This window comes from Microbispora sp. H10836 (assembly GCF_012999525.1).
Taxonomy (GTDB): Bacteria; Actinomycetota; Actinomycetes; order Streptosporangiales; family Streptosporangiaceae; genus Microbispora.
The window spans coordinates 1-54,617 of record NZ_JABBWU010000027.1 but is presented as its reverse complement, the minus strand read 5'-3'; the positions used below and the strand labels follow the sequence as shown (position 1 = coordinate 54,617).

General features: G+C 72.0%; 57 protein-coding genes, 2 tRNA genes and 1 pseudogene (1 of these 60 running past the window's edge). 23 read left to right on the top strand and 37 right to left on the bottom strand.

Going from position 1 to position 54,617, the window contains the following annotated elements; genetic code table 11:
* A protein-coding gene (locus tag HHX30_RS35225; RefSeq protein ID WP_169987811.1) for an oxidoreductase crosses the window boundary here: on the bottom strand, positions 1–90 show its 5' portion. Its footprint begins 831 nt before the window's first position; the window shows 90 of its 921 coding nt (coding positions 1–90); its start codon is at positions 88–90; the stop codon falls past the left edge of the window.
* Positions 91–191: 101 nt separating this feature from the next.
* On the opposite strand from HHX30_RS35225, the gene HHX30_RS35220 reads away from it, so the two are divergent.
* Positions 192–1,121: a helix-turn-helix transcriptional regulator gene (locus HHX30_RS35220; protein WP_169987809.1), complete on the top strand. Its 930-nt coding sequence runs from the start codon at positions 192–194 to the stop codon at positions 1,119–1,121.
* Here HHX30_RS35220 and HHX30_RS35215 read toward each other — a convergent pair.
* A tRNA-Lys gene (locus tag HHX30_RS35215) sits at positions 1,084–1,160 on the bottom strand. The genes HHX30_RS35220 and HHX30_RS35215 overlap by 38 nt on opposite strands.
* Positions 1,161–1,249: 89 nt before the next feature.
* On the opposite strand from HHX30_RS35215, the gene HHX30_RS35210 reads away from it, so the two are divergent.
* Both HHX30_RS35210 and HHX30_RS35205 read left to right on the top strand, forming a co-directional pair.
* Positions 1,250–2,095 carry a MoxR family ATPase gene (locus HHX30_RS35210; protein WP_169987807.1) on the top strand — a complete coding sequence of 282 codons (846 nt, stop codon included), beginning with the start codon at positions 1,250–1,252 and terminating at the stop codon, positions 2,093–2,095.
* A gap of 32 nt (positions 2,096–2,127) precedes the next feature.
* Positions 2,128–3,480, top strand: coding sequence for a VWA domain-containing protein (locus HHX30_RS35205; protein ID WP_169987805.1), 1,353 nt, complete (start codon positions 2,128–2,130; stop codon positions 3,478–3,480).
* 45 nt (positions 3,481–3,525) lie between these two features.
* Here the strand turns inward: HHX30_RS35205 and HHX30_RS35200 are convergent, their stop codons facing one another.
* On the bottom strand, positions 3,526–4,293 hold the full coding sequence (locus HHX30_RS35200; protein ID WP_169987803.1) for a nuclease-related domain-containing protein: 768 nt from the start codon (positions 4,291–4,293) through the stop codon (positions 3,526–3,528).
* A 152-nt stretch (positions 4,294–4,445) separates the two neighbouring features.
* Between HHX30_RS35200 and HHX30_RS35195 the strand changes: the two genes are divergently transcribed.
* Positions 4,446–5,075 (top strand): TetR/AcrR family transcriptional regulator, encoded by a 630-nt coding sequence (locus HHX30_RS35195; protein WP_169987802.1) that lies wholly within the window; start codon positions 4,446–4,448, stop codon positions 5,073–5,075.
* A 19-nt stretch (positions 5,076–5,094) separates the two neighbouring features.
* Here the strand turns inward: HHX30_RS35195 and HHX30_RS35190 are convergent, their stop codons facing one another.
* Genes HHX30_RS35190 through HHX30_RS35175 form a run of 4 tightly spaced genes read right to left on the bottom strand, consistent with a single transcriptional unit; the run spans position 5,095 to position 9,653 of the window.
* Positions 5,095–6,306 carry an acyl-CoA dehydrogenase family protein gene (locus HHX30_RS35190; RefSeq protein WP_169987800.1) on the bottom strand — a complete coding sequence of 404 codons (1,212 nt, stop codon included), beginning with the start codon at positions 6,304–6,306 and terminating at the stop codon, positions 5,095–5,097.
* Positions 6,303–7,475 (bottom strand): acyl-CoA dehydrogenase family protein, encoded by a 1,173-nt coding sequence (locus HHX30_RS35185; RefSeq protein WP_169987798.1) that lies wholly within the window; start codon positions 7,473–7,475, stop codon positions 6,303–6,305. Before HHX30_RS35185 ends, HHX30_RS35190 begins: the two co-directional genes overlap by 4 nt.
* A gap of 7 nt (positions 7,476–7,482) precedes the next feature.
* Entirely contained in the window at positions 7,483–8,703 is a 1,221-nt protein-coding gene (locus HHX30_RS35180; protein WP_169987796.1) for an acyl-CoA dehydrogenase family protein, read from the bottom strand.
* Positions 8,703–9,653: a phosphotransferase family protein gene (locus HHX30_RS35175; RefSeq protein WP_311922996.1), complete on the bottom strand. Its 951-nt coding sequence runs from the start codon at positions 9,651–9,653 to the stop codon at positions 8,703–8,705. The genes HHX30_RS35180 and HHX30_RS35175 overlap by 1 nt, the downstream gene beginning before the upstream one ends.
* A 115-nt stretch (positions 9,654–9,768) precedes the next feature.
* Between HHX30_RS35175 and HHX30_RS35170 the strand changes: the two genes are divergently transcribed.
* Positions 9,769–10,347: a GNAT family N-acetyltransferase gene (locus HHX30_RS35170; RefSeq protein WP_169987793.1), complete on the top strand. Its 579-nt coding sequence runs from the start codon at positions 9,769–9,771 to the stop codon at positions 10,345–10,347.
* A 1-nt stretch (position 10,348) separates the two neighbouring features.
* Here HHX30_RS35170 and HHX30_RS35165 read toward each other — a convergent pair whose 3' ends face one another.
* Complete coding sequence (locus HHX30_RS35165) at positions 10,349–10,918, bottom strand: TetR/AcrR family transcriptional regulator (protein ID WP_169987791.1); 570 nt, start codon at positions 10,916–10,918, stop codon at positions 10,349–10,351.
* 68 nt (positions 10,919–10,986) lie between these two features.
* Here HHX30_RS35165 and HHX30_RS35160 point away from each other — a divergent pair, with 68 nt between their 5' ends.
* Positions 10,987–12,174, top strand: coding sequence for an FAD-dependent monooxygenase (locus HHX30_RS35160; protein ID WP_169987790.1), 1,188 nt, complete (start codon positions 10,987–10,989; stop codon positions 12,172–12,174).
* A gap of 12 nt (positions 12,175–12,186) precedes the next feature.
* On the opposite strand, the gene HHX30_RS35155 is transcribed toward HHX30_RS35160, so the two are convergent.
* Positions 12,187–13,074 carry a DMT family transporter gene (locus tag HHX30_RS35155; RefSeq protein ID WP_169987788.1) on the bottom strand — a complete coding sequence of 296 codons (888 nt, stop codon included), beginning with the start codon at positions 13,072–13,074 and terminating at the stop codon, positions 12,187–12,189.
* Positions 13,075–13,324: 250 nt separating this feature from the next.
* Positions 13,325–13,681 (bottom strand): VOC family protein, encoded by a 357-nt coding sequence (locus tag HHX30_RS35150; protein WP_169987786.1) that lies wholly within the window; start codon positions 13,679–13,681, stop codon positions 13,325–13,327.
* An 89-nt stretch (positions 13,682–13,770) separates the two neighbouring features.
* On the opposite strand from HHX30_RS35150, the gene secA2 reads away from it, so the two are divergent.
* Positions 13,771–16,074, top strand: coding sequence for an accessory Sec system translocase SecA2 (gene secA2, locus HHX30_RS35145; protein ID WP_169987785.1), 2,304 nt, complete (start codon positions 13,771–13,773; stop codon positions 16,072–16,074).
* A gap of 17 nt (positions 16,075–16,091) precedes the next feature.
* Here the strand turns inward: secA2 and HHX30_RS42200 are convergent, their stop codons facing one another.
* From HHX30_RS42200 to HHX30_RS35115, 6 genes are all read right to left on the bottom strand, one after another.
* A complete protein-coding gene (locus tag HHX30_RS42200) occupies positions 16,092–17,294 on the bottom strand; it encodes a hypothetical protein (protein ID WP_396706401.1) in 1,203 nt (400 codons plus the stop codon).
* A 516-nt stretch (positions 17,295–17,810) separates the two neighbouring features.
* Positions 17,811–19,133: a lanthionine synthetase LanC family protein gene (locus tag HHX30_RS35135; protein WP_169987783.1), complete on the bottom strand. Its 1,323-nt coding sequence runs from the start codon at positions 19,131–19,133 to the stop codon at positions 17,811–17,813.
* Between the two features lie 81 nt (positions 19,134–19,214).
* Positions 19,215–20,936, bottom strand: a complete 1,722-nt coding sequence (locus tag HHX30_RS35130) for a SulP family inorganic anion transporter (RefSeq protein WP_169987782.1) — start codon at positions 20,934–20,936, stop codon at positions 19,215–19,217.
* Positions 20,933–21,268 carry a helix-turn-helix transcriptional regulator gene (locus HHX30_RS35125; protein ID WP_169987780.1) on the bottom strand — a complete coding sequence of 112 codons (336 nt, stop codon included), beginning with the start codon at positions 21,266–21,268 and terminating at the stop codon, positions 20,933–20,935. Before HHX30_RS35125 ends, HHX30_RS35130 begins: the two co-directional genes overlap by 4 nt.
* A 5-nt stretch (positions 21,269–21,273) precedes the next feature.
* Complete coding sequence (locus HHX30_RS35120) at positions 21,274–21,453, bottom strand: hypothetical protein (RefSeq protein WP_169987778.1); 180 nt, start codon at positions 21,451–21,453, stop codon at positions 21,274–21,276.
* Positions 21,454–21,537: 84 nt separating this feature from the next.
* Entirely contained in the window at positions 21,538–21,945 is a 408-nt protein-coding gene (locus HHX30_RS35115; RefSeq protein WP_169987777.1) for a VOC family protein, read from the bottom strand.
* A gap of 175 nt (positions 21,946–22,120) precedes the next feature.
* Between HHX30_RS35115 and HHX30_RS35110 the strand changes: the two genes are divergently transcribed.
* A complete protein-coding gene (locus HHX30_RS35110) occupies positions 22,121–22,546 on the top strand; it encodes a pyridoxamine 5'-phosphate oxidase family protein (protein WP_169987775.1) in 426 nt (141 codons plus the stop codon).
* 7 nt (positions 22,547–22,553) lie between these two features.
* A complete protein-coding gene (locus tag HHX30_RS35105) occupies positions 22,554–23,558 on the top strand; it encodes a zinc-binding alcohol dehydrogenase family protein (RefSeq protein WP_169987774.1) in 1,005 nt (334 codons plus the stop codon).
* Here HHX30_RS35105 and HHX30_RS35100 read toward each other — a convergent pair.
* Positions 23,545–24,024: an HPP family protein gene (locus HHX30_RS35100; protein WP_169987772.1), complete on the bottom strand. Its 480-nt coding sequence runs from the start codon at positions 24,022–24,024 to the stop codon at positions 23,545–23,547. The genes HHX30_RS35105 and HHX30_RS35100 overlap by 14 nt on opposite strands.
* Positions 24,024–24,719, bottom strand: coding sequence for a CBS domain-containing protein (locus HHX30_RS35095; RefSeq protein ID WP_169987770.1), 696 nt, complete (start codon positions 24,717–24,719; stop codon positions 24,024–24,026). Before HHX30_RS35095 ends, HHX30_RS35100 begins: the two co-directional genes overlap by 1 nt.
* Positions 24,720–24,848: 129 nt before the next feature.
* Between HHX30_RS35095 and HHX30_RS43550 the strand changes: the two genes are divergently transcribed.
* The 3 genes from HHX30_RS43550 to HHX30_RS35080 are packed head-to-tail and all read left to right on the top strand — an operon-like array spanning position 24,849 to position 28,831.
* Positions 24,849–26,507, top strand: a complete 1,659-nt coding sequence (locus tag HHX30_RS43550; RefSeq protein ID WP_169987767.1) for an FAD-dependent oxidoreductase — start codon at positions 24,849–24,851, stop codon at positions 26,505–26,507.
* Positions 26,504–27,931 (top strand): ATP-binding protein, encoded by a 1,428-nt coding sequence (locus HHX30_RS35085; RefSeq protein WP_169987766.1) that lies wholly within the window; start codon positions 26,504–26,506, stop codon positions 27,929–27,931. Before HHX30_RS43550 ends, HHX30_RS35085 begins: the two co-directional genes overlap by 4 nt.
* A 36-nt stretch (positions 27,932–27,967) precedes the next feature.
* A complete protein-coding gene (locus HHX30_RS35080) occupies positions 27,968–28,831 on the top strand; it encodes an NAD(+)/NADH kinase (protein ID WP_249350770.1) in 864 nt (287 codons plus the stop codon).
* An 18-nt stretch (positions 28,832–28,849) separates the two neighbouring features.
* Here HHX30_RS35080 and HHX30_RS35075 read toward each other — a convergent pair whose 3' ends face one another.
* Positions 28,850–29,269: a MerR family transcriptional regulator gene (locus HHX30_RS35075; protein WP_169987764.1), complete on the bottom strand. Its 420-nt coding sequence runs from the start codon at positions 29,267–29,269 to the stop codon at positions 28,850–28,852.
* A 54-nt stretch (positions 29,270–29,323) separates the two neighbouring features.
* Here HHX30_RS35075 and HHX30_RS35070 point away from each other — a divergent pair, with 54 nt between their 5' ends.
* The gene (locus tag HHX30_RS35070; RefSeq protein ID WP_169987762.1) at positions 29,324–30,271 is read left to right on the top strand and encodes an SDR family NAD(P)-dependent oxidoreductase; all 948 of its coding nucleotides are present in this window, start codon (positions 29,324–29,326) and stop codon (positions 30,269–30,271) included.
* A 72-nt stretch (positions 30,272–30,343) separates the two neighbouring features.
* On the opposite strand, the gene mgrA is transcribed toward HHX30_RS35070, so the two are convergent.
* The 5 genes from mgrA to HHX30_RS35045 all read right to left on the bottom strand — a co-directional run bounded on the left by mgrA (position 30,344) and on the right by HHX30_RS35045 (position 33,817).
* Positions 30,344–31,339 (bottom strand): L-glyceraldehyde 3-phosphate reductase, encoded by a 996-nt coding sequence (mgrA, locus tag HHX30_RS35065; protein WP_169987760.1) that lies wholly within the window; start codon positions 31,337–31,339, stop codon positions 30,344–30,346.
* Between the two features lie 169 nt (positions 31,340–31,508).
* Positions 31,509–32,171, bottom strand: coding sequence for an alpha-ketoglutarate-dependent dioxygenase AlkB (locus tag HHX30_RS35060; RefSeq protein ID WP_169987759.1), 663 nt, complete (start codon positions 32,169–32,171; stop codon positions 31,509–31,511).
* 62 nt (positions 32,172–32,233) lie between these two features.
* The gene (locus HHX30_RS35055; protein ID WP_169987758.1) at positions 32,234–32,683 is read right to left on the bottom strand and encodes a hypothetical protein; all 450 of its coding nucleotides are present in this window, start codon (positions 32,681–32,683) and stop codon (positions 32,234–32,236) included.
* On the bottom strand, positions 32,680–33,102 hold the full coding sequence (locus HHX30_RS35050) for an SgcJ/EcaC family oxidoreductase (RefSeq protein WP_169987757.1): 423 nt from the start codon (positions 33,100–33,102) through the stop codon (positions 32,680–32,682). Before HHX30_RS35050 ends, HHX30_RS35055 begins: the two co-directional genes overlap by 4 nt.
* 121 nt (positions 33,103–33,223) lie before the next feature.
* Positions 33,224–33,817, bottom strand: coding sequence for a PadR family transcriptional regulator (locus HHX30_RS35045; RefSeq protein ID WP_169987756.1), 594 nt, complete (start codon positions 33,815–33,817; stop codon positions 33,224–33,226).
* Between the two features lie 420 nt (positions 33,818–34,237).
* Between HHX30_RS35045 and HHX30_RS35040 the strand changes: the two genes are divergently transcribed.
* Both HHX30_RS35040 and HHX30_RS35035 read left to right on the top strand, forming a co-directional pair.
* Complete coding sequence (locus HHX30_RS35040) at positions 34,238–34,915, top strand: type I restriction enzyme HsdR N-terminal domain-containing protein (RefSeq protein WP_169987755.1); 678 nt, start codon at positions 34,238–34,240, stop codon at positions 34,913–34,915.
* Between the two features lie 20 nt (positions 34,916–34,935).
* On the top strand, positions 34,936–35,139 hold the full coding sequence (locus HHX30_RS35035; RefSeq protein ID WP_169987754.1) for a hypothetical protein: 204 nt from the start codon (positions 34,936–34,938) through the stop codon (positions 35,137–35,139).
* Positions 35,140–35,157: 18 nt separating this feature from the next.
* Here HHX30_RS35035 and HHX30_RS35030 read toward each other — a convergent pair whose 3' ends face one another.
* Positions 35,158–35,385, bottom strand: coding sequence for a hypothetical protein (locus tag HHX30_RS35030; protein WP_169987752.1), 228 nt, complete (start codon positions 35,383–35,385; stop codon positions 35,158–35,160).
* Between the two features lie 166 nt (positions 35,386–35,551).
* Between HHX30_RS35030 and HHX30_RS35025 the strand changes: the two genes are divergently transcribed.
* Positions 35,552–36,892 carry a helix-turn-helix transcriptional regulator gene (locus HHX30_RS35025; protein ID WP_169987750.1) on the top strand — a complete coding sequence of 447 codons (1,341 nt, stop codon included), beginning with the start codon at positions 35,552–35,554 and terminating at the stop codon, positions 36,890–36,892.
* Here the strand turns inward: HHX30_RS35025 and HHX30_RS35020 are convergent.
* Positions 36,882–37,574, bottom strand: a complete 693-nt coding sequence (locus HHX30_RS35020; protein ID WP_169987748.1) for a hypothetical protein — start codon at positions 37,572–37,574, stop codon at positions 36,882–36,884. The genes HHX30_RS35025 and HHX30_RS35020 overlap by 11 nt on opposite strands.
* 10 nt (positions 37,575–37,584) lie before the next feature.
* Positions 37,585–38,412: an oxidoreductase gene (locus HHX30_RS35015; RefSeq protein ID WP_169987746.1), complete on the bottom strand. Its 828-nt coding sequence runs from the start codon at positions 38,410–38,412 to the stop codon at positions 37,585–37,587.
* Between the two features lie 100 nt (positions 38,413–38,512).
* Here HHX30_RS35015 and HHX30_RS35010 point away from each other — a divergent pair, with 100 nt between their 5' ends.
* Positions 38,513–39,415 (top strand): LysR family transcriptional regulator, encoded by a 903-nt coding sequence (locus tag HHX30_RS35010; protein WP_169987744.1) that lies wholly within the window; start codon positions 38,513–38,515, stop codon positions 39,413–39,415.
* Between the two features lie 4 nt (positions 39,416–39,419).
* Here HHX30_RS35010 and HHX30_RS35005 read toward each other — a convergent pair whose 3' ends face one another.
* Positions 39,420–40,073, bottom strand: coding sequence for an HAD family hydrolase (locus HHX30_RS35005; protein WP_169987742.1), 654 nt, complete (start codon positions 40,071–40,073; stop codon positions 39,420–39,422).
* 179 nt (positions 40,074–40,252) lie between these two features.
* Between HHX30_RS35005 and HHX30_RS35000 the strand changes: the two genes are divergently transcribed.
* Entirely contained in the window at positions 40,253–41,044 is a 792-nt protein-coding gene (locus HHX30_RS35000) for a class II aldolase/adducin family protein (RefSeq protein ID WP_169987740.1), read from the top strand.
* 61 nt (positions 41,045–41,105) lie between these two features.
* Here the strand turns inward: HHX30_RS35000 and HHX30_RS34995 are convergent, their stop codons facing one another.
* From HHX30_RS34995 to HHX30_RS34975, 5 genes and pseudogenes are all read right to left on the bottom strand, one after another.
* Positions 41,106–42,515: a cellulose binding domain-containing protein gene (locus tag HHX30_RS34995; protein ID WP_169987738.1), complete on the bottom strand. Its 1,410-nt coding sequence runs from the start codon at positions 42,513–42,515 to the stop codon at positions 41,106–41,108.
* A 36-nt stretch (positions 42,516–42,551) separates the two neighbouring features.
* Positions 42,552–43,823, bottom strand: coding sequence for a beta-N-acetylhexosaminidase (locus HHX30_RS34990; RefSeq protein WP_169987736.1), 1,272 nt, complete (start codon positions 43,821–43,823; stop codon positions 42,552–42,554).
* A gap of 5 nt (positions 43,824–43,828) precedes the next feature.
* Positions 43,829–44,647, bottom strand: coding sequence for a carbohydrate ABC transporter permease (locus tag HHX30_RS34985; RefSeq protein ID WP_169987734.1), 819 nt, complete (start codon positions 44,645–44,647; stop codon positions 43,829–43,831).
* Positions 44,644–45,588, bottom strand: coding sequence for a carbohydrate ABC transporter permease (locus HHX30_RS34980; RefSeq protein WP_169987732.1), 945 nt, complete (start codon positions 45,586–45,588; stop codon positions 44,644–44,646). Before HHX30_RS34980 ends, HHX30_RS34985 begins: the two co-directional genes overlap by 4 nt.
* Before the next feature lies 1 nt (position 45,589).
* Positions 45,590–46,729 (bottom strand): annotated as a pseudogene (locus HHX30_RS34975) (extracellular solute-binding protein).
* Between the two features lie 260 nt (positions 46,730–46,989).
* Between HHX30_RS34975 and HHX30_RS34970 the strand changes: the two are divergent.
* Positions 46,990–47,718 (top strand): GntR family transcriptional regulator, encoded by a 729-nt coding sequence (locus HHX30_RS34970; RefSeq protein WP_169987730.1) that lies wholly within the window; start codon positions 46,990–46,992, stop codon positions 47,716–47,718.
* Positions 47,719–47,956: 238 nt separating this feature from the next.
* The gene (locus tag HHX30_RS34965) at positions 47,957–49,555 is read left to right on the top strand and encodes a hypothetical protein (RefSeq protein ID WP_169987728.1); all 1,599 of its coding nucleotides are present in this window, start codon (positions 47,957–47,959) and stop codon (positions 49,553–49,555) included.
* Positions 49,556–49,641: 86 nt separating this feature from the next.
* On the opposite strand, the gene HHX30_RS34960 is transcribed toward HHX30_RS34965, so the two are convergent.
* Together HHX30_RS34960 and HHX30_RS40960 are read right to left on the bottom strand one after the other, a co-directional pair.
* On the bottom strand, positions 49,642–50,982 hold the full coding sequence (locus tag HHX30_RS34960) for a DUF2786 domain-containing protein (RefSeq protein WP_169987726.1): 1,341 nt from the start codon (positions 50,980–50,982) through the stop codon (positions 49,642–49,644).
* A 118-nt stretch (positions 50,983–51,100) separates the two neighbouring features.
* On the bottom strand, positions 51,101–52,024 hold the full coding sequence (locus HHX30_RS40960) for a 2'-5' RNA ligase family protein (RefSeq protein ID WP_211593124.1): 924 nt from the start codon (positions 52,022–52,024) through the stop codon (positions 51,101–51,103).
* A gap of 175 nt (positions 52,025–52,199) precedes the next feature.
* Here HHX30_RS40960 and HHX30_RS34945 point away from each other — a divergent pair, with 175 nt between their 5' ends.
* The gene (locus tag HHX30_RS34945; RefSeq protein WP_169987724.1) at positions 52,200–52,400 is read left to right on the top strand and encodes a hypothetical protein; all 201 of its coding nucleotides are present in this window, start codon (positions 52,200–52,202) and stop codon (positions 52,398–52,400) included.
* 174 nt (positions 52,401–52,574) lie between these two features.
* On the opposite strand, the gene HHX30_RS34940 is transcribed toward HHX30_RS34945, so the two are convergent.
* A tRNA-Lys gene (locus HHX30_RS34940) sits at positions 52,575–52,651 on the bottom strand.
* 160 nt (positions 52,652–52,811) lie between these two features.
* Here HHX30_RS34940 and HHX30_RS34935 point away from each other — a divergent pair.
* The gene (locus tag HHX30_RS34935; RefSeq protein ID WP_169987722.1) at positions 52,812–53,174 is read left to right on the top strand and encodes a PRC-barrel domain containing protein; all 363 of its coding nucleotides are present in this window, start codon (positions 52,812–52,814) and stop codon (positions 53,172–53,174) included.
* A 111-nt stretch (positions 53,175–53,285) separates the two neighbouring features.
* Here the strand turns inward: HHX30_RS34935 and HHX30_RS34930 are convergent, their stop codons facing one another.
* A complete protein-coding gene (locus tag HHX30_RS34930) occupies positions 53,286–53,882 on the bottom strand; it encodes a nucleotidyltransferase family protein (RefSeq protein WP_169987720.1) in 597 nt (198 codons plus the stop codon).
* 55 nt (positions 53,883–53,937) lie between these two features.
* Between HHX30_RS34930 and HHX30_RS34925 the strand changes: the two genes are divergently transcribed.
* A complete protein-coding gene (locus tag HHX30_RS34925) occupies positions 53,938–54,438 on the top strand; it encodes a DUF1360 domain-containing protein (protein WP_169987718.1) in 501 nt (166 codons plus the stop codon).
* Positions 54,439–54,617: the final 179 nt, after the last annotated feature.

Below are 54,617 nucleotides of genomic sequence, written 5' to 3'. Positions count from 1 at the left end.
GGTGACCAGGCCGAGTCCCGAGTTCGCGCCGGTGACGACGGCGACCCGGCCGTGCTGATCGGGGATGTGACTGGCGTTCCATTCGGTCATGGCGACGACGCTAGGACGGGGTCGCCGGGATTCGGTCGTACGCGTTTGCCTGGGAACGCCAGACCTACCTTCGGCGCGGACCGCACCGGCAGACTGCCGTCATGGCTGTCGACCACCCGTACGCCCGTGAGCTCGGCGATTTCCTGCGTGCCCGGCGCGGCCGGCTGCGCCCGCAGGACGTCGGCCTGGAGCCGGGGCCCCGGCGCAAGGTGGCCGGCCTGCGGCGCGAGGAGGTCGCGCTGCTGGCCGGGCTGAGCACCGATTACTACCAGCGCATGGAGCAGGGCCGTGAGGTGCGGCCCTCCGACCAGGTGCTCGACGCCCTCGCCTCCGCGCTCGATCTGGACGACGAGGAACGGCGGCACCTGTTCACCCTCGCCCGGGCGGCGCGGCGGCCGGCGGCCGTCCGTACGCGCCGCGCCCCGGAGCGCGTGCCGGACAGCACAAGGCGCCTGCTGCACGTCATGGGCACTCCCGCGGTCGTGCTCGGCCGGCACCTCGACGTGCTCGCGTGGAACGCCCTCGCCGAGGCGCTGCTCGGCGATCCGGCCACCCTGCCGCCGGGGCGGCGGAACATGCTCATGGCGCTGTTCGAGGATCCCGGGACCCGTGCGCGCTGCCCCGACTGGGAGACCACCGCTCTGCAGTACATCGGCATGTTGCGGGCCGCCGTCGCGACCGATCCGACCCACCCGCGCGCCACGACGATCATCGGCGAGCTGAGCATCCGCAGCGCGGACTTCCGCCGGCTCTGGGCCCGGCACGAGGTGCGTGAGACGGTCCACGGGACGAAGCTGTTCCGGCATCCCCAGGTCGGCGGGATCACCCTCGCCTGGGACGTCTATCCCCTGCCCGGCAACCCCGGGCCGGTCCTGCTCGTCTACACGGCCGAGCCCGGCACCGCGGACGACGAACGCATCCGGCTGCTCGCGTCCCTGCACGCCACCCGGGAGACGCGGAAAGCCCAGACCGAACGGCCTGGGCTTTCCGATGTGGTGCGCCGCCAGGGACTCGAACCCCGGACCCGCTGATTAAGAGTCAGCTGCTCTAACCAACTGAGCTAGCGGCGCAGAGCTCTTAGAGGTTATCGCACACCTCAGAGCGGTCAAAATCGGGCTAGAGTAGAACAACATTCGGTTATCAGCGGTTGGGAGCGCACATGTGGTTCGCCTCGCCTGACGAGGTCCGCGGGCGGCTGGCGGCCGTCGACTACCTTGCCGACGACGGCATCGCGACATCGGTGTTCCTGGCCGGGGCGCTGGGCAAGCCGCTGCTGGCCGAGGGACCCGCGGGGGTGGGCAAGACCCAGCTCGCCAAGGCCGTCGCCCAGGCCACCGGCGCCCGGCTCATCCGCCTGCAGTGCTACGAGGGCCTGGACGAGGCGCGGGCGCTGTACGAGTGGAACTACAAGAAGCAGCTGCTGCGCATCCAGGCCGACGACGGCGCCTGGGACGACATCTTCTCCGAGGAGTTCCTGCTGGAGCGCCCTCTCCTGAAGGCGATCAGGAGCGAGGAGCCCACCGTGCTGCTCATCGACGAGACCGACAAGGCCGACGTCGAGGTCGAAGGGCTGCTGCTGGAGATCCTGTCCGACTACCAGGTCACGATTCCCGAGCTGGGCACGATCACCGCCGCACGCCGGCCGTACGTCGTGCTGACCTCGAACGCGACCCGCGAGCTGTCGGAGGCGCTCAAACGGCGCTGCCTGTACCTCCACCTCGACTACCCCACCCCGGAGCGGGAGCGCGACATCCTGCTCGCCCAGGTGCCCGGGCTGCCCGCGGGCATCGCCGACCAGCTCGCCCGTACGGTGGCCACGCTGCGCGCGCTGGAGCTGAAGAAGTCGCCCTCGATCGCCGAGACCGTCGACTGGGCGCACACCCTGCTCGCGCTGGGCCGTACGGAGCTGGACGAGGCCCTCATCGGCGAGACGCTGGGCGTGGTGCTCAAGCACAACTCCGACCAGGTGCGGGCCGCCAAGGAGCTCGGCCTGCCCGCCCGGTGATGACCACGCCTCCCCCGCCTCCCCCGTCTCCCATGCCTCCCGCGTCCCTCGTGGACCGGCACGTCGGGTTCGTCCACGCCCTGCGGGCGGCCGGGCTGCCGGTCTCCCCGGCCGAGGGACTGGACGCGGCCCACGCGCTCATGGTCGTCGACCTGTCCGATCGGCAGACGCTGCGCGAGGCGTACGCCGCGACGCTGGTGAAGCGGCCCGCCCACCGGCCGGGCTTCGACACGCTCTTCGACCTGTGGTTCCCGCCGGTGATCAGCGGCGCCGAAGGCACCGCCGTCGCCGAGGACGCCGAGCTGCCCGAGCTGCGGGAGCGGCTGGCGGAGCTGCTGATGGGCGATCCGGCCGATCCCGCGTTCCGCGAGTTCGCCCGGGCCATGGTCGGGCGGTTCGGGCAGGTCCAGGCGGCCCCCGGCAGGCAGTCGTGGTTCTCCTTCCCCGTGCTGCGCGCGCTGTCGCCGGAGACGCTGGTGGCCCGGATGCTCGCCGCCATGCTCGACGAGCGCGGCGGCCTGCCGGAGAAGGTCGCCAGGCGGCACATCTCGCGGACCATCGAGGCCTTCACCGAGGCCGTCGCCGCCGACGTACGCCGCAGGATCGCCGAGGAGGCGGGCGTCGAGAAGGTCGCCAGGTCCGCGGTCCGGCCGCCGATCGACCAGGTCGACTTCCTACGCGCCACCAAGGACGAGCTGGCCCGGCTCCGCCGGGAGGTCTATCCCCTGGCCCGCCGCCTGGCCACCCGGCTGTCGATCCGGCACAGGCGCGGACGGCGCGGGCGGCTCGACTTCCGGCGTACGGTCCGGGCGTCGCTGTCCACGGGCGGGGTGCCGCTCACCACCTGTCTGCGCCCGCCGCGCCCGCACCGGCCCGAGCTGGTGGTGCTGTGCGACGCCAGCGACTCGGTCTCCACGTTCTCGCACTTCACGCTGTTGCTGACGTTCGCGCTGCGGGAGCAGTTCACCAAGGTGCGGGCGTTCGCGTTCGTGGACACCGTGGACGAGATCACCCGCCTGTTCGCCCCGGGCGCGGACGTGCTGGACGCCATCGGCCGCCTGACGAAGGAGGCCGACATCGTCAGGTTCGGCCGCACGGACTACGGCCACGTCTTCGAGCGCTTCGCCGAACGGTTTCCGGACGCGGTGGGCCCCCGGACGTCGCTGCTGATCCTGGGCGACGCCCGGTCCAACTACCAGGCCCCGGCGCTGGGCACGCTGAAACGGCTGGCCGGGCAGGCCAGGCACGCCTACTGGCTCAACCCCGAGCCCCGGGCCCAGTGGGACACCGGGGACTCGCTCGCCACGTCGTACGGCTCGGTCGTTCCCATGCACGAGTGCCGCAACGTCGCCCAGCTCGCCGCGTTCGTCGAGACGCTGGCCTGAGTCGATTCCCTTCGCCCGAATCGATTCCGGCCCGCGTCGGCGTGCTCAGCTCATGCGGCGCAGGATGCGGGCCGCCGTGCGGGCCAGCAGCTCGATCTGCTCCTCGTCGAACCCCGCGGACCCCTGGGAGCGGATCCAGCGGGCCACCCTGCGCGGGTAGGCGACGGTCAGCCCCTCGCCGTGCAGCACGCCGCCCCTGGCCTTGATCTTCCCGCCGTGCACGGCGAGCACCGGGGCGATCGAGACCTCGATGCCGGTCTCCTTGGTCAGCAGGGCGGCCATCGACCCAGCGGCCGAGATGAGGCCCTTGGCGACCGAGGTGCCGAACTTCTCGTCGAAGAACAACCGCTCGCCGTACCGCGCGATCAGGGTGTCGGGCGACCACGCCTCGTTGTCCACGATCCACACGCCGCCCGGCCCGATGACGAGGTGGTCGATCGACGCCTCGCCGGGCACGGCCCGGCCGTCCATCACCCGGTAGCCGTGCCGGCGCAGCCCGAGACGCAGCAGCCGTCCGGTGCGCACCTCGCCGCGGCGCTTGCCCCGCCACACGGCCGTGCGCTCGTGCAGGCGCCAGGCGACGAACAGGTCGGTGCCGCCCGCGAGGAGGGCCAGCCCGAGGCCGGCGCCGATCATGTTCAGCCCGAGCCGCGGGCCCACCAGGGTGCCGACCACGAACCCCGCGAAGGTGATGGCGGCCCGTATCCGGATGCGGTTCTTGCGTCCGGCGAACCAGAACGTCTCGTACAGGTTCTGCGGCGAGGCGCCGGTGAACTTCTCGTCCCTCGGGACGTAAATGGACCCACTGGGCACGCGAACCCCCCACACTAGGCATGCGGCTTTCTCCGGGATACCCGACCGGGAATCCCAACCCTCCTAAGGTGAGGGAAGTAGCGCAGTTACGCCAGTGCCGACACTTGACCGACCAGTCGGTATGCTTGATTCGAGAGACGAAGGAGGTCGGCATGGCCCGCCGCGTAACGGGGGATCGCGCGAACGGGGAGCACCCCGCGAACGGGTCCCTTGAGGAGCCGGTACGGCAGCGCCTGCTCGCCGAGGCCACCCGCCTGTTCGCCGAGCGGGGTTTCGAGAGCACGTCGGTGCAGGAGATCGTCGCGGGGGCGGGCGTCACCAAGGGCGCCATGTACCACTACTTCGACTCCAAGGACGACCTGCTCCACGAGATCTACGCCCGGGTGCTGCGCCTGCAGATGGAGCGCCTCAACCGGTTCGCCGACGCGGAGGGCCCGGTGGCCGAGCGGCTGCACGCGGCGGCGACGGACGTGGTGGTGACGACCGTCGACAACCTCGACGACTCCAAGATCTTTTTCAGGTCGATGCACCAGCTCGCGCCGGAGACGTACAAGAGCGTGCGGGCCGAGCGGCGCCGCTACCACGAGCGGTTCCGCGACCTCGTCGTCGAGGGACAGCGCGACGGCGTCTTCCGCGACGACATCCCCGCCGAGATGGTGGTCGACTTCTTCTTCGGCTCGGTCCACCACCTCGGCACCTGGTATCACCCGGAGGGCCCGCTGACCGGACAGGAGGTCGGCCGCCATTTCGCCGACCTCCTGCTCAACGCGCTGCGACCCTGAGCAGGCCCGGAAACACAGCTCACGCGGGTGCCGGGAGGTCGGCCGGGCCCGCCAGTGCCTCGCGGTGGTCGCCCGGCGTGCCCAGCGCGATCTGGTCGGCCTTGGCCCGCTTGAGATACAGGTGGGCGGGGTGCTCCCAGGTCATCCCGATGCCGCCGTGGAGCTGCACGCACTCCTCGGCCGCGTGCACCGCCACCGCTCCGCAGTGGGCCTGCGCCACCGCGACCGCCACCGCCGCGTCGTCGCCGAGCGGCCCCGCGGCGGGCGCCTCCGCCAGCCGGGCGGCCGCGTTGCGGGCCGCGGCCCTGGCCCCCACGACCTCCAGCCACAGGTCGGCCAGCCGGTGCTTGACCGCCTGGAACGACCCCACCGGCCGGGCGAACTGCCTGCGCTCCTTCACGTACGCGACCGTCGTGGTGAGGCACCACTCGGCCACGCCGAGCTGTTCGGAGGCGAGCAGCCCGGCGCTGCGCGCCAGCGCCTCCCCCACCCAGGGCGCCTCCATGCCGTCCCTCGTGGCGACGACGCGAGCGGCCGCCGAGTCGAACGACACGGTCGCGACGGGCCGGGTCAGGTCGAGTGAGGTGGCCGGCGTCACCCGCACCGCCTCTCCGGCGGCCGGAGACGCCTCCACCGCGCACAGGCCGGTGCCCTGCTTCTCGGACTGCGCGAGCCGTACCGGAACGAGCAGGACGTCGGCGGCCTCCGCGCCGATCACCCCGGTGACCGTGCCGGTCACCGTGCCGTCCTCGCCGAGGACGGCCCCGTCTCGATGCCACGGGGCCGGCGGCGCGTACGGCGAGGCGGCGAACGACACCGCGAGCGCGGCCGTCGCCTCGCCGGCGGCCAGCCGCCCCAGCAGCTCCACCGCGACGTCTCCCCGCGCGTTTTGCCCGGCGGCCGTCAGCAGGGCCTGGGTGGCCAGGACGGCGCTGCTCAGGTACGGCACGGGAGCTACGGCCCGGCCCAGCTCCTCCAGCACGACGGCGGCCTCGCGGGCCGACGCGCCGCCTTCACGGGAAGCGGTGCCGCCGAGCTCCTCCGGGATCAGCAGCCCGGCCACGCCGATGTCGCGGGCCAGCGCCTTCCACAGCTCCGCGTCGTACGGCGTGCCCGACTCCGTCGTCCGGGAGGCACGGTCGAGCAGGGCGGACGGGGAGCACTTGTCGGCGAGCAGGGCGCGCACGGCGGCCCGCAGCTCCTCCTCCACCTCCGTGTACAGCAGCGTCATCGGGGGAGGTCCTTCCAGGCGACGTCCTTGTCGGCGCGCGGCTCGGCGGGCAGGCCGAGGACGCGTTCGGCGATGATGTTGCGCAGGATCTCGGAGGTGCCGCCCTCGATCGAGTTGCCCTTGGCGCGCAGGTAGCGGTAGCCCGCCTCGCGGCCGATGAAGTCGACCGTGTCGGGCCGGCGGAACGTCCAGTCGTCGTAGGCCAGGCCGTCCTCGCGGAGCAGTTCCACCTCCAGGCCCGACAGCTCCTGGTGCAGCCGGGCGAAGGCCAGCTTCATGCCCGACCCCTCCGGCCCGGGATGCCCGGCGGCGAGCTGCTCGCGCAGCCGTACGGCGGTCAGCCGCATGACCTCCGAGTCCACCCACAGCTTGAGCAGCCGCTGGTGCAGGTCGTGGGTGCGCAGCTCGGGCCGGGAACGCCAGGTCTCGGCGACGACGCCCATCATCGTGCGACGGCTCGGCGTGCCGCCGATGGCGACCCGCTCGTTCATGAGCGTGGTCTGCGCGACCCGCCAGCCGTCGCCCACCTCGCCCAGCCGCAGCGAGTCGGGCAGCCGCACCCCGGTGAGGAAGACCTCGTTGAACTCGGCCTCTCCGGTGATCTGGCGCAGCGGGCGCACCTCGACGCCGGGCGCGTGCATGTCGCACACGAAGTAGGTCAGCCCGCGGTGCTTGGGCACGTCCGGGTCGGTGCGGGCCACGAGGATGGCCCAGCGCGCGGTGTGCGCGCTGGACGTCCACACCTTCTGCCCGTCCACCACCCACTCGTCGCCCTCGCGTACGGCGCGGGTGGCCAGCGTGGCGAGGTCGGAACCGGCGCCGGGCTCGCTGAACAGCTGGCACCACACCTCCTCGCCCGTCCACAGCGGCCGCAGGAAGCGCTTCTTCTGCTCCTCGGTGCCGAAGGCGAGGATCGTGGGGGCGGCCATGCCGAGGCCGATGCCGATCCGGCCCGGCTGGTTGTCGGGCGTGCCCTTCAGCTCGCGGTCGGCCACGGCCTGCAGCCCGCGGGGCGCGCCGAGCCCGCCGAGGCCCTCGGGGAAGTGCACCCACGCCAGCCCGGCGTCGAACCGGGCGCGCAGGAACTCCAGGCGGTCCATGGCCGCCGGGTCGTGCTCCGCGAGGAAGGCTCTGGCCCGCTCGGCGACCGATGCCTCATCCCATGTCACCAGCACATCACCCCATGTGTTTCTTGAGTTCGCGGTAGGCGAGCGACCGCTTGTGGACCTCGTCGGGGCCGTCGGCGAACCGCAGCGACCGCGCCCCCGCCCACAGCGCCGCCAGCGGGAAGTCCTGGCTCAGGCCGCCGGCGCCGTGCGCCTGGATGGCCTTGTCCAGGATCCACTCCACGGTCGCCGGACCGGCGATCTTGATGGCCTGGATCTCGGTGTGCGCGCCCTTGTTGCCGACCGTGTCCATCAGCCACGCCGTCTTCAGCACGAGCAGGCGCAACTGCTCGATGCGCACCCGGGACTCGGCGATCCAGTCCTGGATCACCCCCTGCCGGGCCAGCGGCTTGCCGAACGCCTCGCGCGACAGCGCCCGCCGGCACATCAGCTCCACGGCCCGCTCGGCCATGCCGATGAGCCGCATGCAGTGGTGGATGCGGCCCGGCCCGAGCCGCGCCTGGGCGATGGCGAAGCCGCCGCCCTCCTCGCCGATGAGGTTGTCCACCGGCACCCGTACGTCCTCGAACACCACCTCGGCGTGGCCGCCGTGGTCGGCGTCGTCGTAGCCGAAGACCGTCATGCCGCGCCGTACGGTCAGGCCGGGGGTGTCGCGCGGGACCAGCACCATGCTCTGCTGCCGGTGTTTGGGCGCCTCCGGGTCGGTCTTGCCCATCACGATGAAGATCTTGCAGTTCGGGTTCATCGCGCCGGTGATGTACCACTTGCGGCCGTTGATGACGTACTCCCCGCCGTCCCTCCTGATGGAGGTCGCGATGTTCGTCGCGTCGGAGGAGGCCACCTCGGGCTCGGTCATCGCGAAGGCCGACCTGATCTCTCCGGCCAGCAGAGGCTCCAGGTACTCCTTGCGCTGCCACTCGCTGCCGAACGCCGCGAGCACCTCCATGTTGCCGGTGTCCGGGGCGGCGCAGTTGGTGGCGGGCGGCGCGATGGCGGGCGACCTGCCCATGATCTCGGCGAGCGGCGCGTACTGCAGGTTGGTCAGCCCCGCGCCGCGTTCACCTGCTTTTTCGGAAGAGGGAAGGAAGAGGTTCCACAGGCCGCGCGAGCGGGCCTCGGCCTTGAGGTCCTCCAGCAGGGGCGGCGGACTCCACCCGCTGGCGGCCGCCTGTTCGTGAAAGGCGTGCTCGGCGGGGTAGACGCACTCGTCCATGAAGGCGAGCAGTCTCTCCCGATAGCGCTCCGTGGTCGCGTCGAACCCGAACTCCACTAGACCTCCATCAGCCCGCGGGCGACGATCGGGGCGACCTGGTCGCCGACCTCGGCGAAGCCCTCCCCCACCGTGAGCCCCTTCGTGTATCGGAAATGGATGCCCTCGGCGATCACCGCGAGCTTGAAGCAGGCGAGGCCGACGTACCAGCCGAGCCGGGACAGGTCACGGCCGGACGCCTCCCCGTAGTGGGCGGCCAGCTCGGAGCTGGGCGGCACCTCCCCGGCCGCTCCCCGGTCGAGCGAGGCGAACTCGCCGTACAGGAGGAACAACGCCAGGTCGGTGAGCGGGTCGCCGAGCGTGGACATCTCCCAGTCGAGCACGGCGCGCACCTCGCCGTCGGCGATCAGCGTGTTGCCGAGCTTGAAGTCGCCGTGGACGATCGCCGGCGCGCCGGAGACGGGCACGTCCCGGGCGAGCCGCTCGTAAAGGTCATCGATGCCGGGCACCTCGCGGCTGCGCGAGGCGTCGAGCTGCCGCTTCCACCGGGCGACCTGCCGCTCCAGGAAGCCCTCGGGCCTGCCGAAGTCGCCGAGGCCCACGCTCTCGGGGGTGATCGAGTGGAGGGCGGCCAGCACGTCCACCAGCCCGTGGGCGAGGGCGGGGGTGAGCGGCGGCTGCCCGCCCTGGACGTGTTCCATGACGTAGAAGGGCGCGCCGACGACCTCGGCGTCCCGGCACAGGTGGTAGGTGCGCGGGACCGGTACGCCGGTGTCCTGGAGCGCGCTCATGACCCGGTATTCGCGGCCCATGTCGTGCGCCGTCGCCAGGACGTGCCCGAGGGGCGGCCGCCGCACGACGTACGCGCTCTCGCCGTCTCCGACGACGTACGTCAGGTTGGACTTGCCCCCAACGATCAGCTCGGCGGTGAGAGGCCCTCGGGTCAGGCCCTCACGCTGGAGGTGTTCGGCAAGACGGGCGAGGTCGAGGCCGGGCGGGTCAGGGTTCACAGGGAAAGCATACCGACCAGCCGGTATGTGTGTCGACAGAGCCGGAAGTGGTCGTCCCCTATCGGGTCCGAGTGGCCCTCCGCTCGCACGATACGTCGCCGATAACGTCGTGAACATGACCGCGAAGATGCCCGCGCCGGCCGTGCTCGACGGCCGCGTCGTACGCCTGGAGCCGCTCTCCCCCGGCCACGTTCCCGACCTGTTCCTCGCGGCGCGGGACGAGGAGGTCTGGCGGTTCCGGCCGGAGCCCGTGCCGGAGACCGAGGACGACACGCGCCGGATGGTGGACAGACTGCTCGCCGATCCCCGCACCACACAGTTCGCGGTGGTCCTCAAGGAGACGGGCCGGGCGATCGGCTCGACCGGTTACTGGGACGTCGGCGGCTTCGACGAGAGCGTCGAGATCGGCTCCACCTGGTACGGCAGGGCCTACTGGCGCACCGCCGTCAACACCGAGTGCAAGATCCTGCTGCTCGACCACGCCTTCGCCCTCGGGTTCGCCCGCGTGGTGCTCAAGACGGACATCCGCAACCTGCGGTCGCAGGCCGCCATCGAGCGCATCGGCGGCGTGCGCGAGGGCGTGCTCCGGCGGCAGTACCGCCGCGCGGACGGCACCTGGCGCGACAGCCCCCTGTACTCGATCCTCGACGACGAGTGGCCCGCCCACCGCGCCCGCCTGCTGACCCCCCGGTAGATCACATGCTCGTGGCGACGCGAAGCAGGTCCCGGAAGGCGGCGTCCAGGTCATCGAGGGGCGGCACGCCTCCCGCGCCGACGACCGCGTCGAACAGCAGCCCCTCGACGTAGGCGACCATCTGGCGGCCGTGCCGTGCCGGGTCGGGCGAGCCGGCGGCGGCCAGCACCGCGGTGGCGAGTTCGCGGAAGCGGCGTCCTATCTCGTCGTAGGTCTTGCGCAGTTCCGGACGCCGGGTCGCCTCCAGGGCCAGCTCGTACCGCGCGATCGTGGTCTCCCGGTGCACGGTGACCGCGGCGTGCGTCATCCTCGCCAGGAGATCGGCCACCTCGTCCCGGGACACCTTGGCCTCGGGTGCGGTCGCGGCGGCGAAGACGGCCTCCTCGCGCTCCGCGAGCCGGGCCAGCGTCAGCTCGAGCAGCGCCGCGCGCGTACGCGCGTGGTTCGAGGTGGATCCCGGCGGCAGCCCGGCGGCCTCGTCGACCGCCCGGTGGGTGAGGCCGCGCATCCCCCGCTCGGCCAGGATCGCGATGGCCGCGTCGGCGACGAGGACCGCCCGCTGACTGCTCACCCTCACATCGTAGGGCTGGACTACGCCTGTAGTAAGCTTACTACAACTGTAGTAACAAGGAGGCGGGCATGGCGCACGCGGTGGTGATCGGGGCGGGCATCGGCGGGCTGACGGCGGCCCTCGCCCTGGCAGGCAAGGGGTGGTCGGTGACCGTCCTGGAACAGGCGGCCTCGATCGAGCCGGTGGGCGCCGGCCTGGCGGTCGCACCCAACGCGCTCAGGGCGCTCGACGTGATCGGCGTCGGCGACGAGGTAAGGAAGCTCTCCGCGATCCAGGGCCGCAGCGGCATCCGGGTGCCGGACGGCCGGTGGCTGTCGCGTACCACCGCGGAGGACGCCACCGCCCGGTACGGCGACCCGATCGTGCTGCTCGCGCGGTCGTCGCTGGTCGGCATCCTCGCCGAACGCCTCCCGCCGGGAGCCCTGCGGGTGAACACCCGCGTCGAGTCGGCCGACCCCGCGACCGGGCGCGTCACCCTGGCGGCGAGCGGCGCGGCGGCGGCGGAGACGATCGAGGCCGACCTCGTCGTGGCGGCGGACGGGATCAGGTCCCGGACCCGCGCCGCCCTGTTCCCCGGGCATCCCGCACCGGTCTACGCGGGCGTGACGAGCTGGCGGGCGATCGTGCCGCTGCGCAGTGTGACCGCGCCGCCGGCCGCCGTGACCGGCGCGTCGGAGACCTGGGGGGCGGGGCCGCTCTTCGGGGTCATGCCGCTCGCGGGCGATCAGGTGTACTGCTACGCCACCGCGCCGGTCCCCGCGGGGCTGCGCGCGGCGGACGAGAGGGACGAACTGCTCCGGCTGTTCGGCCGCTGGCACGACCCGATCCCCGCCCTGCTGGCCGCCGCGGACCCGCAGGCCGTGCTCCGCCACGACGTCCACTGCCTCGACACCCCGCTGCCCGCCTTCCACGCGGGGCGGGTCGCGCTGCTGGGCGACGCGGCGCACCCCATGACGCCCAACCTCGGGCAGGGGGCCTGCCAGGCCATGGAGGACGCCGTCGTGCTCGCCGAGCGCGTCTCGTCACACGAGTCGCCACACGCCGTGGACCCGGCCGCCGGGCTGGCCGCCTACAGCCGGGAACGGCTGGCGCGGACGACACCGATCGTCCGGCGGTCGCGGGCGATCGGCCGGCTCACCCGGTGGCGCAATCCCCTGGCCGTCACGCTGCGCGACGCCGCCATGCGCGCGGCGGGCCGGCTCGGGCCGAATGTCGCGATGCGGCAGTTCGACCCGGTCTTCGACTGGCGGCCCTGAGCGGCGTGGAGCTCAGGCCGCCTCGGACGCGACCACCGGTTCGCCGATCCTGTCCGGCTCGGCCGGTGCGGCGGCGGGCTTGGAATGGTCGGGGGCGAGACGTCCGAGCGTGATCGTCCCGGCGATCAGCAAAGCGGCCGCGAGCAGCGCGGGGATCACCTTGCCCGTTTCTGTGGGCAGCGACTCGCCCAGCAGCAGCGCCCCGGCGGTGACGGAGGTGATGGGGTCGACGACCTGGACCCCGGCGTAGGCGATGCCGAAGTAGCCCACGGCGTACGACTTCTGCAGCAGCACCACGGCGCAGACCAGCAGCACCGGGATGGCCAAGGTAAACCAGTGCAGCAGGTGGCTGAGGTCGCCTTCGAGCCCGCCACCGACGACCCGGACGAACGTGGACACGGTCGCGGTGACCGCACCGGCGCCGACCGCCATCAGCAGCGCCTTCGACGGGCCCTTGAGCCAGCGCGCCGCGGTGAACGTGACGGCGACCACCAGGCCGATGCACGCGATCAGCCCGAGGGCGTCCGCGTCCGACAGGACCGGGGTCACGTTGTGCGCCGGGACCAGCAGCATCAGGCCGAGCAGGCCCGCCGCCACCGCGATCGACCCGGCGATCTCGGCCCGGCGAGGGCGCCTTCCGTGCAGTGTGGCGGCGAGCGGCACCGCGAAGACGAGCGTCGCCACACTCACGGGCTGGACGACGACGAGCGGCGCCAGGCTGAGCGCCACCGCGTGCAGCGACGCCCCGGTGAAACCGATGATGCCGCCGATCCACCAGCGGGGCCTTCTGACGAGCGCGAGGGTCGCCCCCTCGCTCACCGCCTCGAACTGCTGCAGCGCCGCGCCCAGGGCGTACCCCAGCGCGCCGACGAGAGCGATCGCCACTCCCACCCAGGTCATGCGCGCCCGCCGGTGTGTCGAGAAATCACCACGCAAGCTTAGTGGGGCCCGGCGGGCGGCAAAGGAGCCCGCGACACAAGTGGGGCTTTCCGGGCAGATCCCGGGATCCGCGGCGGCGCGGATCCCGGGACCGGAGGACGTGCGGCTCAGCCGGCCGTCAGCACCCCGATCCGGTCCCCGGACAGCGCGAGCTGCTTGACGCCCCCGTCGTGCTCAAGCACCCACCGTCGCCGTCAGGCCAGGGACCAGATCAGGACCTCTCCGGGCACACGCAGAAAAGGTGACCCTCCGGGTCGGCGAGCACCACCCAGTCGCCCGGCTGGAACTCCGGCTTGGTCGCCCCGAGCGCGACGTACTCCTCCACCGCCTTGGCCACGTCGGGCACCCGGAAGTCGAGGTGGAACTGCTTGTCCCCACCGGGCCAGGAGGGGGCCTTCCGCTCGGGCACGCGCTGGAAGTAGATGCTCGTCGTGCCGTCGCCGATCCCGGCGTACTCCTCCTCGGCGTACTGCACGGGGAACCCGGTGATCTGTGAGTAGAACTCGGCGAGCCTCTTCGGCTCGGCGCAGTCGATGGTCACGGCGATGAGCTTCGCGATCGTTGTCATGGCCGCCATCCTGCCGTCTATTCCTGTCAGGGAGTGTCAGGTACCCGCACCACCGGAATCTTCGCCGATAGTGGGACCATGAACCGGGCATGTGGAACCAGTCCGGCAGGCGAGTCGTTGGAGCGGGTGTGGCGCGGGTAGGTGCATGGATCAGGCGGTTCCTGGACAAGCCGGGAAGTGTCGACCTGGCCCCTTTCCAGCGGATCGTCGCCGAGGCGGGCGAACTCGAGAGCGAGGTGGCCCGGCGGGCCGATCTCCGTCCCGCGGAGCCGGATCCCGCCTGGGTCGGCAGCGCCGACTTCTGCGCGGTGATGCGGGAGGCGGCCCGCCGGGCGCTCGGCCAGCGGCCGTACGACGTGCAGCTCGTGGGCGTGCTCGCCATGCTGGAGGGCAACGTCGTGCAGATGGCCACCGGCGAGGGCAAGACTCTCGTCGGCGCCCTGGCCGCGGCCGGGTACGCGCTGCGCGGCGCGCGGGTCCACGCGGTCTCGGTGAACGACTACCTGGCCCGCCGCGACGCCGAGTGGATGGGACCGTTGTACGAGACGCTCGGCCTCACGGCCGGGTGGATCGCCGAGACCTCGGCCCCCGAGGAGCGCCGGGCGGCGTACGCGTGCGACGTCACGTACGGGGCCGTCAGCGAGCTGGGGTTCGACGTGCTGCGCGACCGCCTGCGCACGGACCCGGCCGAGCTGGTCGTGCCCGCTCCGGAGATCGCGCTCGTGGACGAGGCCGACTCGGTGCTCGTGGACGAGGCCCGCGTGCCGCTGGTGCTGGCCGGCACGGCCGACCCGGGCACGGCGCTGCCCGAGATGGCGGCCCTCGTGCGACGGCTGTCGCGCGGCTACCACTACACGATCGACGAGGAGGGGCGCAGCGTCTTCCTCACCCCCAAGGGCACCGACACGGTCGAGAAGGCCCTCGGGATCGACCTCTACGAGCACCCCGGCGTGGTGACCCAGGTCAACCTCGCCCTGCACGCCCACGCGCTGCTGACCAGGGACGTCGACTACATCGTCAGAGACGGCCGGGTCCACCTGATCAACACCTCGCGCGGCCGGGTCGCGGTGCTGCAGCGCTGGCCGGACGGGCTCCAGGCGGCCGTGGAGGCCAAGGAGCACCTGCCGGCGTCGGAGACGGGCGAGATCCTCGACTCGATGACTGTGCAGAGCCTCATCCGCCGCTACCCGCGCGTGTGCGGCATGACGGGCACCGCGATCGCCGTGGCCGAGCAGCTACGGGAGTTCTACGACCTCAGGGTCGCGGTCATCCCGCCCAACAAGCCGTGCGTACGGGTGGACGAGCCCGACCGGATCTTCGCCACGCTGGAGGACAAGGACCGGGCGCTGCTTGAGGAGATCGAGACCCGGCACGCCACCGGGCAGCCGATCCTCGTCGGCACGCTCGACGTCGCCGAGTCCGAGCGCCTGGCCGGGGCCCTGGAGGCCAGAGGGCTGAGCGCGACCGTGCTCAACGCGAAGAACGACGCCGAGGAGGCGCAGATCATCGCGAAGGCCGGCCGGCGCGGCGCGATCACGGTCTCCACTCAGATGGCCGGGCGCGGCACCGACATCCGGCTCGGCGCCGGCGACCCCGGCGAGGAGCAGGAGGTCGCCGGTCTCGGCGGGCTCTACGTCATCGGCACCGGCAGGCACGAGAGCAGCAGGCTGGACGACCAGCTCCGCGGCCGGGCGGGACGGCAGGGCGACCCCGGCGGCTCGGTCTTCTTCGTCAGCGGCGAGGACACGCTCCTCACCGCGTACGCGCCGGACCAGTCGCTGCCTCGGGCCGGCCGCGACGGCGTCGTGACCGGCGCCGACGCCGCCGGGCTGGTGGCGCACGCCCAGCGCGTGGCCGAGGGCGTCAACCTGGAGATCCACCGCAACACCTGGCGCTACACGCGGCAGCAGGAGGGCCAGCGGGCGGAGGTGCTGGACCAGCGCGACCGCGTCCTGCACGGCGACACCGGGGCGCGGGCCCTGGAGCAGGCCTGCCCGGAGCGCTACCGCGAGCTGTGCGAGGAGGCGGGCCGGGAGGCTGTCGAGCGGGCCGCCCGGCAGATCGTGCTCTACCACCTCGACCGTTGCTGGACCGAGCACCTCGGCTTCCTCGCCGACCTGCGCGAGGGCATCCACCTGCGGGCCCTCGGCCGGCTGAACCCGCTCGACGAGTTCAACCGCGAGGCCGTTCCGGCCTACCGGGCCATGCTCGACGAGGTCGAGCGGCGTTCCAAGGAGACCTTCGAGAAGGCCGACGTCACCCGGGACCTCGCGGAGCAGGGCCTCAAGCGGCCCACGGCCACCTGGACCTACCTGGTGCAGGACAACCCGTTCGGCTCGGAGTGGGACCGCGTGCTCAAGCGCGTGGCCGGGACGCTCAAGCGCAAACGGTAGAGGGCCGCGGCGCGTCCCTATCGCTCGCGGTGGCGGCCCGCATGGTGGGCGTGCGCGGGGCGGCTCAGCACGGCCTTGGCGCCGACGGCGACGAGCGCGCACACGACGATCGCGACCGAGAACGCGGGGACGGCCGCATCTTCGAGCTGCCCGTCCACGGCCGACGCCGGAGTGAACGCCGGGGAGGCCGTCGCCTCACCGGTCCTCGCCGCCTGCACGGTCTTGGCGGCGGTCTTGGCGGCGGTCTTGGCGGCGGTCTTCGCGCTGGACGCGGGCGCGGGGGACGCGGCGCCCTTCCCCGCTGTCGTGGCCGAGAAGGGGAACATCCCGGCCCCGGCCGCCTGGATCCGCGTGGCGGGCTCGGCGGGCATCGCGGGGGCCACGGACGGGGCCACGGACGGGGTCGCGCCGCCGGCCGCCGCGGAGGCCACGGGCGCCACGGAGGCAGCGGGGGCGGCGGGGGCCGGGCTCTCCTTCACGCCAGGTGTGGACGCGGGAGCGGCGTCCCGGGGCGCGGCGGGAGCCGCGGAGGCAGCGGGCGCCGCGGGAGCCGCGGAGGCAGCGGGCGCCGCGGTGGGACACGGCGGCGGGGGCTCCGCGTGGTCCCTGACGCCGTACGCGCCCGTCGAGAACGGCTTGGGCGCGCCCGTCTTGCCGAGGCCCTTGCCCCACTGGGTGATCACGTACTTCACCGGGATGTGGCCGAGGCCGCCCGCGTCCTCGACGGTGAGCGAGTCAGTGTTCCAGGTGCCGCCGGTGAGTTCGGCGAACGTCTTGCCGTCGAGGTCGAGCATGACCCCGCTGCTGGAGGGCACGCCGGGGCCGCGGTCGCCGACGAAGAAGTCGGCCTTCTTCCCCTTGTAGATCACATAGCCCTTGGTGCCCATCGGCCAGCTCGGGCTGGCGGCCAGGCCCTTCTGCATCGGCTTCCCCGACGCGGGGGCGCCGGTGTCGCCGTTGATGCCCGACCCGTCGTCCCAGAAGTACGACGCGGTCGTCTTGCCGGAGTAAAGGACGGTCTCGCCGTCGGCCGTGGGGCAGCCCACCGCCGGGATCGCGGGCGCCTGCGGCGCGGGCGCGTCCGCCGCCTCGGGTTCGGCGGGCGCCTCGGCCGGCTCCGGTCCGAGGACGTCGCTCACGACGGTCGCGATGTCGGCGTGTGTGTGCTGGAGGCCCGCCGGGGCGGGGCGGGCGGGGGCGTCCTGCCCGTGCGGGGACACGGCGGTCGCGTGGTGCGTCTCGCCCTTCGCCGGGCTCGCCTGCTCCCGGAGGGCATCGTTGTGGGGGTCCGCGTAGCTGGAAATGGGGGATCTCCTGACTGGTCACGGTCGGGTAACCGGACACTAAACCAGGAACACCCCAAATCTCGACATTGCAGACAAAAGTTTTACTTTCTGGACGAACTTCCCATCAGGCAAAGTCAGATGTGGACGCGCCCCCCTTCCGGGGGGCTGGAGGGAAGGAGGGCACGCCACGTACCGGGATCAGGACGCGGCGGGCGGGCTCGCGCCCGGCCCCTAAGGAGGCCCGGGTGCCGTCGCCGTCGCTGATCGGGGACGCCCCGGTGGAGCGGTCCCGGGCGCTCCGGGTCCGGCCGACACGCAGGCCGGCGGACACGCGCCGGACCGAAGCGTCGTCAACGAGACCGGCCAAGGCAAGCGACGAACCCGTCACCCCCGCCGAGCTGGGCATACGAGCTGGGCGTACGGGCCGGGCACGGCTGAAATTTTCAGCCGCTACGCCTGTTCGCCGCGCAGGACGGCGGCGGGGATCGGGATGGCCGGGAACGGGTTGTCCGGCAGGAGGATCAACCGGCGCGGCGCGGCCCGCTCCGCGGCCTCCAGATGCAGCAGGGCCGTCCCGATGCCCGCGGCTCCCACCATGTATCCCGTGTCCGCCGTGACCTCTCCGGGCCGCAGCCGCCGGTACGCCTGGTACCAGCGGAAGCCGGCGTCGTCGCCCGCGGTCGCCCGCCCGATCAGGTCGATCGCGAGCGTGCGCGCGAAGTCGAGGTACGGCCCGTGCCCCGTGGCCGCGTACAGGCCCACGAAGCAGTCGATCAGCCCGGCGCTGCCGCAGCACAGGCAGGCCACGTCCCAGTGGCCGGGCGGCCGTGACCCGGGCACCCCGCTCTGCACGATCCCGTGCGCGAGCCGTTCCACCCAGTCGAGATCACCCGGGTCGCCGGTGACCCGGTGCAGTTCGTAGAACATCCGGGCCACCCCGGCGGAACCCGAGCAGAAGCCGAGGTAGTTGAGCCTGCGGCCCTGCGGGAGGTGATGCGGCACGAGCGCGCACTTGTCGGTGACCACGCTGACCGTCCGGACGAAGTCGGCGCCCCGGCGGGCCGCCGCGAGGAACCGCTCGTCGCGGGTCACGCCGTACAGGCGGGCGAGCAGGAAGGCCGTGCCCGCCGTCCCGGACAGGAACCCGGGGGTGACGGCGTCCACGGGCAGGTCGGGGCTGGCGTCCGCGCCGAAGCGGTGCCCGGGGACGACGAGGCCCGCGATGCGCTCCCCCGCCTCGATCGCCACCTCCTCGTACGCCGGGACGCCCAGGATGCCCGCCGCGTGCAGCAGAGCGAGCACGATCCCCCCGTCGCCGCGCTGCGCCGGGTCCCCTGTCCAGCCGACGCCGTCGCCCAGCGGACGGGCGTCGCGGACGAGGCGGTCGGCGGCGGCTCGGGCCGCCCCGAAGACCTCCTCGTCGCCGGTGGCCCACCCCGTCTCCGCCAGCACGAAGACCGTGCCCGCGAGCCCGTGGTAGAAGGTCGGGTCACGCTGCTCCGGCCAGGTGGCGGCGAGCCTGCGGGCTCCCGCGAGCGCGTCCCGCAGGTACGCCTCGTGGCCGGTGGCGGCGGCGAGTTCGAGGAAGAACAGCACGACGCCGGCCGCACCGGCGTAGAGGGAGGAGGCGTCACCGGCGCCGGACGACCGCCCCCGGGGATCGGGGTTGGCCCGCCATCGCCGCCCCAGGTCGTCGTCGACCTCCGCCGACCGCACCCAGCGCGCGGCCGTGACGGCGGCGGTGATAGGGCTCTCTCGGGGCCAGGCGCTCATCACCCCAGTCTCCCACAAAGCTGGTAGGAAATTAAGGCTACCACTCTTACAAACGAGAGCCTACGGGGAGTCGTACGCCGATCACACCGTCGGCGCGGGAACGTCGGGGTGGCGTGCCGTGACAACCGGGGCCGGCGGCGGCGCGGACGGGAGTCCGAGCAGTGTCCTGGCGTGGGCGATCGCGGCCGGCGTGTCCGGGAAGACGAGCCCGTCGCGGCGGAGGTGATCGGCCACCCCGAGCCCGCTGAGGACCTCGTCGTGACCCGGCCGGATGCCCGACAGCAGCACGGTGATCCCTCTGCCCTCCAGCCGGGTGATCACGTCGCCGAGGACGCCCGCACCGGTGGCGTCGATCGTGGACACGCGCGACATGCGCAGGACGACCACCCGCACGTCGGCGACCTCCGACAGCTCCAGCAGGAAGCGGTGGGCCGCGCCGAAGAACAGCGGTCCGTCGAACCGGTAGGCCACGATGTGCTCGGCCAGCAGGCGCCGTTCCTCGTCGCCGTGGTCGCCGGTCTCCAGCGGGACCTGCTCGATCTGGGCGCTGCGCGCGACGGCCCGCAGGGCGAGCACGATCGCGACGCCGACGCCGACCGCGACGGCGGTGACGAGGTCGAAGACGACGGTCACGGCGAAGGTGAGGACCATGACCGCGGCGTCGCCCCGGGTGGCCCGGGCGATCGCGCGCAGCGACCCGACCTCGACCATGCGGACCGTCGTGGCCAGCAGCACCCCGGCCAGCGCCGCGAGCGGGATGCGCCCCACCAGGCCGCCCGCGCTGAACACGATGACGGCCAGCACGACGGCGTGCGCGAGGGCGGCCAGGCGTGAGCGCGCGCCCGAGCGGACGTTGACGGCGGTACGGGCGATCGCGGCGGTGGCGGGGATGCCGCCGAAGAGCGGGGAGACGACGTTCGCCAGGCCCTGCCCGAACAGCTCACGGTCGGGGTCGTGGCGCTCCCCCACGCTCATGCCGTCGGCGACGGAGGCGCACAGCAGGCTCTCCAGCGCCCCGAGGGCGGCCACCGCGAGGGCCGCCGGGAGCAGCGACGTGATGGCGCCCGCGTCGAGGAAGCCCATCGACGGCGCGGGCAGCCCGGCCGGAAGGGTCCCGATGCGGGCGACGTCCAGCCCGGCGACCTCGGCCACGACCGTGGCCGCCACGACCGTGAGGAAGGAGAACGGCACCGCCGGCCGCCATCGCGCCCCCAGCAGCATGGCCCCCGCGACCACGAGCGCCATCACGATCGGCACCGGACGCGGGTCGCGCGCGAAGTTCGCGACCGCGTCGCCGGCCGCCTGCCACACCCGCTCCCCCTCGCCCTTCACGCCGAGCGCCGCGGGCACCTGCTGCAGCGCGATCACGACGGCGATGCCCGCCGTGAAACCTTCGATGACCGGGGTGGGCATGTAGCGGGCGTACCTGCCGACCCGGGCCAGCGCGAGCACGACGAGCACGATCCCGGCGAGCAGGCCGACCGCGAGAACGCCGCCCGGGCCGTGCGTGTGCACGATCGGCACGAGGACGACGGTCATCGCCCCGGTGGGGCCCGAGACCTGGAGGTTGCTGCCGCCGAAGACGGCGGCTATCGCGCCCGCGACGACCGCGGTCGCCAGGCCGGCCTGCGCGCCGAGACCGGATCCGACCCCGAAGGCCAGCGCGAGCGGCAGGGCCACCACCGCGACCGTGAGACCGGCGATCAGGTCCCGGCCGGGGCTGCGGCGGGCCGGTCGCCAGTCGGCGGGCGAGGGCAGCAGCCCCGCGACCCGCCCGTACAGCAGTCTGGCCGCGCCGGTCACTTCGCCGCCTCCGCCTGGAGCTCGGCCAGCAGCTCACCCTGACCAGTGATCATGTCGGTGAGGATCCGCCGGGCCGCCGCGAGCAGGTCCACCACGTCGGGGGTGGCCAGCGAGTAGACCACTGTGCCCCCCTCCCTGACCGCGCTCACCAGGCCGGTACGGCGCAGCACGGCGAGCTGCTGGGACAGGTTCGACTGCTCCACCTCGATCTCGCCGAGCAGTTCGCGGACCGGGCGGGGGCCGTCCCGCAGGAGTTCGAGCACGCGGATGCGCACCGGGTGTCCTAAGGTACGGAAGAAGTCGGCCTTGGCCTGATAGAGGGGAACGGGCATCGGGGTCACTCCGCCTCTCCCGCCGCCTCCAGGCTGATCCCGTGGTCGGCGGCCAGCCGCTTCAGGTTGTCCAGCCGGCCGGAGGCGATCTGGACTCCGTGCTCGTCGCCGGCCTCCCGCGCCCGCCGCAGTTCCTCGCGCGTCTCCCCGAGCCGGGCGCGCAGCTCCGCCGTGAACTCGTGCATGTCGTCCTCTCGTCCGTCCGGCGAGGACAGCATATTCCAATATGAAGAATTCTTCAATTCGTCACACACCCGGAGGGGGCGGGCTCAGGCGGGGCGCGGTGCGAAGGAACGCTGGTCGCGCCGCAGCGGATGGCCCTCGGGGATCTCGACCAGCACGATCGGCAGTCCGTCGGGATCCTCGATCCACATCTCAACCAGCCCCCACGGTTCGAGCCGGGGCGGCCGGGACACCGGCACACCGGCCTCCACCAGCCGGTCGTACTCCTTCTGGACGTCGCGCACCTGCATCCAGATCGCCGTGCCCGGCTCCACGGCGTCCGCGCCGCGCGGGGAGACCTCGAGGAGCCCCTGCCCCAGGAAGAACATCACCCCGGGGTCCTCGGCCGTCCCGAACTCCCGGCTGACGGCCAGGCCCAGGACCTCCCGGTAGAAACGGCGACTCTCGGCCCGATCGGCCGGCCGCAGAAGTATGCGGCTGCTCAGCACTTCCATGTGACCGTTGTGCCCATTCGGGGCATGCGGGTGAAGGACGGATTGGGGCAAGCGGCGGCCAAGGCGTGCACGGGCCTTTCGGCCCCTCCGGAAGTGACGGACCGCCGTGCCGCCGGAGGGATGGGAACGGCAGACTGGTCGCCGACGCCCGCTGAGGATCATTTTGGAGGTCCGCATGACTGAAGACACCGCGCCCGCCGGCATGCCGCGTCTGGACAGGCTCGACCGCGAGGAGTGCCTGCGGCTGATCTCCCCGGGCGGCGTGGGCAGGATCGCGTTCAACAACCCCAGCGGGCCGGTGATCCTGCCGGTCAACTACACCGTCGAGCAGGGCGCCGTGCTGTTCCGCACCGCTCTCGGCGGCCCGATGGACGCCGACCTGCGCACCGGGGTCGAGGGGGCCGACTTCATGGTGGCCTTCGAGGTCGACCAGATCGACGAGAGCACCCGGGAGGGCTGGAGCGTCCTCGTCCGCGGCGGGGCCCACCATGTGACCGGCGACGTGAACACGACGGTCGAGACCTGGGCGGGCGGCGAGCGCGAGCTGTACATCCGGATCGCGCCCGTCGAGATCAGCGGCCGGCGCATCCAGCGCGGATAGTCGCGTCATGGACGCCTGGGTCGTGGCCCGGCCGGGGCCGGTGGCGACGCGGCCGCTGGAGCGGGCCGTGCTGCCGGACCCCGTGCCCGGGCCCGGGGAACTGCTGGTCCGGGTCGAGGCGTGCGCGGTCTGCCGCACCGACCTGCACCTCGCCGAGGGCGACCTTCCCCCGAGACGGCCCCGTACGGTTCCGGGGCACGAGGTCGTGGGACGGGTGGCGGGGCTCGGCCCGGACACGGCGGGGCCGCCGGTCGGCACCCGGGTGGGGGTGGCCTGGCTGCGCTCGACCTGCGGCCGGTGCCACTACTGCCTGCGTGGCGCGGAGAACCTCTGCCCGGCGTCCGCCTACACCGGGTGGGACGCCGACGGCGGCTACGCGGAGCTGCTGACCGCTCCCGCGGCGTACGTCTACCCGCTGTCTGAGGACACCCCGGCGGAGACGCTCGCGCCGCTGCTGTGCGCGGGGATCATCGGATACCGCGCGCTGGTCCGCGCCGACCTGCCGCCGGGCGGGCGGCTGGGGATCTACGGGTTCGGCGCCTCGGCCCACCTGACCGCCCAGATCGCGATCGCCGAGGGCGCGACGGTGCACGTGATGACGAGGTCGGCGGCGGCCAGGGAGCTCGCGCTCCGGCTGGGCGCGGCCTCCGCGGCGGGCAGCGCCGATCCGCCGCCCGAGCCCCTGGACGCGGCCATCCTGTTCGCCCCGGTGGGCGACCTCGTGCCGGTCGCGCTGGGCGCGCTCGACCGGGGCGGCACGCTCGCGGTGGCGGGGATCCACCTCACCGACATCCCGGTGCTGAACTACCAGCGCCACCTGTTCCAGGAGCGGACGTTGCGCAGCGTCACGGCCAACACCCGCGCCGACGGGCGGGAGTTCCTGCGGCTGGCGGCCCGTCATCATCCACGGGTCACCACGACGCCCTATGCCTTCGACGCGGCCGACCGGGCCCTGGCCGACCTGGCCGCCGACCGGGTCGAGGGAGCGGCCGTCCTGCTCATGGACAGGTGACGGGCGGCACCGGCTCCAGATGGAACAGGCCGCCCTTCACGTCCTCGATGTCGGCGGACGGACGGGGCGTCCTCCCGGCCAGCGCCATCAGCACGTCGGTGGTGGTGACCAGGCCCCGCAGGATGTCGTCCGGCCCGAGCACGGGGACCGCGCCGCAGCCGGAGTCGGCCATCAGCGCGGCGATCTCGGAGAGCGGGGTGTCCGGGGCCGCGCGGGGACACCGCATGCCCCGCACGAGCGTGCGCACCTGCGCCCGGGACTGCTCGGCGGGTCCGCCCGACCAGTTGCCGGCGATGTCCTCCCGCGCGAGGACGCCGACGAGCCGGCAGTAATCGTCCACCACCGGCAGATGATGGACTCCGGCCCGCCACATCAGCTCCCACGCCATCAGCGGCGACTCCTCCGGCTCCACCGTGACGAGCGTCCGGGTCATCACCTCGGACGCCGTCATGGTCTCGACGCTCATCACTTCTCACCACCTTCCGCCGGACCGGTCCCCCACGGCCCGCCCGCGGAGACGACCCGGCTCACGTCGTCCGTCTCGTACGTCATGGAGGACTCGACGTCCACCACGCCGTCCACCTGCCAGACCTCGTCGATCAGGGCGCGGAGCTGGGACCGCCGCTCCACGCCGCCGTCGAGGTGGACGATCCCGTCCTCGACCCGTACGGCGCACTGCCGCGAATAGCGGGCCACGACCTCCAGGACGTCGTCACGGATGTCCTCCCCCGGCCGGCAGAACGCCCTGATCAGGTCCGACTGTTTGACCAGCCCGGTGATGCGGCCGCTCTGCCCGTCCACCACCGGAAGCTCCTTGATCCTGTTGCAGTGCATCAGCCAGGCGGCCCGGCGCAGCGGGGTGTCCTCGGTGACCGTGATCGCGGGGCTGGTCATGATCTGGGAGACGGTGCGGCCCCTCGCCTTCCTGCGCTCCCTGCGGCGGGACGGGCCCTCGATGAACAGGTCGCCGGGCCGCCGGTCCAGGTCCTTGAGCAGCAGGTCCTCGTCGCTCACCATGCCGATCACGCGCCGGTCCCCGTCCACGACCGGTACGGCGCCGACATGGAACCGGCACATGGCGGTGACCACGTCGCTGAAGGAGGCCGTCGCCTCGACCGCCACCACGAACCTGTTCATGACGTCCCGGACGGTCATCGGCATGGCGTCCTCCTTCGTCTCCCCCAGCCTTGGCCACGACCGGCGGCGGGGCGACCGGCGAACGTCACCGCACTGTGGGACCTATGTCCCGGGAGTGCCATCTGTCAGAGGTCCGCCAGTACCGTGTGAGATGTGCAGAATGCCGCGATCCTTACCGTCGACGACGACCCTTCCGTCTCCCGGGCGGTGGCTCGTGACGTCCGCCGCCGATACGGCGACCGCTACCGCGTGATCCGGGCCGAGTCCGGCCCCAGCGCGCTCGACGCGCTGCGCGAGATCAAACTGCGCGGCGAGCAGGTCGCCGTCATCCTGGCCGACTACCGGATGCCCCAGATGAACGGCATCGAGTTCCTCGAGGCCGCCATGGACGTCTTCCCGCTGGCGCGCAGAGTGCTGCTGACCGCCTACGCGGACACGGACGCGGCCATCAACGCGATCAACATCGTCGACCTCGACCACTACCTGCTCAAACCGTGGAACCCGCCGGAGGAGAAGCTCTATCCGGTGCTGGACGCGCTGCTGGAGTCCTGGCTCGCCGCTCCCGTCGTGACGATGCCGGAGACCAAGATCGTGGGCCATCGCTGGTCGGCGCAGTCGTTCGCGGTGCGCGACTTCCTGGCCCGCAACCTCGTGCCGTACCGCTGGCTACGCGCCGACGAGGCCGAGGGCGCACGGCTGCTGGCCGCCGCCGGGATGAGCGAGACGGACGTGCCCGTGGTGATCACCACGGACGGCAAGGCCCTGGCGCGGCCCACGGAGGCCGATCTCGCCGCGCACGTCGGCATGGCCACCACCCCGGCCTCGGAGGTCTACGACCTCGCCGTGATCGGCGCGGGCCCCGCGGGCCTCGGCGCCGCGGTGTACGGCGCGTCCGAGGGGCTGCGGACCCTGCTCGTGGAGCAGCGGGCCACCGGCGGGCAGGCCGGGCAGAGCAGCCGCATCGAGAACTACCTGGGCTTCCCCGACGGGGTCTCCGGCGCCCAGCTCACCGACCGCGCCCGCAGGCAGGCGCTGAAGTTCGAGGCGGAACTGCTCACCACCCGCGAGGTCGTCGGCCTCGACCGCAGCGGCTCGGCCACCCTGCTGCGCTTCGGCGACGGCACCGCCGTGACGGCGCACACGGTCGTGCTGGCGACCGGGGTGTCGTACCGGCTCCTGGACGCGCCCGGCCTGGCCGACCTGACCGGCCGGGGCGTCTTCTACGGCGCGGCCGCCACCGAGGCACCGAGCTGCGCCGGCGAAGAGGTCTACATCGTGGGCGGGGCGAACTCGGCCGGGCAGGCGGCGGTGTACTTCTCCCGGTTCGCCCGCAAGGTGCACATCCTCATCCGGGGCGACGACCTCACCCGGTCGATGTCGCGCTACCTGATCGACCAGATCGAGGCCATTCCGGCGATCGAGGTCCATCCGCGCACCCAGGTGGTCGGCGGCGAGGGCCGCGACCACCTTGAGCGCCTGATCCTGTGCGACGGGCGGACCGGCCGGACGACGTCCGTGCCGGCGTCGTGGCTGTTCGTCTTCATCGGGGCGGAACCGCGCACCGACTGGCTCGGCGACGTGGTCGCCCGCGACGGAAGCGGCTACGTGCTGACCGGCTCCGACCTGCTCGCGGACGGCCGCCGCCCGCCCGGGTGGACGCCCTCCAGGGACCCCTACCACCTGGAGTCGAGCATGCCCGGCGTCTTCGCGGCCGGCGACGTGCGGGCCGGTTCGGTCAAGCGGGTCGCCTCGGCCGTGGGAGAGGGCGCCATGGCGGTCTCGCTCGTGCACCGCTATCTGGAGGACAGATGACCGACCAGCCGAGTGAGCCGACCCTGTCGCCCGGCGAGCTGCGCACGCTCTTCCTGTTCGAGGCGCTGAACGAGGCGCAGCTCGCCCGGCTGTCGGAGGCGGGCCGGGTGGAGCGGCGGCTCGCGGGGAGCAGCGTCTTCCAGGAGGGCGAGCCGGCCACCTGCTTCTTCGTGCTGCTGAGCGGTGCGGTCGCGATGAGCAGGCGGGTGCAGGGCGACGAGGTCGAGGTGAGCCGCACTGACCAGCGCGGCGTGTACGGCGGCGCCACCCAGGCGTACATCACCGGCGAGTTCTCCCAGCTCTACCTGAACACGCTGACCGCGCTCACCGACGCCGAGTTCTTCGTGCTGCCGGCCGAGGTCATCGGGGCGTGCGTGCGCGAGTGGTTCCCGATGGCGATGCACCTGCTGGAGGGGTTGTTCCTCGGCATGCGCGCCACGCAGACGATCGTCGGCGAACGGGAGCGGCTGCTCGCGCTCGGCTCGCTGTCGGCCGGACTGACGCACGAGCTGAACAACCCGGCGGCCGCCGCCGTGCGCGCCACGTCCGCGCTGCGCGGGCGGGTCGCGGGCATGCGGCAGAAGCTCGCCATGATCGCCGACGGGCGGCTGGACGGCAGCCAGCTGCACGACCTGGTGGAGCTGCAGGAGGACGCGGTCAAGCGCGCCGCGTCCGCCCCCGAGCTGTCCCCGCTGGCGCGGTCCGACGCCGAGGACGCGGTGGCCGACTGGCTGGACGACCACGACATCGTCGGCGGCTGGGACCTGGCGGCGACGCTGGTGGCCGGGGGCGTCGACGCGGCCTGGCTCGACCAGATCGCCGGGGCGGTGGGCGAGGACAACCTGGAGCCGGCGGTCCGATGGCTCACCTACACCGTCGACACCGAGCTGCTGATGTGCGAGATCGACGACACGGTCAACCGGATCTCCGGTCTGGTCGCCGCCGCGAAGCAGTACTCCCAGCTCGACCGCGCCCCGCACCAGACCGTCGACGTGCACGATCTGCTGGACGCCACGCTGACCATGCTGCAGGGCAAGATCCCCGAGGGCGTGCGCACGGTCAAGGAGTACGACCGGTCGCTGCCGCCCATCCCCGCGTACGCGGCGGAGCTGAACCAGGTGTGGACCAACCTCATCGACAACGCGCTCGGCGCGATGGACGGCGCGGGCACGCTGACCCTCCGTACCCGGCGGAAGGACGGCCACCTGATCGTCGAGGTCGGCGACACCGGCACCGGCATCCCGCCCGAGGTCCGGCCCCGCATCTTCGAGCCGTTCTTCACCACCAAGCCCGTCGGTGAGGGCACCGGTCTGGGCCTGGACATCTCCTATCGGATCGTCGTCAACAAGCACCACGGGGACATCCGGGTGGAGTCGCGCCCCGGCGACACGAGGTTCCGGGTCTACCTGCCCATCGCGGCCTGAAACCGGCCGCGCCGGCCTGACCGTACAGTTGGGGGCATGGGCATGGTCAGCACCGTGGGTCTCGTCCTGCATCCGCAGCGCGACTCCAAGGAGGCGATCGACACGATCGTCGAGTGGGCGCGCAAGCGGGACGTCACGGTGCTCGGGCTGCCCGACGAGGTGGGGCGCATCGACTGCAGCGCGGTCTCGGTGGACGCTCCGACCCTGGCCAGGCGGTCCGACCTCCTCGTCAGCCTCGGCGGCGACGGCACGATGCTGCGCACGATGCGCCTGATCGCCGGGCGGCCGACCCCCGTCCTCGGGGTGAACCTGGGACGCCTCGGCTTCCTCGCGGAGATCGACGTGGACGAGCTGGCGCCCGCGCTGTCGGCGATCGACGAGCACAGATACACGGTCGAGCCGCGCATGGCGGTCCGGGCGACGAGCCACGACGGCCGGATGGTGACGGCGTTCAACGACATCGCCCTCGTGCGCATCCCCGGCGACGGGCTCGCGGCCGTCGCCGTCTCCGTCTACGGCGAGCCGTTCGTCCGGTACGCCGCCGACGCCGTGATCGTCTCCACCTCCACGGGGTCCACCGCGTACAGCTTCTCGGCCGGCGGCCCGATCGTCTCCCCGACCGTCGAGGGCTTCCTCGTCGTCCCCGCCGCCGCCCACTCGGCGTTCAACCGGGCGCTGGTCCTGTCGGCGGACGAAGAGGTGACGCTCGACGTGCTCTCCACCAGCGGACAGCTCGCGCTGGAGGTCGACGGCACGATCGGCGGCCACCTTGGCCCCGGCGACCGGCTCACCGTGACCGCGCTGCGCGCCGCCGCCCGCGTCGTACGGCTCGGGACGACCACCTTCTACGAGCGGGCCCGCCGCAAGCTGCGCGTGAACGGCAGCGTCGAGGTCGACTGAGCCGCCCTCCGGGACTGATCAGGGGGACGGCGTGGGCGCCCACAGGCCCGCCGCGGTTCCGTCGCGCACGTGCCCGCGATAGGTGACCACCTTGCCGTGGATGACGGCGAGGCTCGCGTTCAGCTCGGCGATCCGCGCTTCGACGGCCCGCTCGTGCTCCTCCAGCAGGGCGAGGCGCTCGGACTCGTTGCCCGGCCCCGACCGGACGAGCCCGGCGAACCTGCGCAGCGTGGCGATGGACATACCGGAGTCGCGCAGCCGGTTGCACAGGACCAGCCACTCCACGTCCGCCGGGTCGTACACCCGCCGCCCGCCCGCCGATCGGGGGATCGGACGCAGGAAGAGCCCCTCGCGCTCGAAGAAGCGCAACGCGTGCACGCTCAGCCCGGTCGCCTCGGAGACCTGCCCGATGGACAGGGCATCCGTATGCCTGGTCATCCGGCGAGCGTACAGCTTGACCTAGAGCACGCTCTAGTTCCTAGCGTCCTCCCCATGACGGCACAGCACAGGATCGGCAGTGGTTTCGGCGCCCGCAGCACCGCGCGCGAGGTGCTCACGGGAATCGACCTGTCCGGGCGGACGGCCCTGGTCACCGGGGGACACTCGGGGCTCGGCCTGGAGACGACGCGGGCGCTGAGCGCGGCGGGGGCCCGCGTGATCGTCCCGGCGCGCAGACCGGCGGCGGCGAGGGAGGCGCTGCGCGACATCCCGCGTACGGAGACTCACGAACTCGACCTGGCGGACCTGCGCGGCGTCCGCGTGTTCGCCGAAACTCTCGTGGAGACCGGCAGGACCATCGACCTCCTCATCGCCAACGCCGGGATCATGGCCTGCCCGGAGACCCGCGTCGGCCCGGGCTGGGAAGCCCAGTTCGCGGTCAACCACCTCGGTCACTTCGCCCTCGTCAACCGCCTGCGCCCGGCTCTGGCCACCGGGTCGCGGGTCGTGTCGGTGTCCTCGGGCGCTCACTTCGCGTCCGGGATCCGGTGGCACGACATCCACTTCCGCGACGGGTACGACAAGTGGGCGGCCTACGGGCAGTCGAAGACGGCGAACGTCCTGTTCGCCGTCCGCCTCGACGCGCTCGGGGCCGCCGCCGGCGTACGGGCCTTCGCCCTGCACCCCGGCAGCATCCTCACCCCGCTCCAGCGGCACATCCCCCGTGCGGAGCAGATCGCCCTGGGCTGGGTCTCTCCCGGCGGCACGCCGGCGGAGGACTTCAAGACGCCGGAGCAGGGCGCGGCCACGACCGTCTGGGCGGCGACCTCCCCCCTGCTCGACGGTCACGGCGGGGTCTACTGCGAGGACTGCGACGTCGCCGAACTCGCCACCGGCGACACGACCGGCGGACGGGTCGCGCCGTGGGCGGTCGACCCCGGGGAGGCGACCCGGCTCTGGGACCTGTCCGCCGAGCTCACCGGCGTCGACGCGTTCTCCTGAGGCGCGCTTCGCCTCCTCCGGCGGCGGGCGGCGCGTCGTGACGGGCCGCCCGCCGCCGTGACGGCGGGAGGACTACAGCAGGTTCTCGATCTCGGCCAGTTCCTCCGGCGTGAGCGGGGGCGCGTCGAGGGCCGCGATGTTCTGTTCGAGCTGCCCGACCGAGCTGGCCCCGACCAGCACGGACGTGATCCGCCGGTCGCGCAGGATCCACGACAGGGCGAGCTGGGCGAGCGTCTGGCCGCGCTCGTGTGCGATCTTGTTGAGGCCGCGCAGGGACTCCAGCAGCTCCGGGGTGAGCCGGTCGCGCGTGAGGAAGTGGCCGATCGCCATCCGAGAGTCGGCCGGCACCTCGCCGTCGAGGTAGCGGCCGGTGAGCAGGCCCTGCGCCAGCGGCGAGTAGGCGATGCAGCCCGATCCGGCCTGCTCCAGCGTGTCGAGCAGCCCGTCCTCCACCCAGCGGTCGAGCATCGAGTAGCGCGGCTGGTGGATCAGGAGCGGGGTGCCCAGCTCGCGCAGCACGGCGGCGGCCCGCTCGGTCTGCTCGGCCGAGTAGTTCGAGATGCCCACGTAGAGCGCCTTGCCGGAGCGCACCGCCGTGTCGAGGGCGCCCATCGTCTCCTCGATCGGGGTGTCCGGGTCGGGCCGGTGGGAGTAGAAGACGTCGACGTAGTCGAGGCCCATGCGGCTCAGCGACCGGTCGAGGCTGGCCAGCAGATACTTGCGCGACCCCCACTCGCCGTACGGGCCGGGCCACATGTCGTAGCCCGCCTTGGTCGAGATGAACAACTCGTCGCGATAGGGCAGGAAGTCCGCGCGCAGGTGGCGGCCGAAGTTCTCCTCCGCCGAGCCGTACGGCGGGCCGTAGTTGTTGGCCAGGTCGAAGTGGGTGACGCCGAGGTCGAAGGCCCGGCGCAGGACGGCACGCTGCACGTCGAGGGGGTGACCGTCGCCGAAGTTGTGCCACAGGCCGAGGGAGATCTCGGGAAGCAGCACCCCGCTCCTTCCGCTGCGCCGGTACCGCATGTCGTCGTACCGGGTGGGGGCGGGGGCGTAGGGGTTCGGGATCATCCGCGACCTTTCCTCGTGCGACCGTGGCCCGTCCTTTGCCCGGGCCTTGCTCCAGCAGTACCAGGAAACCGCACGTGTCAACGGCCGGGCAGGCGGGGGCGGCCGGACGCCGAGGGCCGGCGGGGTGCGGGCCGGGCAGGTCAGAGCGGGGGTGCTCCGCCGCGTGCCGTCACCGTACGCCTCTCGGCCGGAACTGGACGCTGATGCGGGCGCCGATCACCTTGGCGGACTTCGGGATCGCGTGCTCCCAGGTGCGCTGGCAGCTCCCGCCCATGACGATGAGGTCGCCGTGGCCCAGCTCGTGCCGCAGCGTCGGGCCTCCCCCGCCGCGCGGGCGTAGCAGCAGCGGGCGTGGCGTGCCGACCGACACGATCGCGACCATGGTGTCCTGCGTGCTCCCGCGCCCGATCGTGTCGCCGTGCCAGGCGACGCTGTCCCGGCCGTCCCGGTACAGGCACATGCCCGCCGTACGGAACGGCTCGCCGAGCTCCTCCTCGTAGTGGGCGTTGAGCAGGTCCCTCGCCTCGGCCAGGACGGGATCGGGCAGTTCTTCGCCCTCGTCGTAGAACTTCAGCAGCCGCGGCACGTCCACGACCCGGTCGTACATGTGCCTGCGCTCGGCGTGCCAGGGCACCGCGTCGAGGAGGCGTTCGAAGAGCGCGTCCGCCCCCTCGATCCAGTGTGGCCGGACGTCGATCCAGGCGCCCCGGTCGAGCGGAGTGCGCCGCACCGACGAACCGAGCGAGCCGACATGAATACCCTCGCCCAGTCCGGGAACCCCCTCGCCCAGTCCAGGAACACAGTCCAGCAGCGACGCCTGAAAAGCCCTCATGGCCCCAGCATATTCAAACATTCATTCGATCATGCCGGGGCCGGAGGGATGGTGCCATCTGGTCACAGCAGGCGGACGGGACAGCCCAGCTCGCCGCCCACGCGGTCGAGCAGGACGGCGAAGCCGTCGCGCGTCCGCGGTCCGAAGCGCCGGAAGAACCCGTTGGCCAGGGGAACCCCCCAGCGCAGACGCTCGGCCACGTTGCGGACCCGGTGGACCAGCAGTGTGCCGGCCGGATCGGGGGCGAGGCGGTATTCACCGCGGTACCACCAGCCGCCCTGCACGGCCAGCCGGTCCGGGCCCACCTCGACCGTCATCGTGTGCGCGGGCGCGGCGAGCACGAACCGGTCCGGTCCGCCCGTGAGCGTTCCGCCGTGCTCAGCCAGCAGGAAGCAGTTGTGCCGCCCCACCTGCCCCGGCCGTACTCGCAGGATGAGGCCGGCCACCCGGTCGACCGGCGCCTCGACGACGCCGCGCACCTCGCACAGCAGGGTCCCGGCAGACGTCGTCACGGCGCACCGATCCGCGTGTTCTGGAACGACGCGAGGCGCCAGCCGTCGCCCTTCCTGACCGCGGTGAACGTCATGATCGAGTCACGGCCCGGATCGGACCCGCCGTCCGGCAGGGACGATCCCCCGGTCGTCACGACCAGCGCCACGTCCGGGCTCAGGAGGCGGATCCTCCGCAGCGGCGCCGCCGCGGCCGGCGCGACCAGCCGGGACCCCTTCAGCGGACCCTCGAACAGAGCCCGGTGGCTGTCCTCGATGGCCCGGCGGCCCTCCATGCGCGCCCCGAAGTACGTCACGTAGTCGGCGTCCTCGGTGAACAGCCCCGCGAAGGCGGCGGCGTCCCCGTCGTTCCAGGCCGCGGTCAGCGCGTCCAGCAGGCGGCGGACGTCGTCGGACACGGTTTCCACCACGGTCTCGGACATGGTTGCGACTCCTCTCGGAAGACCGCGAAGCCGCCTATCCTTCTGAGTGCGAGCCCTGATCGGCCGCTTCGCGGTGGTCGGGTCGGGCGCCGGCCGGATGTTGGCGCATCCGGCCGGCGCTTCACTGCCGGTCGAGCTGTCCGGCGTTCGTCTCGGTGCTCCAGGCGATCCGGCCGGATCGGATCTCGGCGAGGGTCGCGCGGACCCACTCCAACTCGGCGGCCTTCATCGCCCGGTCGTAATCCACTTCGAGGACCAGCACGCGCGGCAGGCCGGAGCCGCCCAGCGTCTCGATGTGCGCGTCGGCGGCGACGATCGCGCCCTCCAGCGTGGCGGCGCGGGTGCTCAGCGCCCGCTCCGCCTCGGGGACGGGAAGGCATCCCATCAGGGACACCGCGGCCAGGAAGACCTTGGTGTCGCCGTCCGGCTGTTCCAGCAGACGGCGCAGCCGGGAGCTCAGCTCGGCCCGCCCCTCCTCGGTCACCCGGTAGACCGTGCGTTCCGGCCGGCGACCCTCCCTGCTGGTCTCGACCGGAGCGATGAGCTCGTCGCGGGCCAACCGGTCGACCGCGTGGTAGAGGCTGCGCGGCAGGCCGCCGATGTAGTCCTTGTGCGTGTCGATGACGAACCGGTGCAGCTCGTAGGGGTGGGCGGGCCGCACGGACAGCAGGGCGAGCACCGTGAGCCCGACCAGATCCCTGTCCGCCCGCCCCATCACTCCCCCATCGCCTTATTGCAATCCGCACTATAGCGAGACGCAATGCGATGGGGAACCCCCCTGCGCCGAGGCACACCGACGGCGCCGGTACGGCCCGTGATCCTCGACACCCCCGGCCTCGCGCACGGAGATCGAGTCGAAGGGACACACCCCAATAAGTCATCATTTGAGAGGAATTGTCGCATTGCCATTTGTTGCCGAACAGATATTTACGGTGGTAACCATTCACTGACGGAAACGCGTCCAACACCGTTACACCAATGGTCGGCAAACAACCCGAGCCGCCGCGAGGAGAAGGTGCACCCGATGACCGATCAGACGTCCGACGCCCTCGTCACACCCGATGCCACTCAAGCCCCCCTCGCACATGAGGGCGACGTTCGCGGGACCCGGAAGACGCCCGCCACCCCCCGGACCATGCCGAAATGGGAATCCGAGGCGCGCACCCGCATTCGTACGGCGATACGCCGGTACGGCAAGCCCCTCAGCGATCTCATCGCCCGCGACGCCAACGAGGGCGACACCCGCCTGCTCGTCACCGATTTCCTCTGCGAGGGGCTGGGGTACGACAAATACGAAGATCTGACAACCGAATACCAGGTAAAAGGCGAATTCGCCGACTACGGCATACGCGTGGACAAGCAGCTGGCCGCGTTCATCGAGGTCAAGCGGTGCACGCAGAAATTGGGCGTCAAACACCTGCGGCAGGTGCAGATGTACGCGGTGAACGAGGGCGTCGAATGGATGGTGCTGACGAACGGGCAGGTGTGGCAGGTCTACCGCCTCACCGGCGGCCTCCCGGTCGTCGTCGACCTGGCTCTGGAGGTCGACCTCCTCGACGAGGGAGGGCTGAGCGGGAAGGCCGACGCGCTCTTCTACCTCAGCAAGGAGGCGTTCAAGCGCCGGCTGATCGACGACCTGTGGAAGGCCCGTGCGGCGACGGCGCCGAAATCTCTCATCCGCGTTCTCCTCACGCCCGTGATCCTCGACGCCGTACGGAAGGAACTGCGGCGGCAGACGGGACACAATGCGGACGAGAAGGAGATCGAGCGCATCCTCCAGGCGGAGGTCCTCAGGCCCGATCTCCTCGCCTGAACAGCGGAGGGCAGGGGCGGATGGATCTGTTGCAGATCAAGTTCTGGGAAGCGGGCGACTACCGGCCGGGCACTAAGGGGCACGAACGCCGGTGCGGTTGGGGCGGTTCGTCATGCCCGTCGCCTGCTGAGTTCACCGTCACCGATCGCGCAGGCGCCAACAATGGCGCCTGCGCGGTCCACGTCGTCCACTACATCAGGGACCGTCTGCGGCACGGCCGCTGACCGCGCCGGCGGCCCCCGTCACCCGGTGGGCGCGGGGTCGGCGGCGACCGCGGCGGTCAGCTCGGCCTGGGCCGTCAGCGCCGCGGCGAGGGCCTCGGGGTCGTCGGCGTCGAGCGTCATCGCGCATCCCCTGCGGATCGCGTCGAGGTTCACCGGCCCGCGCCTGGTCGCCCACCAGCGGCCGACGTCCGACCGCCAGATGATCCAGCCGGCGTGGTCTCGTGCGATGTCCTCCAGCGTGGTCATGTCACCCATCTCCAACGGCTGCTCGCGGAAGTGGGCCAAGCTAAGCGCTTTTGAAGCGGTTGGAGTATCAGCCAGAGGACGTCCAATCACAGCCAGTAGCCGCGCGAACACAGAATCTCCCGTAGTGTCGGCGTGTCACGCTGACGCAGTGTGCTGGGGGTGCGACATGCCGGCCAACCACCGCCATCCGCAAAATCGCCGGCTCGCGTGGGAACGCCTGCAGCGCGGGTGGTCCTACGAGGAGCTGTGCGAACGCATTCGTACGTCCATGCGGTCGTGCGACGAGAAGGACACCGGCCTGACGGCCAACACGGTCAGGCGGTGGGAAACCGGCGAGCGGTGGCCGGATCCGCGCTATCGCAAGCATCTGGTGACGATTTTCGACAAGCCCGCGAGCGAACTGGGACTGCTCACCCCCGACGAGATGGCCATGCGGCCGGTCACGGAGGTGGTGGACGAGATACGGAGGCTGCTGAGCATGATCGCCGCAGACGGCATCGACCGCTCCACGTTCCTACGGGGGCTCTTCGGCGCGGGCGTGCTCGCCCCGCTCCTCGGTGAGGGCGGCGAGCGTCTTCCCGCGGCGGTGGAACGCGGGCGCGGAGTCGACGCCGAGTCGGCCGAGGCGTTCGCCCGGGTCGTCGACAAGCAGGCCGCCCTCTACTGGACATCGCCCCCGGACGACATCTTCCAGGCGTCGGTCGCGCACACGCGGCTCGGCATGAGCCTGCTGCGGGGGGCCCCGGAGGGGGCGGTCCGGCACACGCTGGCCGAGGCGGCCGCGCGCTCGGCCCTGCTGTCGGGCCGGGTCGCCTTCTTCGACCTGGACGACGGCCCCACCGCGGCGCGGCTGTACCGGATGGCCCTGTCGGCCAGCCGGGAGTGCGGCGACCACCCGCTCGCCGCCGCCGTGCTCGCCCACGCGGCGTTCGTGCCAGGGTTCGAGGGCAACCGCACGGACGCCCTGGGCCTGCTGGACGCGGCGTTCGCGCACGCCTGGCACGGCGTCGGCCCGCTGACCAGGGCGTGGCTCCACTGCGTGGCGTCGGAGATCTCGGCCCGCTGCGGCGAGCCGAAGGAGTGCATGCGCCACATCGACCGCGCCGACCACATGGTCGACGCGAGCGGCGACGACCCGTCCTGGCTGGACTTCTTCGAGCGGGCCAGGCTCGACGGCTTCGCCGGCTACAGCGCGCTGACGGCGGGCAACCACGAGGAGGCGGCCCGCCGGCTGCGCAAGGCGCTCGACGACCTGGGACCGAACGGCGGCAAGCAGCGTTCGGTGCTGCTCGCCGACCTCGCCGCCGCGCACGCCTCCACCGACGGCGACCAGGCCGCCGAGCATCTCCGGGAGGCGGTCGACGCGCTCGAGGACCAGTGGTACGCGATCGGGCACGACCGTGTCCGCGGCGTTCTGAAGGTCCTGCCGTCCGCCGCGGCCACCCGGGCGCTGGACGAACGGCTGGTCGGCCTCGGCCGCGCCAGGCACCCCGAGCTCACGATGTGACGCGGGCCCCCGCCCGCCACGCCGCGCGCAGCGCCTCGATCTCCGCCGGAGAGCTCTCACGGGCGATGTACGGGATGTCCAGCAGGTGTCGCGTCGCGGCGGTGGACAGGCGCTCGCGCACGACGGCGGAGTCGTCGAGCACCTGGCGGTACAGCGACGCCCCGTCCATGCAGAAGACGTCCACGAGCGCGATCCTCCCGTCCACCGCCCGGCGGACGTTGCCGTGGTTGAGGTCGATCCCGTCCCACCAGGGCGTCCGGGCCCGCCACTCCTCGTCCACCGTGAGGGCGGTGCGCCGTACGGCGTCGAACGCCTCGTCGCCCTCCCCTTCGCGCCATCGGCGGGCCACCTCCGCCGCCTCCTCCGGCGCGGCCGGGGCCAGGAACTCCAGCACCGTGAGCGAGCCGCCGCCGTCGAGTGCCTCGGCGAACGCCACGTGCGGCAGGTACGGATTGCCGGGGCAGCGGCGGCACAGTTCGAGGAAGGCCGGATAGGCCGGATCGAACGGGCAGATCCGCGCCGCGAACAGGCCGCGGGGCGAACGCAGCCCGACGGCCCAGTCGCCCACTCCGCAGGGCGTCCAGCCGAGCCTGGCGAGGCCGGCCAGCGCCTCCCGGTGGTCCACCGCACTCCAGTCCCGGCCGAGCAGCGGCGTGATGTCGGCATCGTGATCGAGCTTCACCCCGGCGACTCTAGATGCTCATCGCCCGGCTCAGCTTCTCCCATCGGTCCAGGTCCGCGCGGAGCATCTCGTGGTGGGCGCGGAGGGCGTCCACCGCGTCGTCGCCCAGGGCGAGCCGCAGCGGCGGCTCGGCCTCGTCCAGCACCCCGAGGATCGCCCGCGCGGCCTTGGCCGGGTCGCCCGGCTGGGTGCCGTCCATGCCGTCCACGAAGGCCCTGGTCACGCCCGCGGACGCCCGGTATGCGTCGATGGGCTTCGAACGGTGCATGCGGTGGCCGCCGAACTCGGTGCGGAACGCGCCCGGCTCGACGATCAGCACCCGTACGCCGAAGGGCGCGACCTCGGCGGCGAGCGCCTCCGACAGCCCCTCCAGGGCGAACTTGGCGGCGCAGTAGGCGCCGAATCCCGGCATGCTGAGCTGCCCGCCCATCGAGCTCATCTGCACGACGGTTCCGCTCCCCTGACAGCGCAGATGCGGCAGGACGGCCTTGGTCACGGTCACCGCCCCGAAGAACATGACCTCCATCAGCGCGCGCAGGTCGCTCATCGACAGCTCTTCGACGGCTCCCACCGACCCGTGGCCGGCGTTGTTCACCACCACGTCGATGCGGCCGAAGGCGGACAGCGTCCCGGCCACCGCCGCGTCGACGGAGGCGACGTCGGTGACGTCCAGCCGCGAGGCGCGCACCCGGTCGCCGCCGGGCTCCGCCAGGGCGGCGAGCGTCTCAGGACGTCGCGCCGTCGCCATCACGCGGTCGCCCGCGGCCAGAGCGGCCTCGGCCAGCTCCCGGCCGAAGCCCGCCGAGCATCCGGTGATCAGCCAAACCCGTCCGGTCATGGTCCCGCTCCTCGTTTTCCGTGATCAGTGGGACCACTGTCCGCCGTACGAGAACCGCCGCGCCAACACATGTTCCCTGCGGCGGTTACAGTCAGAGCCTGTGACCCCCGAGTTGCGTCATCTGCGGTACTTCGTCGCCGTGGCCGAACATCTGAGCTTCACCGTGGCCGCGCGGGAGCTGCGCATCGCCCAGCAGTCGCTCTCCCAGCAGATCGTCGCGCTCGAGCGCGCCCTCGGCACACGGCTGTTCGACCGGGACACCCGGGGCACCCGCCTCACCGAGGTCGGGCGGGTGTTCCTGCCCGAGGCGCGCGCGGTGCTGGCCCGGGCGGACGCAGCCGTGGAGACCGCCCGACGTGCCGAGCGCGGCGAGGTCGGCAGGCTGCGCCTGGCCTTCCTCGTTTCCACCGCCAACTACATGATGCCGCCGGTCGTCCGCGCGTTCCGGGAACGCTACCCGGACGTCGATCTCGTCACCGAGGCGGTCGGCATCGCCGATCTCGTCGGCGGTCTGCGGGACGGACGGTACGACGCGGCCTTCACCCGGCCGCCGCTCGTGGACGACCTGAAGACGGTCACGCTGGTCGGCGAGCGCGTCTGCGCGGTCCTGCCGACCGGCCACCCGCTCGCCGGGCGGGCCGAGCTGCGGCTGGCCGACCTGGCCGGCGAGCCCTGGGTGCTCACGCCGCGCGGCTCGTGGGAGCCGTGGCACCGCAAGTACGACGAGGACTTCCGCGCGGCGGGCTTCGCGCCGCGGGTGGTGCAGCGAGCCGACGGCGTGCCGAGCCTGCTCGGCCTGGTCGCCGCGGGAGTCGGGGTCACCCGGCTCGCCCGGTCGGCGCACAGCCTGCGGCGCACCGGGGTCGTGTTCGTGCCGCTCGCCGGTGAACGGGCCGAGACCGTCATGGCCTGGCACCCCGGCCGCGACCGGCGGGCCGTACGGAACCTGCTCGACGTGGCGGTGGAACTGGCCGCCGCGATCGACCTCACGGAGGCCGGTTGAGCCGTCAGTCGCCGTTGTGCTTGCGGACGAGCGCGGGAAGCTCGGCCAGCGAGTCGACGTGGAACAGGCACGCCCGCGCCGCCGTCTCGTCGTGGAGGATGTGGCCCCACGGGCCCCGCCGTACGAGGGCGGTGCGCAGCCCGGACTTCTGGGCCGGCCGGATGTCGTTGTCGAGGCGGTCGCCCACGTAGAGGACGGACTCCGCCGGGCAGCCGGCCTCCGCCACCAGCCGGTCGAAGAAGGACGCGTCGGGCTTCTCCACACCCCAGCCGTCGGAGGTGCCGATCACGTCGACGGGCAGGTCGAGGGCGCGCAGGATGGTCTCGGCGCGGGCGGTCTGGTTGCCGGCGAGGCCGACGCGCAGCCCCATCTCCCGCAGCTCGGCCAGGCAGGGCCGGGCGTCGGGGTAGAGGTTCTCCTCGCCGAACGTCTCGGCCTGGCCTTCCCGGGCCCGGCGTTCCCGCTCGGCGTGGAGGTCGAAACCGGGCCGGAAGTGCTGGAAGGTGTCCCGGTAGTCGCCGCCGCGCGCGATCACGGCGCCGAACACGGCGGAGAAGGTGTGCCGCGGGACGCCCAGCCAGTCGGCCCAGGTGCCGTACTCGCGGGTCTCGTCCACCAGGGTCTCCCCGACGTCGAAGAAGACGGCCTCCAGCCGCATCGGTACCTCCCGTCTCTCCCGCTGCATGCACCTTACGCGGATTCGGTCGGCCTCCACTGCCCTGTCGGACAGGACCGAAGCCGCCTGGGGCACAGAAGAAGATTCGGCTCCGGCATGGACAGGGGACGGCGGCGGAGGACAGGCTGGACGGGTACGCCTCACGAGCCTTGGGAGCCGCGATGAGCCTGTCCGACCTGCAGCCCGTGCCCGCCGACCAGCTCGCTTTCCGGCTGCCGCCGACCTTCGCCAACGCGGAGGACGAGCGGCGCCACCGCAAGGAGCGGCTCGCGGCGGCGCTGCGGCTGTTCGGGAGGTTCGGCTTCGAGGAGGGCGTGGCCGGCCACATCACGGCCCGGGACCCGGAGCACACCGACCACTTCTGGGTGAACCCGTTCGGCATGTCGTTCAAGCAGATCAAGGTCAACGACCTGATCCTGGTCAACCACGAGGGCCAGGTGGTGGAGGGCCGCCACCACGTCAACCAGGCGGCGTTCGCCATCCACTCGATGGTCCACCGGGCCAGGCCCGACGTGGTCGCCGCCGCCCACTCCCACTCGGTGTACGGCAAGGCCCTGTCGGCGCTCGGCACGCTGCTCGAGCCGCTGACGCAGGACGCGTGCGCGTTCTACGAGGACCACGCCCTGTTCGACGACTACACGGGGGTGGTCGTGGAGACCGAGGAGGGCCGCCGCATCGCGCAGGCGCTGGGCTCGCACAAGGCGGTCATCCTGCGCAACCACGGGCTGCTGACCGTGGGCGACAGCGTGGAGGCTGCGGCCTGGTGGTTCATCACGATGGAACGAAGCTGCCAGGCGCAGCTCGCGGCCAAGGCCGCCGGGCCGACGGTGCCGATCTCGCACGAGAACGCCAAGCTCACGCACGGCCAGATCGGCAACGACGTCGTCGGCTGGATCAACTTCCAGCCCCTGCTGGACCAGATCCTCGCCTCCGACCCCGACCTGCTCGACTGACGCTTTTCGCACCGAGCACGGGCCCGGGCCCCGGATGCCGCCGGGGCCCGGGCGACACCGGCTACGGCATGGGCACGGTGTCCTTCCACGTGGTGCCGGCGCCCCGGTAGGCGTTCACCCTGGAGGTGATCTCGGCCGGGGCCACGACCTCGTTCTTGCTGAAGTAGAACCAGTCGACCTGCTGCGTGTAGACGCGCGGGGTGGCGCTGCCCAGCAGCCCGCCGGAGATGAACCAGAGGTTGAAGTTCACCGACTGCGGCGTCTCGGGGTAGTAGTCGCCGCCGTGCTCGGCGAACAGCGTGCCGTCGATGTAGTAGCGGACCGTGCCCCCGGAGACCTGCAGCACGAGGTCGTGCCAGCCGACGTAGCTCGCCGTCCGCTCGGTGTGCGTGTTGACCGCGAGCCAGGGCTCGTTGCGGTAGGTCTCCCAGGTCGTGGTGTACATGATCGGGCCCTGCGCGCCCCAGCCGCCGTTCGGCAGGTACTCGAAGTCCTGCTCGCTGTAGTCCGGGTCGAGGTCGTACGCGAGGGGCGTGATGGTGAAGAACGTCTCCACGATGTTGTCCCCGTCCGGTCCGCTGTCGGGGGCGTCGGCGAACTTCACCCGCGCGGCGTACGTGCCCTCGAAGAACTTTCGCTGGTGCAGGAACTCGGCCTGCGAGGTGCCCCCGGCGGTGCCGTCGGTGGCCGCCCGCAGTTGCAGCGCCTTGTTGCTCCCGCTCACGACGGGGAAACTCACGTTGGACGCGGGCCAGCTCGCGCCGGGGACGCCGGGGCCGCCGCTGTTGGTCCGTACGGTCCAGTTGTGCGCCGCGATCTGCGGGTCCGACGAGGATGCGTACGCGAAGTCGTCGAAGACGACCCCGCTGCCACCGCCGGGGCCGCCCGGCGATGGCGAGGTGGAGGGCGACGGGGACGGCGAGGGGTCGGTCGCACCCGCGGGCGGGGTGCCCCACACCAGCGTGCCGCCCTGGTGGACCGTGACCTTGTCCCAGTCGCCGTACGTCGTCCGCGCGGGGCCGAAGGAGTAGTCGTCGCTCTGCCGGATCGTCTGCCAGTCGGCCCGGTAGAAGCGCAGCTGCAGGTCGCCGGTCGACGCGCCGGGGGCCAGGGTGCCGGAGGTGAAGCCGACCTCCAGGTAGCGGTCGGCCGTGGCCGTACCCGGCGAGATCGTCTGGAAGGCCCCGGTGACGGTGGAGCAGGAGACCACCGCCCACGAGCAGGCGAAGCGGTACTGCTGCGCCGGTGAGTCGGCCCTGAAGTAGTAGCGGATCTTCACGGTGTTCAGCGGCACCGCCGTGGTCCCGCTGTTGACCAGGTCGAACCAGGGCTCCACCTGGTCGGCGGTGGCGCCGGTGGCGCTCGTCTTGTAGCGCAGGCGCAGCGACTGGGCCGCCTGTGCGGGCAGGGCCACGACCAGCGCGGCCAGCAGCACGGCCGCGAGGCCGCCCCATAAGAGCTTTCGTGACACCGCAGTCTTCCTTTCGTGGGGGGTGGGTTGCGGAGTTCAGGGGATGACCGGCCCCGGCCGGACGCCCAGGGACTCCAGATGAGGGGTGAGTCTGCGCAGGAAGTCGCGGTAGTCCCCGGCCGTGCCCCAGGCCACCTCGGCGAAGGCGCACAGCCGGGGGAAGGCCATCGCCTCGACGTGCTCGGGCGTGGGCATGTACTCGGTCCAGAGCTGGCACTGCACCCCGAGGATCCGGCCGGTCGCGCCCTCGGGGGCCGGGGGCGGCGTGAACCCGTAGACGTCGGCGAGGGAGAGCATCCGGCCGTGCGGGCCGGGGGCGTCGGCCGGATAGTCGAGGTAGGTGCTGGTGTGCGGGGCCAGCACGACGTCGAGCCCTTCCAGGGCCGCCCGCGGTCCGCTCTCGTGGTCGAGCCACGTCATCGCCGTGACGCCGGGGGGCCCACCGGGTGTGTCGTACCAGTGGATCGGGCGCCGGCCCCGGGAGGTCACGTACGCGCCGACGGTGGAGGTGAACCACGCCCGCGCGGCGTCCGGGCCCGGCAGCCCGAGCTCGGCGATCCGCCGCAGCGCCGCCTCGCTGTGCTCCCACTCGTCCGGCGGGCACTCGTCGCCGCCGAGGTGGACGTACTCCCCGGGGAACAGGTCCATGACCTCGTCGAGCACGTCCCGGCAGAAGCCGATGGCCGCCTCCTCCAGGTTGAACACGTGCGGGCTGATCCCCCACGAGTCCCGTACGGGCAGGCGGCGTGACGGGTGGTTGCCGAGCCAGGGATAGGCGGCGATCGCCGCCTGGGCGTGCCCCGGCATCTCGATTTCTGGCACGATCGTGACGAACCGGTCGGCGGCGTACGACACGATCTCCCGGATGTCCTCCTGCGTGTAGTGCTCTCCGCTGACCTCGGTGAGCCGGGGATAACGCTTGATCTGCAGCCGCCAGCCCTGGTCGTCGGTCAGGTGCAGGTGCAGCCGGTTGAGCCGGTGGACCGCCAGCAGGTCGATCAGCCGCAGCACGAAGTCCTTGGGCATGAAGTGCCGGGCGACGTCGAGCATGACCCCGCGCCAGGTGTGCGCGGGCCGGTCGGTGATCCGGCACAGCGGCGCCTCGGGGCCGAGCGCCGCCAGGGTCCGCATGCCGTAGAAGCGCCCTGCGGGTCCTCCCGCCGTCAGCTCCGCGCCGTCCGGCGTGACGTCGATCCGGTAGCCCTCCTCTCCCAGCCGGGGATCGCCGGGCGCGTGCCGTACGAGGCCGTCGTGGAGCGTGACGGTTCCCCCGAGCACGGCCGCCTCGCGGGGCCGCGGAATCATCATCTGGGTCATCCCTTCACCGCGCCCGCGATCATCCCGGAGGACACGCGGCGCTGGAGCACGAGGAAGACGAGCAGGACGGGGAGCATGAACAGCGTGGCGGCGGCCATGGTGGCGCCCCAGTCGGTGCCGAAGACGTTGGCGAACCCGGACAGCCAGATCGGCAGCGTACGGTCGCCCTGGTCCTTGATCATGAGCGCGTTGGCGAAGGCGAACTCGTTCCACGCGGTGATGAAGCCGAACAGCGATGTGGACATCAGGCCCGGCGCGAGCAGCGGCAGCACCACCCGGCGGAACGCCTCGGCCCGGCCGCAGCCGTCCATCAGCGCGGCCTCCTCCAACTCGGGCGGGACCGCCGCGATGAACCCGCGCAGCGTCACGATCGTGAACGGCAGCGTCGTGACGAAGTACACCAGCGTCAGCGTCGGCAGCCGGTCGAGCATGTCCGCGTCGCGGGCGATGATGTAGACCGGCACGAGCAGCGCCGACCAGGGAGCGGTCTGGGCGACGAAGACCATCAGGATGAACCCGCGCCGCGCCGGCCAGCGCAGCCGGGCCACGGCGAAGGCGGCCGGCAGCGCCACGACCAGCGCGAGCAGCACCGCGCCGAGCGTGACCGCCAGGCTGTTGCGCCAGAACGTCCAGAACCCGGCGGCCCGTACGGCCGTCGCGAAGTGGCCGAGGGTCGGCCGGGCGGGCCAGAACGCCGGGGTCTCGGTGAGGATGTCCACCGTCGGCTTGAACGCGGTGATCACCATCCAGTAGACGGGGAACACCGACACCGCCAGCACACCCACGGCTGCCAGGTTGAGTGCGGCCCTCCTCACGCTCCCTCCTCCCGGAACATGCGGCGCAGGTGGACGACCAGCACCGCGAGCAGCATCAGCACGGTCAGCGTGGAGACGGCCGATCCCAGGTCGTACCGGTGCAGCGACTGCGCGATCTGGAACGCGTAGACCGGCAGCGTGGCGGTGGCGCCACCGGGGCCGCCCTTGCTGATCGCCCAGATCTGCGCGAAGCAGGTGAGGACCCAGATGACCTCGAGCGACGTGATCAGGCCGAACAGCGGGCGCAGGATGGGGAACGTGACCCGGCCGAAGACCTGCCACGGCCCGGCCCCGTCGATCCGGGCCGCCTCGTACAGCTCTCCGGGAATGGTGGTGAGTCCCGCGTAGAGGGTGAGCGCGGCGAACGGCACCGACTGCCAGACCACCAGCGCGACCAGGATCGCGAAGGTCGCCCGTCCGTCGGCGAACCACGTGTAGTCGCGGAAGGAGTCGAAGCCGAGCCGCACCAGCACCCAGTTGACGACGCCCAGGCGCGACTGGAAGAGCCACTGGAAGATCGTCGTCGCGGCCAGCACCGGCGTGGCCCAGGTGAGCACCATCCCGCTCATGACGGCCAGCCGCATCCGGCGCCCCAGATGCGGCAGCATCAGCGCCACCGCGGTGGCGATCACCATGATCAGCACGACGTTGGCGGCCGTCCACAGGAAGGTCCGCCGTACGACCGCCCAGAACTCCGGCCCGCCGAGGGCCTCGGCGTAGTTGGCGAGGCCCGCGAAGGCCGCCCCGCCCCTGATCAGCTCGCCCAGCCGGAAGTGCTGGAAGGAGATCACGACGCTGCGGGCCAGCGGGTAGACGAGCAGGCACGCGAAGGCGGCCAGGGCCGGGGCCACCAGCAGGTAGGGCCAGAACGCGCCTTTTCTGCGGGTTCTCGCCTCGACGACGAGGGCGGGACGGGCCGTGCGGGCGAGGGCGCGCGCCATGTCAGGACCTGGTGTTGAGGATCGTGGTGATCACGCCGGAGGCCTCCTTCGCCGCGGTGGCCGCGTCGCCTCCGGTGAGCACCTTGGTCATGTACTCCTTGATGACGTTCCTGGCCTCCACGGCCGCCCAGTTGGGCGAGTTGGGCGTGGCGTGCCCGACCGCGGCCCCCGCCGCCATCGCCGCGGTGGCCTCGTCGCCGCTCAGGACTCCGGCGTACGAGGTGCGGTTGGGCACGTAGCTCATCTCCTTGGCCATGTCGAGCTGGAACTTCTCCCCCGAGAGGGCCTTGACCACCTCGTACGCCTCGTCCGGGTGCGCGGACGCCTCGGGGATGATCAGATCGGACCCTCCGGTGAAGACGGCGCCCGGCCTGTCCGCGGTTCTGCCGGGGATCGGGAAGAAGCCCAGCTTGCCCTTGAGGTCCGGGTTGGCCTTCTCGATCGCGACCGCGCCGCCGGGCGCGGAGATGATCTGCGCGACGTCGCCCTTGCCGAACACGTCGGCCTGCGGCGGCCTGGCCTCGTCGGAGTCCCTGGGCCCCTTGCCGAGCGCCTGGAGCCGTTCGTAGAACGCCATCCCGGCGAGCGCCTGCGGCGTGTCGAGCGCGCCCTTCCACTGGCCGCCCTCTTCCACGGCGAGGTCGCCGCCCTCGTCCCAGACGAACCCCGCGAGGGTGTATCAGTTCTGGCCCGGCAGGTAGATGCCCTGTACGCCGCCCTTGTTCAGCCTGGTGGTGACGTCGATCCACTCGTCACGCGTCTTCGGCGGGGAGGTGACGCCGGCCTTGGCGAACAGGTCCTTGTTGTAGACGACCACTCGGTTGGCGGCGTACCAGGGGATGCCGTACTGCCTGCCGTCGATCTTCCCCGGCTCGGCCAGGCCGGGCAGCCAGTCGGCGCCGCCCAGGTCGGCGACCTTGCCGGTGAGGTCCCTGACCCCGCCGCTGGCGGCGTACTCGGCGACCTGGGTGTTGCCGACCTCGATGACGTCGGGGGCGTCCTTGCTGGCCAGCGCGCTGATGACCTTCTGCCCGATGCCGTCCCACTCCTGGATCTGGACGTTCAGGGTGATTCCGGGATGCGACCGCTGGAAGTCGTCCGTGAACCGCTTCACGATCGCGTCCGACAGGCTGTCGCGCATGAACCACACGGTCAGCGTGGTCGTACCGGTCTGTCCGGATGTCCCGGGCTCGGACGCCGAGCCGCAACCGGCGAGCGCGAGGCTGAACGCGGCCGCCGCGGCGAGGAGGCGTAACCTCATCGGTCCTCCCAGTGGTCAGTTATTGGTAAACCGTTGAGAGGAGAGTGGTCTTAACCAGTCAGGCTGTCAAGAGGCGATATTTCGGGTTATCGCCAGGCCGAGATGGGGAGGATTGGTCAACTACTGGTAAGGTCTGGGGGGTGCAGAGACTCCCAGCGGGCCTCAAGCGCGACCGGGTCAGAGACGTCCTGCTCGACCTGATCGCCGACAAGGAGCCCGGCACCGCCATCCCCTCGGAACGCGACCTGTCCCGGGAGCTCGGCGTCTCCCGCCCGACTCTCCGCGCGGCGATCGACGGGCTCGTACGGCAGGGCATGCTCGTGCGGGAGCACGGGCGGGGGACGTTCACCGGGCGCCGGAAGGTCACCCAGCCCCTCGCGGCCGGCGACGACTCCTTCCACGCCCCCGCCGCCGAGGGGAACTGGCTCAGTCGCATCCTCGAGTTCGACTCCGCCCCGGCCACCGCCCGACTGGCGCACCGCCTGCAGGTCTCGCCCGCCGACCCGGTCCTGCGCGTCGTACGGCTACGCCTGGTGGACGACGAGCCGATCGCGATCGAGCGCATCCACCTGCCGCACCGCCTGGTCGAGTCCCTGCGGCCCGAGGACATGGTGTCCGGGTCGTTCTACCGGTTCCTGCGTACGAGGTTCGGCATCGACGTCCGCCGCGCCACCCAGAGCATCGAGCCGACCGTCACCGACGAGACCGAGGCCGAACTGCTCGGCGTCCCCCAGCACGCTCCCGCTCTGCTCATCGAGCGCACGGCCCGCGAGGCCGGCGGCCGGGTCGTGGAGTTCACGAGGTCCATCTACCGCGGCGACCGCTACCGGATCACCTCGGAACTCCACTTCGACGACTCCTCCGGCTGACACGGGAGGCGGTCACGCAGAGTGCCGGAGATATGCGAAAACGGTGATCGGGAGGTCTCTGATCAGCCACACTGGGTGCCGCACAACCCCCCAGAAAAGGCGATGGGGAGCGGCCCTTCCGGGCGACTCCCCTGCCTAAGTCCTCTTGAGAGTACTTTCCCCGGCGGGCTGTGCGCAAGCAGTAACGCCACAGTCACTCAGCCGAAGGGGTACCTCGCCGATGGGAGCCGTCAGCAGCATGCCTGAAACCGGTGCCCTGGTCACCGCCAGGGTGCAGGAGTTGCTGGAGTCGTGGCGTCCCTGGCAGCGCCGCCTGTGGGACGTGGGCACGGTCCTCGCCCTGCGCGAGGCGGTGGAGGCGGCCGACTGGGTGGGACGCCACGTCCTCTCGCAGGTCTCACTCGCCTGGTACGCCCGGGAGTCGCTGCTCCCCAGGCTCAAGACCGACAGCGCATTGGGGGACGGGCTGATCCGCCGGCACCTGCACCAGATCTGTGTCAGGCCGATCAAGCCGGGCGCCCGCAGCCAGCGCGCGCTGGCGCTCCTGTTGGACCTCGTGGCCGACGGCTATCTTCGTCGTTGGCGCGATCTCCTTACTTCTGACCGCGTTCATGTGGAACGTTCCGCCCGGTGCGTCGCCGCTCACCTACTGGACGAGGGCTTTCATCAGGATTTCCTCCGGCGCGAGATCAAGACACGGCTCGCCGGATCGACCGACCCGGTCGACCTGATCGATCTCCTCATCGAACTCGAATCCCGCGGCGAGCTCGACTACGAGGGGGTGATCGTCCTCCAGGACAGGGTGCCCGCGCCGCAAGTGGCACTGAAGTCCTCGCACTGGCTGTCGCAGGAGGAGGTACGCCGGCGGCTGCTGACGGAGTTTCCACAGGTCACGGGTGTCCGCGCAAGCGGAGGCCTGCTGTTCCGCGTACGGGCTCGCGACCACGTCTCGGCGGTTCAGCAGGTGACCGAGTTGTTCGACCGGGTCCGCAACAGGGTGCGTTACCGGCGGGGGCAGACGGCGCTGGACGTCTACCCCAAGGTGTTCATCTCGGGGCTGGCCGAACCACAGGACTTCCGGCGGGGCGACCCGGCGGTGACCGTGCTGTCGCTGGAACGCGTCGGCGTGCTCTACGACCTGCCCGACGCCGGTGCGCACGGGCTGCGCATCGACGACGCGCTCGAACTCGCCGCGCCGCTCACGGAGAGCTCGCCGAGCACGGCCGTGGCAGGGGCCTGGGCCGCCATCGAATCGCTGCTCTTCTGCGACACCGACGAAGCGGACCGCGAGGAGGGGCGGGCGGTGGCCGCGGACCGGGCCGCCGCGCTGGTGGCGGCGGGCTGGCCACGCGCCGAACTGACCGCCCTGAGCTACGACGCCCGGATCCGCGAGGAAGATCCTCGCCTGTGCCGTGACCTCGACGTGATCGGCGGCAACAACCGCGAGCGCGCCCGGCGGATGGTCCGGTGGCTGACCGCGGAGCCGGTCGTGCGCGTGGACGACCCCGTGACCACGGCCGCGCTCGGACGGATGCGCGAGCTGGTCGCCGCACCGTCCGTGACCCTCGGGCGCGTGGAGCGCTATCTCCGCGGTTGCTTCCGGCGCCTCTACCGCCAGCGCAACATCGTGCTGCACGGCGGTTCGACGCGATCGATCGCGCTGCCCTCGACCGTGCGGACGGCCGGGCCGCTCGTGGGCGCCGCACTGGATCGGCTCGCGCACGGTCACGCGGTCTCGGGCGTCGCTCCGCTCGACATGGCCGGCCGCGCGGAGCTGGCCCTGCGGGTGGTGGAGGACGCCGACGGCTGGGGGCCGCACGAGTTGCTCGATGCCTGAAACCCGACGTACTGCGGCGTCCTGTGCCGTCGACGTCGGCCGGGCCGGTCGGGCACCTGCCGCGGCCGTGTCGTCGCGAGGGCGGATCAACCGCCTCCCCGGGTGACCTTGGCGCGTAGGTCGAGAACGGCACGGTCGGCGGCGGCCCGGCCGGAGATCCAGCCCTCCCGGTTGCTGATCGCGCCCGCGCCGACCATCGTCAGTGTCGGGAAGAGCTCCTCGACCCTCGCCTCGACCTCGGCCTCCCGGGCCGCCAGCACCGGCAGCAGGTCGCGCCCGGTGTCGGCGGCGGCCTCCCGCATCGCCTGTCCCGTCGCCTCCCGCAGCCGCTCGCCGATGCGCTGGGCGTACGCCGCGAGGAACGACTGCCGGAACGACCGCGTGCGGGAACGGCCGAGGCCGTCACGGCGGGATCCCGCGAGCCTCATCGCCGTCGTGGCCTGTACCAGCAGAGAGGTGAACAGCACCTCCACCGCGGCCAGGTCCGCGGGGAACCCGAGCACGGTGGCGAACCCGAAATGCCGGCTCCATACCGAGCGGCAGCGGTTGGCCGAGGCGATGACGTCCAGCAGCATCGCCTTCGGGCCCTCGTAGGGCGACTCGACGCCCAGCCGGCGTCCCTCCGGCCGCCCGGCTCCTGCCTGGCCGTCCGTCCGGGCGGCCAGCAGCGCGGCGTCGATGCTGTGCCGGGCCATCAGCGACTGGGCCGCTGCGGTGAACGTCTCGGCCTCCGCCTCGAACTCGGTCGACTCGGCTTTGGCCAGCAGCGCCCGCACCCGGGCGAGCATCCGTTCGTCCACGGCGCCGCCGCGGGAGCCGGGCGTACGCCGGGCCGTTCCCGGCACCGGGCACAGCCGTTCCAGCGGCGGCAGCGTGGCCAGAAGGCGGACCACCCGCAGCGCGCAGGCGACCATCGCGATCCGGTCGCCGTCCTCGTGCAGGTACTCCTCGTCGCGGCTCCACCACACGGTCGCGCCCATGGCCGCGAGCTGGTCCAGCCAGCGCTCGTCCACCGTCGCCGCGGCGTAGGCCCGCATCTCGGCCGCGACGGCGTCGGTCACGAGGCGGACGTGCCGGGCCTCAAGCCGCCGCCCCGCCAGCCGGACGACGTCGGCGGGCTGCCAGCCGCGCTCCCAGGTGAGTGTCACGTGCCGGTTCAGCGCGTCCAGCAGAGCGCGGTCCACGACTTCGCGCAGCCCCTGGCCCTGTGCGAGGACCTTCACGCATCGCCGGAACTCGGTCTCGTCGTGGCGGCGCGTCGCCTCCAGCGCTGCCGACAGCAGCTCGGCCACCAGTTCCTCCGCCGCCCGCCCGGGGGACTGCGACGACCAGGGGAAGCTCCAGGCGGTCTCCCCCGGCGGCCCGAGGCTCCGCCGCCGCGTGTCTTCCCGCTCTCCGGCTCCACGCCGCCGGTTCGCCCCGATCATCCGCTCGCCCTCCCCCGATCGGCGCCCCTCCGGGGGGCCCTCGACGGCCGCCCGGTCGGGTCGTGCGAGCGATTCTGTCAGGCCCGGCCACCGGCTCCGTGACGTTATCCACAGGCGGTCACAGGGATCCGAGCAGACGGAAGCGTTCGGCCACGATCAGCGTGTCGTCGTCGATCACCGGTGGTCCGCCGAGGACGGCGGACATCTCCGGGCCGGTCCAGAAGCGCTCGTGGGCGGCCCTCCACTGGGCGACGGTGTCGTACCCCTCGCCCTCGTCGCGGGCGAACGCCTCGTCGACCTCGCGGATCGGCACCACCCGCACCTGGGTCGTCTCCAGGAGCGCCACGCGCCGCCCGGCGGAGTCGATCAGCGCGGTCCACCGGCCGGCCGCCGGGAGGGGGTCGCCGCAGTGCTCGTAATCCGCCAGCAGGCCCGCGGTGGCCGTCTTGTCCCCGCTCAGGATCGCCGCGACCAGACGCTCGCGCAGCGGCCCCGGGAACGCGAACTCGGCCACCGGCGGCTCGCCCAGCGGGAAGAACGCCTCCGCATGCCAGCTCTCGCCGTCGAAGACCCGCAGCGTCACGCCGCCGACGAGCGTCGTCACGGGCAGTCCGGCCGCCAGGTCCGCCGCGACCCCGGCGTCGGTCTGGCCGCCGAGGCGCTCCGCGACCGTGAGGTGCGGCACGATGTCGCCGAACCGGCCTCCGTAGGGCGGCGCCTCCGGCCAACGGCCTGCCACCGCCTCGGTGAGCTCCCGCAGCGGCCCGTCCGGTTCCGGTGCGAGGTAGAGCACGTCCGGGAAGCGGCCGACGTCCCCGAACGCGACCTCGAACGGCCGCCGCGCCGCGAACAGGTCGCGCAGCGCGGCGAGCACGCCGTCGTCGAGGCGTTGTTTCGGGAGGAACGGATACAGGACGGTGATGTGCGCGGGCATGCCGTACGCCGCGGAGGAGTCGTAGCGTTCCCGCAGGTCCCGGACCAGGGGCTCGGCCGAGGGGACCTCCACCACCAGGGCGGTCTCCCCGATCTCGAAGGGTGCCATGCCCGCCATCCTCCCGCCGGGAGGTCACGCGTACGACCGGATGCCGCTGCGGCGCATCACGTACCCCTCTGGGCATTTACATGGAGGATTCAGCCAGATTAAATCTTTATTTCCAGATACATAGTGATCTTGGCCACATTGGTGCCGAGCCTGATCGTGCGAGGAGTGGTGCCCGATGGTGTTGTCGCTGGTGAAGCGGATGGTCTTCGCTCTCGGCCAGGGATTCGTACGGCTCGGGCGGTACTGGGCCGCCCAGTTCGGCGTCGCCTGCACGCTGACCTGGACCCCCGACGCGGCCCACCTCGCGCGCGAGCAGGAGGAGACCGAGCACTGGGACTGGTCGATCCCCTACCACTGGTACGAGACCTCCCGCTGACGCCGCGCCGCCGCGTACCGGCCGAGCCGATGCCCCGGCGGATCGCCGATTCCCCGGCACGGGGTGACGGGCGGCCGCGCGGTCAGGAAGCTCCGGCGACGAGCCGACGTCACGAGACGAAGTCCGGGCACCGGAACGCGAAAAGCCCAGGCCGAACGGCCTGGGCTTTCGATGTGGTGCGCCGCCAGGGACTCGAACCCCGGACCCGCTGATTAAGAGTCAGCTGCTCTAACCAACTGAGCTAGCGGCGCCCGCCCCACAAGAGTAGCGGCATCCGGAGGTGTTCCGCGCCAGGGCGCGACCGATCGCACCGGATGGCAGGCGACCAGATGATGTCCTGCCCTTACGTGTCCGGGATGTTCTCCTTCTCCCCATCGGGTACGGAGAGTGACGACGAAGGGAGTGAGCACCATGACACCGGATCTCTGGTCGTATTCCGACACCGTGAGCGGCACGGGTCAGCAGATGGACATCGCCGGATACGACGTGCAGGCCGTGGACGGGAAGATCGGCTCCGTGGACGAGGCCACCTATGAGGCGGGCCAGAGCTACATCGTCGTGGACACGGGCCCGTGGATCTTCGGCAAGAAGGTCATGCTGCCCGCGAGTGTGGTGACGAGGATCGACTTCCAGGATCGCAAGGTCTTCGTCAGCCGCACCAAACAGGAGATCAAGAACGCGCCGGAGTTCAACGAGACGGCGATGAGCGAGCCGGGCTACCGGGACCGCGTCGGGGAGTACTACGGGCGTTTCCCCCGCACTTCGTCCATGTGATGGCGGAAAGGGGCCGCGCCGCCGTGGCGGCGCGGCCCCTTTCTTCTTCCCACCGGAGGCCCCTCCCGGCCCCTCCTCCGCATGGACCGGGCGGCGGCCGGAGCGGGCCTTTCAGGGCCAGGCGCTGTCGGGCCGAGGTGTCGTAGGGGCGATGATGCGCAGCCGCTCCAGGAGCGTGACGAACGTCGAGGCGTACGGCGACGGCGCGGCGACCGAGGCGACCCGGTCCCAGTCGACCTGCTCCCGCATGGCGCGGACCATCGGCAGCAGCGAGCCGTAGTCGCAGGCGTGTTCGGACAGCGGCAGTATCCAGGAGATCACAAGATCGGTGGCTTCGAGGACGGGCAGGCTCAGCGCGGCGGTGTTGATCGGCTCGGATCGAGCGATCATCGCCTCGGTCACCGGCCTGTCGGCGAGTGAGAAGATCAGGTCGACGAGCACACCTTCCTCGTCGAACGCCTTGACCAGCCAGTCCTCCGGTGGTTTCGCGGTCCGGAAACCCAGGCTGTCCAGGGTTTTCAGCGCGAGCGGGACGTCTTCCTCGACCAGGGCGAAGTCGACGTCGTGCAGTGATGGCGCGGCGCCCCTCGCGTAGCCGGCGCAGCCTCCGGCCAGGGCGAAGCGCACCCCGGCCTCCTTGAGACCGGCCCCGGCGCGCTTGAGCGTTTCAAGAATCGCGTCGGTGACTTCGTGACTGTGACTACCCACTCACGTCGCTTGCCCAGCAATGTTCGCCGCAAACAATCCCGGGTAGGGCGCGCTCATGACCGAGACCCTCCAGGAGATCAAGCGCGAGTACGAGGGCGAGGAGAGCCGTCCACTCGCCTCGTACACACGGGTTCTCGCGGTGTACGGCGGAGCCGTAGGGGCGCTGCTGGCCGCGGCGAAACTGACGGGCCGCACCGGCCCCGAGAAGATCAAGGTGATGGACCTCATGCTCATGGGGCTGTTCACGCACCGGCTCTCGCGGACGCTCGCGAAGGACCCGGTCACCAGCCCCATTCGCGCCCCCTTCACCCGGTACGAGGGGGTCTCCGGCCCGGCGGAGCTCAAGGAAGAGGTCCGCGGCCATGGGCTGCAGCACGCCGTGGGCGAGCTGCTGACCTGCCCGTTCTGCCTGTCCCAGTGGATCGCCACGGGATACGCGGCGGGCACTGTGTTCTTCCCCAGGGTGACCCGGCTGGCCGGGGCCACGATGACGGCCGTGGCGATCTCCGACTGGCTTCAGCTCGCCTACGCGCGCCTGATGAAGGCCGCGGAATGAGCGAGCGAATCGACACGACACGACTCGACTCCGAGCCGCCAGGCGAGGAGGCGGCATGAGTAGCCCTGTGTCAAGCCGCCGCCTGTTGATCTTGTCTGAGCAGGGCCTGGAGGGCTCCGTGCTTGGCGGGGTCGTAGGCGACGCCGTCCTGCCAGCAGTGCCAGATCACATACAGCCAG

Bases quoted from the DNA above. Each gene is read 5' to 3' on its own strand.
- HHX30_RS35195 (WP_169987802.1), top strand. From the start codon at position 4,446: ATGGCCCGCCGCGTAACGGGGGATCGCGCGAACGGGGAGCACCCCGCG.
- HHX30_RS35100 (WP_169987772.1), bottom strand. From the start codon at position 24,024: ATGAGCGTCGAGACCATGACGGCGTCCGAGGTGATGACCCGGACGCTC.
- secA2 (WP_169987785.1), top strand. From the start codon at position 13,771: ATGTGGAACCAGTCCGGCAGGCGAGTCGTTGGAGCGGGTGTGGCGCGG.
- HHX30_RS34945 (WP_169987724.1), top strand. From the start codon at position 52,200: ATGGTGTTGTCGCTGGTGAAGCGGATGGTCTTCGCTCTCGGCCAGGGA.
- HHX30_RS35050 (WP_169987757.1), bottom strand. From the start codon at position 33,102: ATGTCCGAGACCGTGGTGGAAACCGTGTCCGACGACGTCCGCCGCCTG.
- HHX30_RS34935 (WP_169987722.1), top strand. From the start codon at position 52,812: ATGACACCGGATCTCTGGTCGTATTCCGACACCGTGAGCGGCACGGGT.
- HHX30_RS35150 (WP_169987786.1), bottom strand. From the start codon at position 13,681: ATGACAACGATCGCGAAGCTCATCGCCGTGACCATCGACTGCGCCGAG.
- HHX30_RS35025 (WP_169987750.1), top strand. From the start codon at position 35,552: ATGCCGGCCAACCACCGCCATCCGCAAAATCGCCGGCTCGCGTGGGAA.
- HHX30_RS35120 (WP_169987778.1), bottom strand. From the start codon at position 21,453: ATGCACGAGTTCACGGCGGAGCTGCGCGCCCGGCTCGGGGAGACGCGC.
- HHX30_RS40960 (WP_211593124.1), bottom strand. From the start codon at position 52,024: ATGGCACCCTTCGAGATCGGGGAGACCGCCCTGGTGGTGGAGGTCCCC.
- HHX30_RS35115 (WP_169987777.1), bottom strand. From the start codon at position 21,945: ATGGAAGTGCTGAGCAGCCGCATACTTCTGCGGCCGGCCGATCGGGCC.
- HHX30_RS35135 (WP_169987783.1), bottom strand. From the start codon at position 19,133: ATGAGCGCCTGGCCCCGAGAGAGCCCTATCACCGCCGCCGTCACGGCC.
- HHX30_RS34925 (WP_169987718.1), top strand. From the start codon at position 53,938: ATGACCGAGACCCTCCAGGAGATCAAGCGCGAGTACGAGGGCGAGGAG.
- HHX30_RS34980 (WP_169987732.1), bottom strand. From the start codon at position 45,588: ATGGCGCGCGCCCTCGCCCGCACGGCCCGTCCCGCCCTCGTCGTCGAG.
- HHX30_RS35005 (WP_169987742.1), bottom strand. From the start codon at position 40,073: ATGCGGCTGGAGGCCGTCTTCTTCGACGTCGGGGAGACCCTGGTGGAC.
- HHX30_RS35205 (WP_169987805.1), top strand. From the start codon at position 2,128: ATGCCTCCCGCGTCCCTCGTGGACCGGCACGTCGGGTTCGTCCACGCC.
- HHX30_RS35125 (WP_169987780.1), bottom strand. From the start codon at position 21,268: ATGCCCGTTCCCCTCTATCAGGCCAAGGCCGACTTCTTCCGTACCTTA.
- mgrA (WP_169987760.1), bottom strand. From the start codon at position 31,339: ATGATCCCGAACCCCTACGCCCCCGCCCCCACCCGGTACGACGACATG.
- HHX30_RS35060 (WP_169987759.1), bottom strand. From the start codon at position 32,171: ATGAGGGCTTTTCAGGCGTCGCTGCTGGACTGTGTTCCTGGACTGGGC.
- HHX30_RS35155 (WP_169987788.1), bottom strand. From the start codon at position 13,074: ATGACCTGGGTGGGAGTGGCGATCGCTCTCGTCGGCGCGCTGGGGTAC.
- HHX30_RS35070 (WP_169987762.1), top strand. From the start codon at position 29,324: ATGACGGCACAGCACAGGATCGGCAGTGGTTTCGGCGCCCGCAGCACC.
- HHX30_RS35190 (WP_169987800.1), bottom strand. From the start codon at position 6,306: ATGACGCTGCTGTACACGGAGGTGGAGGAGGAGCTGCGGGCCGCCGTG.
- HHX30_RS35160 (WP_169987790.1), top strand. From the start codon at position 10,987: ATGGCGCACGCGGTGGTGATCGGGGCGGGCATCGGCGGGCTGACGGCG.
- HHX30_RS35040 (WP_169987755.1), top strand. From the start codon at position 34,238: ATGCCGAAATGGGAATCCGAGGCGCGCACCCGCATTCGTACGGCGATA.
- HHX30_RS35045 (WP_169987756.1), bottom strand. From the start codon at position 33,817: ATGGGGCGGGCGGACAGGGATCTGGTCGGGCTCACGGTGCTCGCCCTG.
- HHX30_RS35170 (WP_169987793.1), top strand. From the start codon at position 9,769: ATGACCGCGAAGATGCCCGCGCCGGCCGTGCTCGACGGCCGCGTCGTA.
- HHX30_RS35000 (WP_169987740.1), top strand. From the start codon at position 40,253: ATGAGCCTGTCCGACCTGCAGCCCGTGCCCGCCGACCAGCTCGCTTTC.
- HHX30_RS35095 (WP_169987770.1), bottom strand. From the start codon at position 24,719: ATGCCGATGACCGTCCGGGACGTCATGAACAGGTTCGTGGTGGCGGTC.
- HHX30_RS35035 (WP_169987754.1), top strand. From the start codon at position 34,936: ATGGATCTGTTGCAGATCAAGTTCTGGGAAGCGGGCGACTACCGGCCG.
- HHX30_RS34965 (WP_169987728.1), top strand. From the start codon at position 47,957: ATGCCTGAAACCGGTGCCCTGGTCACCGCCAGGGTGCAGGAGTTGCTG.
- HHX30_RS35080 (WP_249350770.1), top strand. From the start codon at position 27,968: ATGGGCATGGTCAGCACCGTGGGTCTCGTCCTGCATCCGCAGCGCGAC.
- HHX30_RS35110 (WP_169987775.1), top strand. From the start codon at position 22,121: ATGACTGAAGACACCGCGCCCGCCGGCATGCCGCGTCTGGACAGGCTC.
- HHX30_RS35210 (WP_169987807.1), top strand. From the start codon at position 1,250: ATGTGGTTCGCCTCGCCTGACGAGGTCCGCGGGCGGCTGGCGGCCGTC.
- HHX30_RS35085 (WP_169987766.1), top strand. From the start codon at position 26,504: ATGACCGACCAGCCGAGTGAGCCGACCCTGTCGCCCGGCGAGCTGCGC.
- HHX30_RS35030 (WP_169987752.1), bottom strand. From the start codon at position 35,385: ATGACCACGCTGGAGGACATCGCACGAGACCACGCCGGCTGGATCATC.
- HHX30_RS35075 (WP_169987764.1), bottom strand. From the start codon at position 29,269: ATGACCAGGCATACGGATGCCCTGTCCATCGGGCAGGTCTCCGAGGCG.
- HHX30_RS34990 (WP_169987736.1), bottom strand. From the start codon at position 43,823: ATGATGATTCCGCGGCCCCGCGAGGCGGCCGTGCTCGGGGGAACCGTC.
- HHX30_RS35015 (WP_169987746.1), bottom strand. From the start codon at position 38,412: ATGACCGGACGGGTTTGGCTGATCACCGGATGCTCGGCGGGCTTCGGC.
- HHX30_RS35220 (WP_169987809.1), top strand. From the start codon at position 192: ATGGCTGTCGACCACCCGTACGCCCGTGAGCTCGGCGATTTCCTGCGT.
- HHX30_RS34960 (WP_169987726.1), bottom strand. From the start codon at position 50,982: ATGATCGGGGCGAACCGGCGGCGTGGAGCCGGAGAGCGGGAAGACACG.
- HHX30_RS35105 (WP_169987774.1), top strand. From the start codon at position 22,554: ATGGACGCCTGGGTCGTGGCCCGGCCGGGGCCGGTGGCGACGCGGCCG.